Raw genomic sequence first — 40,442 nt, forward strand, 5'->3', positions numbered from 1 at the left:
GCAGCCCCAGCAATTTCAACTGTTGCGCATCAATCCCGGGGCCGCGTTGCGGCCCTTTCGCGACACAAGGCCGCTCCTACAAATGTCGCTCCCACGGGGGCCCTCACCACTGGCGCTTGTCCGGCCTGGTCAGCCCCAGTTTCTCGATCCGGTAACGCAGCATGTCCCGCGACAGCCCGAGCATGCGCGCCGACTTGGTCACGTTCCAGTCCGTGCGGTCCAGGGTCTTGCACACCAGGTCGCGCTCCATGTCCGGCAGGCTGGTGCCGGGCTCGGGTTCGTGCCGGGGCATTTCGAACACCGCAGGCGCCGCCTGTTGCACCAGCGGCTCGTCGATCAGGGTCATGCACAGGTTGAGCTGATGAGCCTGTACCACCTCGTTCGGTGCCAGCAGCACGGTCTGCTCCAGCATGTTGCGCAATTCGCGCACATTGCCTGGCCAGCTGTAACCGAGCATCAGGTTTTCCGCCTCGGCGGAAAAGCGCAGGTTCGGCTTGCCATAACGCCGGCCATGATGGGCCAGGAAATGCCGCGCCAGCAGCAGCACATCCTGCCCGCGGGCATACAGGCGCGGTACCTTCAGGGCGATGATGCGCAGGCGGAAGAACAGGTCGCGGCGGAACTTGCCCTGCTGCACCATCTGCTCCAGGTTGCAGTTGGTAGCGCTGATCACCCGCAGGTCGACCTTGCGCTCCTTTACCGCGCCGATCCGGCGGATACTGCGGTCTTCCAGCAACTTGAGCAGCTTGGCCTGCAGCACCAGGTCCATCTCGCCAATCTCGTCGAGGAACAAGGTGCCGCCATCGGCAGCCTCCACCAGGCCCACCCGGCGCTCCTTGGCATCGGTGAAGGCGCCCTTCTCGTGGCCGAACAGCTCGGCCTCCAGCAGGTTGGCCGGGATCGAGGCACAGTTGAATTCGATGAACGGCCCCTTGCTGCGCGAACCATCGAAATGCAGGGCGCGGGCCACCAGCTCCTTGCCGGTACCGGTCTCGCCTTCGATCAGCACCGGTGGCAAGTCGTCGCTGGCCATGCGCCGCTCGGCATCCAGCACCTGGCGCAGGGTGTGCTTGAGGGTGAGCATCGTCGGTGATTCGCCGATCAACGCCTGCAACCCGGACTTCTGCGCCTCGCGCTCCTGGTAGAACGACAACGTGCGCTCCATGCGTTCGGCAGCCAGTGCCTTGTCCAGGGTCAGCTTGAGCTCGGCCAGCACCACCGGCTTGGTCAGGTAATGGAAGGCGCCCTCCTTCATTGCCTGCACGGCATCTTCGACATTGCCGTAGCCGGTCATCATGATCACTTTCAGGTCCGGCACCTGCGCCACCAAGGTACGCAGCAGGTCGTGCCCGCTCATGCCCGGCAGCGAGTTGTCGGTCAGCACCGCATCGGGCTGGCCCCGCTTGATCTGCTCCAGCGCCAGTTCCGCGCTGTGGCACACGGTGACCTCGAAGCCCTTGAGGCTGAGGTAGGTGCGAATATTGTCGGCGAGAATTTCATCATCCTCGACTACCAGGATGCTGTGCTCCATGGTCCCCTCCCGCTGCGATATTGAATGTGAGGCTGACGCGGGTTCCTTCCTCTTCGCGGCTGCTCAGGCTGACCGAGCCGCCAAAACGCTCCATGATGCGTTTGACCAGGGCCAGGCCTACGCCCAGGCCGCCCTGCTTGGTGGTGTAGAACGGCTTGAACACCATCCGTTCCTGCTGTTGGCTCATGCCCTTGCCGGTATCGCTGAGGACGAACTCGGCACGCTGCCCATCCTGCACATTGACCTGGGCACGCAGCATGCCGCCTTCGGGCATGGCTTCCAGGGCATTGGAGAACAGGGTGTTGAGAATTTGCGTGAGCTGTAGCGGCTGGCTGGCCACCCATTGTGCCCCGGGGCCTTCGTAGCAGAAGCGCACGCCGTTGCGTTCGATCTGCTGGGCGAAGGCCAGGTGGGTGTCCTCGATGGCCGTCACCAGGTCCACGGCCTCGGCGTCGTCACTGGTCGGGCGCAGCGACACCAGCAAGTCACGCACCCAGCGCGACATGCGGTCGACCTGGCTGATGATGTCGGTGATGTTCTTCTGAGCCGCGGGGTTGGCGATTTCCTGGGCCAGTTCGGCGCTGGAGCGAATGTTCGCCAGCGGGTTGCGCAAGCTATGCGCCACTGCCGACGACATCTCGCCCAGGGCCACATAGGTTTCACTGGCCACCAGCCGATCCTGCTGCAGGTGCAGCAGCTGCGCCGCGCGGCGCACGATCCAGAACAGGCCGAAGTAGACCAGCGCCCCGCCCACCAGGGTCGAGGCCCAGATCAGCACGTAGCCGCGCTGGATGCGCCGCACCAGGTCTTGCGGCTCCTTGTAGATCTCCACCATCGCCAGCACCTGCTCGCCCTGGCTGTCGAACAGCGGGATGTAGTTCTCGATGAACAGGTAGCGCGGTTCACGCTGGAACTTCTGCTCTTCGCGGTCATCGTCGGCCTGGTGGTAGCTGGCCGACACCGCCTTGCGCGAGTGGAAGGCGCGGTCGAGGTCGCCATCGGCCTCGATGCGCTTGCCGATCAGCTCCCGGTTGGTCGACCAGACGATGGTGCGGTCGCGTGCATAGACATTGGCCAGCAAGGTGTCCGGCAGGTGCTCGACATGGTCGAGGAACTCGACCCGGGTAGATTCAGCCAGGTCCGGGGTGAACTGCAGGTGCTGCTGGTCCAGGCGCGGGTCAAGCAACTCGCCCATGGTGGTGCCCGGCGGCAACTGCGAATGGCGCACTTCGGCCTGGGCCATGGCCTGGATGAACTGTGCGGTGAGCATGGCATCGCGCTCGACGCTGTCGCGCACCACGAAACGCGTCGACACATAACCCAGCCCGCCTGCCACCGAGGCGATGATCAGCAGGCTGATGACCGAGAACCAGCGCAGCAGGTTGAATTCGCGCAATGGCACGGCCATACCGCTGGCGGTAGTACTGGCCTTGCCTGGCACTTCATTATCCAGCATCTGCATCGCGTGCTTCCCGCGCAGGGCGTCCGTTCAGAAATGCATCAAGGCGACGAACAGTAGCCAATTGATAGCACTCCACCCGTGCAGCCGCAGCTGCCATTTGTCGTGTTGCACTCCGCCTGTCACGTTGCAAGAACCCAGCCAGCCACCTGAATGATTTGATAAGTTCTTTATAATCAATAGGTTAATGAATTTTCCTAAATTCGCATGGAGGATGGTCCCCCACATTTGGGGATTTTCACCCCAAAAACATAAATCCTTTATAAACAACAACATACAGATATTTATCAATGTAAATCATGAGGACTCGATCAACCGGAAACTCAACGAAACCCGGGTGCCATGGCCTTCACTGCTGCTGAGCCGGACGCTGCCACCGAAGCGTTCCATGATGCGCTTGACCAACACCAGGCCCACGCCCAACCCACCCTGCTTGGTGGTGAAGAAAGGCCGGAAGGCCATGCGCTGCTGCTCTTCGTTCATGCCTTTGCCGTTGTCGGACAGGCGCAGGGTCAAGTTACGCCGGTCATGGCGCACCACCTCGACACGCAACCGGCCACCCTGCTCCATCGACTCCAGGGCGTTGGCGATCAGGCTGCTGAAAATCTGCCGCAGTAACACCGGGTGCCCCAGCACCTGCACCGCCGGTAGCGGTTGCAGGTCCAGGCTCACGCCGCCACGCGCCAGCAGAACCGCGTAGGTCTGCAGGCTTTCCTGCAATGCCAGCGGCAAATCCACCGCCACTGCCTCATCGTTGAGCGGGCGCAATGACTGCAACATCTGGCGGATCCACTGCGACATGCGGTCGACCTGGCTGATGATGTCGTTGACATTGCGCTGCGCCGGGCCGTCGTCGAACGCCTGGGCCAGCTCGGCACTGGAACGGATGCTGGCCAGCGGGTTGCGCAGGCTGTGGGCGACCGCCGAGGACACCTCGCCCAGTGCCACGTAGGTTTCGTTGCTGATCAGCCGCTTCTGCTGCACCGACAGCAGGCGCGCGGCGCGGTGCATGATGCCGTACAGGCCGACGTAGACCAGCCCGGCACCGACGGTGATCGCCAGCCAGATCAGGATCAAGCCATGCTCGATGCGCACGATCAGGTCATGGGGCTCCTTGTAGATCTCGACCATCGCCGTGACCTGCTCGCCATCGGCATCGAACAGCGGGATGTAGTTCTCGATGAACAACTGCTCGGGTGGGATGACGAACTTCTGCTCGGCGCGGGCCTGTTCGAAGTTGTGATAGCTGGCCGAGACTCGCATCTTGTACTCGAAGGCCTTCTCCAGGTCCTGGTCGCCTTCGATCAGCTTGCCAACCAGCGCCGGGTTGCTGGACCAGATCACCGTACGGTCCGGGGCATAGATGTTGGCCAGCAGCATGTCGGGCAGGTGGGCGATGTGGTCGAGGAACTCGCCACGCGCCCTGCGCCGGGCGTCCGGGTCGACATCGAGCAGGTTGGCGCGGTCGATGCGCGGGTCGAGCAGTTCACCCATGGTGCGCACATTGGGGATCGACACATGGCGCACTTCGGCATCGGCGATGGAGGTAATGAATTGCGCGGTGAGCAAGGCATCGCGCTCGATGCTCTCGTCAATGATGAAACGGCTGGAAATCAACCCCAGCCCGACCGCTACCGAGAGGATGATGGCCAGGCTGACCCAGGCGTACCAGCGCAGCAGGTTGAACGGCTTGCGTGGGGTGGCCAGTTCGTTACCGGCGGGTACTTCAATAGCGTCGGAACGAGGGGCGATGTCCATGGCGGACTCCACAACTGGGCACCTTCAGAAGGTTATAGCCCAGAGTTGGGGAAACCATCGGGTCAGCTTGGTGGCATCCGCCGAAGGGTATTGTTTCTGTCCTTGCCGAGTGGCGCTCGCGCTGAAAAAAATCCAGATGCCGCGCGGCCCCTGTGGGAGCGGGCGTGTCGAGGCGTCGAACCGCCGCGAACACCGGCGGAGCCGGTGCCAGGCACCGCGTTGGATTCTTCGCGGGCACGCCCGCTCCCACACGGTACGCGGATCGCTTGCGCACTGAGTTCTCTGCGCGACAGCGCAGCACAAAGGGCTGGGCCATCTCCCACAGGGAAAATTGCAAAGGCTAATCACCCGTCAACCCCTGCAACCGGCGGTACTCCCGCAGCACATTCGGTACATAGCGCCGGGTCTCGGCAAATGGCGGTACCGCACCACGGCGCAACACAGCTTCGGGGCCGGCGTTGTAGGCCGCCACGGCCAGGGTGATGTCATTGTCGAACAAATTGAGCATGCGCTTGAGGTAGCGGGCCCCGCCCTGCACGTTGTCTTCCGGGTCCAGGCGGTTTTCCACGCCCATCTCGCGGGCGGTATCCGGCATCAGTTGCATCAGCCCCACGGCGCCCGCCGGTGAACGGGCCTTGGGGTTGTAGCCGGACTCGGCCTTGATCACCGCATGCAGCAACGCCGGGGGGACGTCGTGGGTACGCGCCGCGGCGGCGACCAGCTTGGCGTAGGGGCGGCCGGTGATGAGCTGCGCGTTGGCCGGGCCGGCCTGGGCCTTCGGCTCGCTGATCACCGTTTCATAGAGGCGCCCGGGTCGATGGACGTTGGTCAGTATGTAGCTGCCTTTGGCGTCGATGGAAATGTACACATCGGCCTGGGCAGCACCTGCCACCAGCCAGATCAAACCGAGTATGAGTCCACGCATGTCGGTCGCCTCTTCGTGGTACCCCCAAATTTGGGGGATATACCCCGGAAAACCCGAGGTCGATGACCACGACGCAAGCACTGTGCCGCTTTGCATACCGCATGGTGCAAGGCGCCAGCGCAGGCGTGCACGGCTGTTGCATGGAGCCTGCAAAAGCTTGTCCCCATGCAGCGGAGGGCTTCACCATGCAGCGCAGAACCAACCCTCAACGTGGCTTCACCCTGCTTGAACTCCTGGTGGTACTGGTGGTACTCGGCCTGTTGGCCGGTATCGTCGCGCCCAAGTACTTCAGCCAGCTCGGCCGCTCCGAGGCCAAGGTGGCGCGGGCGCAGATAGAGGGGCTGAGCAAGGCCCTGGACCTGTACCGCCTTGAAGTCGGCCACTACCCCAGCAGTGAGCAAGGCCTGCAGGCCCTGGTGATCGCCCCCAGTGGCGAAGCGCGCTGGACCGGCCCGTACCTGCAGAAGGCCGTGCCGCAAGACCCGTGGGGCCGCCCGTACATCTACCGGCAACCTGGCGAGAACGGCGGCGAGTACGACCTGCTGTCGATGGGCAAGGACGGCCAGCCCGGTGGCGACGGGGAAAACGCCGAAATCACCAGTTGGCAGTAGGGAGAACGGCCATGCGCTACAGCCTCAAGGCCCTGGGCAGGCAGGGTGTGGTGCAGTTGCAGATCGACGCCGAGGACGCCGACCAGGCCCGCCGCCAGGCCGAGGACCAGGGCCTGCGCGTGCTCAGCCTGCGCGGCCACGGCGGCGCCTTGCGCGGCATGGCCTGGCGCCGCGAAGCAAGCTTTGACCTGGTGCTGTTCAGCCAGGAACTTTCAACCCTGCTCAACGCCGGCCTTCCGCTGATCGATGCGCTGGAGAGCCTGGCGGAAAAGGCCCCCGCAGCGGCAACGCGCAAAGTGCTCGCCGAACTGGTCCGCCAACTGTACGAAGGCCGCTCGCTGTCCCAGGCCCTGGGCCAGCAGCCACGGGTATTCCCGCCGCTGTACGTGGCGCTGGTGCAATCCAGCGAGCGTACCGGCGCACTGGGCGACGCCCTCGCCCGCTACATCAGCTACCGCCAGCGCCTGGACCTGGTACGGCAGAAACTGGTGGGCGCCTCGGTGTACCCGTTGCTGCTATTGCTGGTGGGCGGTGGCGTGGTGCTGTTCCTGCTTGGCTACGTGGTGCCGCGTTTCAGCCAGGTATTCGAGGGCATGGGCACCGAGTTGCCCTGGCTGTCTCGGCTGCTGATGCAGATCGGCCTGTTCCTGCATGCCCAGCAACTGCCACTGGCGTTGGGCACCCTCGGCGCGGTCACGGCGCTGTGGCTGCTGCGCCGCCAGCCACGGGTGCGGCGCTGGGCAGCCTGCCAGCTGCGGCGCCTGCCGGCACTGCACCAACGCCTGATGATGTACGAACTGGCGCGCTTCTACCGCTCGTTGGGCATCCTGCTGCAAGGCGGTATCCCCATCCTCACCGCCATGGGCATGGCCCGCGGCCTGCTCGGCAGCGCGGCGGCCCAGGGCCTGGAGCACGCCAGCCAGCGGGTCGGCGAAGGGTTGCCGCTGTCCGACGCGCTGGAGGCCGGGCAACTGGTCACGCCGGTATCGCTGCGCCTGCTGCGGGCCGGCGAGCAGTCCGGCAACCTGGGCGAGATGCTGGAGCGCTGCGCCGACTTCCATGACCAGGAAATCGGCCGCTGGGTGGAATGGTTCGTCAAGCTGTTCGAACCACTGCTGATGACCTTCATCGGCCTGCTGATCGGCCTGATCGTGATCCTGATGTACATGCCGATCTTCGAACTGGCCTCGAGCATTCACTGAATGGCCAGGCCCAGGCTTTCACGCAGGGTGGTGCCCTCGTAGGCGGTGCGGTATACCCCGCGTTCCTGAAGCAGCGGCACCACTTGCTCGGTAAAGCGGCGGAACTGCCCGGGGTGGCCGATATAGATGTTGAAACCATCCAGGGCCCGCGCCTCGAACCACTCGGCCATTCTGGCCGCTACCGTTGCCGGCGAACCGACGAAGGCCCCCGGCCGCAACTGGCGGCCGAACTCCACCGCCTGGCGCAAGCTCAAGCCCTGCTCCCGTGCCTGGTCGGCAATACGCCTGGCGTTGGTGAAGAAGCTGCTGCGCGCGTGCTCCAGGCTTTCTTGCGGGAATGGCGCATCGAGGTCGTACTGGCTGAAGTCGTGCCAGCCGAAGTTGCGCCCGAACTCCTTGAGCGCCAGCTCGAAGCTGTGGTCCTGCTGGTGGTAATGGCGCTCGATCTCGCGGGCGTGTTCGTCGGTGTCGCCGACATAGATCTCGGCCCCGGGCAATACCAGCAGCTGCTCGGGGTCACGCCCCAGCCGCGCGGCGCGGCCCTTCACATCACGGTAGAACGCCTGGCCCTGCTCGATGCTGGCGGCGTGGGTGAAGATCACATCCGCCGTGGCAGCTCCAAGGTCACGCCCCTGCTGCGAATCGCCGGCCTGGAAGATGACCGGCTGGCCCTGTGGCGAGCGCTGGATGTTCAACGGCCCCACCACCGAGAAGTGCTCGCCTTTGTGGTTCAGGGCATGCATCCGGCTGGGGTCGAGGAACTGCCCGGTGGCCCGGTTGCGCGGGAAAGCGCCGTCTTCATAGGAGCGCCACAGGCCCTGCACCACCGCGACGTGCTCCTGGGCGCGGGCATAGCGGGTGTCGTAGTCGTAGTGCTCGTCACGGCCGTAGTTGCCGGCGGTGCCGGCGTCGCCACTGGTGACCACGTTCCAGCCGGCGCGGCCCTTGCTGATCAGGTCCAGCGAGGCGAGGCGGCGGGCGACGTTGAAGGGTTCGTTGTAGGAAGTGGTCAGGGTGCCGACCAGGCCGATGTGGCGTGTGCTTACCGCCAGCGCCGAGAGCAGGGTCAGCGGCTCCAGGCGGTTGAGGTAATGGGACGGCGAGCCGGGGGTGATGTACTGGCTGTCGACGATGAACATCAGGTCGAACAACGCCGCCTCGGCCTGGCGGGCGATGTCGATGTACCAGTCGATGTTGACGCTGGCGTCGGCAGGCAGCTCCGGGTCGAGCCACAGGTTGTGCCGGCCAGGGCCACCGCAGCCCATGGTCAGGGCGCCAAGCTTGATCTTGCGGGTGGTCATGGGTATTCCTCGGAAATGGTGGTGGCTGTGCCGGCCTCTTCGCGGGTAAACCCCCTCCCACAGGAATTGCGCAGTATTCGAGTGCTGCACTGCCCCTGTGGGAGCGGGTTTACCCGCGAAAGGGCCGGTACAGGCGTAATCAGTGCTCGAACGCCGCCGCGAACGAGGTATCGAACAGGCTGGCCGCCGGGTAGGCCTTGATCAGCCCCAGCCCGGCAAAGAAGTCCACGGTCTTCTGCGCCTCCACGATCACCTGCGGGTTGAGCGCCGCCACATCGGTACGCGCCCTGGCAAACCAGGCCCGGGCGATGTCGCGGTCGGCACGGGTGCGCCTGGCCCAGGCATCGGCATACACCTCGGTGTGGGCGGGGTCGCTCAGGGTCCAGTCACGGGCCTTCTTCAGGCGCTGGAGAAAATCACTGATCTGCGCCCGCTTGGCCTCCACCGCCTTGGCATTGGCCACCACGAAACTCTGGGCCGGGATCAACCCTTCGGCCGTGGCCAGCACCCGTGCCCCTTGGCGCTCCTGCTGGGTGACATAGGGTTCCCAGGTGGCGATCACATCCACCGAACCACCATCCAGGGCATGCGACGCATCCAGAGCGCTGAGGTAGCGCAGCTCCAGGGCGTCACGCGGCACCGCAGCCTTGTCCAGCGCGCTGAACAGCAGTTGCTGGCTCCAGGAACCCTTCCAGATCGCCGCGCGCTTGCCACGCAGGTCTTCGAGGCGGTGAATGTTCGAGTCCTTGCGTGCCAGGATGGCCACGCCCTCCAGGTTCTGCCGGCTGACCGCAATCACCTTGATCGGCGCACCCAGCGCACCGAGGAACAACGGCGGCGCATCGCCCAGCAGGCCGATGTCCAGGCTGCCCACGTTCAGCGCCTCGGCCACCGGCGAGCCGGCGGTGAACTGCTTCCATTCCAGGGTATAGGGCAGGTCGTCGAGCACGCCGGCCGCTTCCATCACGGCGCGGGCATTGAAGCTCTGGTCGCCAACCACCAGGGTTTGCGCGGCGGCCGCCAGGCTGAGGGAGCTGGCCAGCACACCGGCGGCCAATTGCTTGAGGTATCGCACGTTCGTCTCCAGGTACCGTCGAGGTACATAAGGCCGATCCGCGCGTGCGGTCTCGTGGGGTAATCGCGGGGCTTGCTGTTCGTTGCGCCCATTTCAAAACAGATCAGCCAAGCTGTAAATGCATTTTTTGCATATTAGCTTATGAATATTTTTACTTTTAAGAATACTCACCGCATTTGCTAGGGTTTAACCAAACCGTCAGCCGAGCCTGAACCATGAGCCAACCCCTGCGCCTCGAGCGCCTGCGCCACTTCATCGACGCACTTTCGCAACTGCTGGACCGGGAAACCGACGAAGCCACCCTCCTCGACCAGGGCCAGGGCCTGCTGCGCAGCCTGGTCGCCCATGACGACTGGCTGCCCGAGGCGCTGGCGCAGCCGGACCCGGCCCGTTACCAGCAATACCTGCTGCATTGCGATTCGCGCCAGCGCTTTTCCATCGTCAGTTTCGTCTGGGGGCCAGGCCAGCAGACGCCGATCCACGACCACCGGGTGTGGGGATTGATTGGCATGTTGCGTGGCGCCGAATACTCGCAAGGCTTTGTCCGTAGCGAGCACGGTGCGTTGCTACCGGCAGGCGAGCCGGTGCGCATCGACCCTGGCCACGTGGAAGCCGTATCGCCGCGCATCGGTGATATCCACCAGGTCAGCAACGCCTTCGCCGACCAGGTGTCGATCAGCATTCACGTGTATGGCGCCAACATCGGCGCCGTCAGCCGTGCCGTGTACCTGCCCGACGGCAGCGAGAAACCGTTCATTTCCGGCTATTCCAACACCCTTCTGCCCAATATCTGGGACCTGTCCAAAGAGAACCCTGCCCCATGAGTACCGTAGCCACCCGCGCCTTCCACGACATTCGTCGGGCATTGCTGGCCCATGAAGAACTGGCGCTGATCGATGTACGCGAGGAAGACCCGTTCGCCCAGGCACACCCGTTGTTCGCCGCCAACATTCCGTTGTCGAAACTGGAGCTGGAGGTGTTTGCCCGGGTCCCCCGGCGCGACACCGCCATCACCCTGTATGACGACAGCGAAGGCCTGGCGGCCCAGGCCGGCCAGCGTCTGACGGCACTGGGCTACAGCGATGTGGCACTGCTCGAAGGTGGCCTGGCTGGCTGGCGCGCAGCAGGCGGCGAACTGTTCCGCGACGTCAACGTGCCAAGCAAGGCCTTTGGCGAACTGGTGGAAAGCGTGCGCCACACCCCATCGCTGGCGGCCGAACAGGTGCAAGCGCTGCTGGATGCCAAGGCCGATGTGGTGGTGCTCGATGCCCGCCGCTTCGACGAATACCAGACCATGAGCATCCCGGGTGGCATCAGCGTCCCGGGTGCCGAACTGGTGCTGCGGGTGGCCGAGTTGGCGCCCGACCCTGCCACCCAGGTGATCGTCAATTGCGCCGGGCGCACCCGCAGCATCATCGGCACCCAGTCGCTGGTCAACGCCGGCATCCCCAACCCGGTGGCGGCCCTGCGCAACGGCACCATTGGCTGGACCCTGGCCGGGCAAACCCTGGCCCACGGCCAGCAACGGCGTTTCGCCGAGGTTACCGACAGCACCCGTGCCGATGCCGCACAGCGCGCGCGCAGCGTGGCCGACCGCGCCGGCGTGGCCCGCCTGGAGCCCGAAGGCCTGGCCGCCTGGCAGGCTGATACCAGCCGCACCACCTACCTGTTCGACGTGCGCACGCCCGAGGAATACGCCCAGGGCCACCTGCCGGCCAGCCGCAGCGTGCCGGGCGGGCAGCTGGTGCAGGAAACCGACCATGTCGCCAGCGTACGCGGGGCGCGCATCGTGCTGGTGGACGATGACGGCGTGCGGGCCAACATGAGCGCTTCGTGGCTGGCGCAGATGGGCTGGCAGGTGGCAGTGCTGGACGGTTTGTCAGCGGCAGACTTCAGTGCAGCCGGCGAGTGGCAGCCGCCGCAGCCGGCGTTGCCGGCGGTGACCGAAATCGGTGTCGAGCAACTGGATGACTGGCTGCAAGCGCCAGGCACCGTGCTGCTGGACTTCACCAGCAGTGCCAACTATGTGAAACGGCACATTCCAGGCGCTTACTGGGCGATCCGCGCGCAGTTGCCACAGGTGCTGGAGCGCTTGCCGGTAGCCGAGCGCTATGTGCTGACCTGCGGCAGCAGCCTGCTGGCGCGCTTTGCGGCGCTGGACTTGCAGGCACTGACGCAAACCCCGGTGTACGTGCTGGACGGTGGCACCGCGCGCTGGATTGCGGCGGGCAAGGCGCTGGAGAGCGGCGAAACGCGCTTGGCCGTGGCGCGTACCGACCGTTATCGCCGGCCTTATGAAGGGACGGACAACCCGCACGAGGCGATGCAGGGGTATCTCGACTGGGAGTTCGGCTTGATTGCCCAGCTGGAGCGCGATGGCACCCATGGGTTCCGCGTATCGAGCTGACATTGCCGGGGGCGCGTTGCGCCCCTTTCGCGACACAAGGCCGCTCCTACAGGGGAACGCGTATGCTGTAGGAGCGGCCTTGTGTCGCGATGGGCTGCAACGCAGCCCCAGAAATCCCAACCATGCCGCAAATCGATGAACGACCCACACATATCATTCATCGTGATAATAACCTTCGCCCCGTTCGATTCGTGCATCACGCGCAAGACACTCACACTCCGCCCACTACTAATACATTGGCGGAGTTCTCCATGGAACAATCACTCAAACCCTTGCGCTTCCCCCTCGCTGCCCTGGCAGTGGTGGTGATCAGCGCTTGCGGTCGAACCCCCGACGCCGTGCAGGCTCCCGCCGCGCCGAAGGTCAGTGTGGCCAAGGTGATCGAGCAACCGATCAACGAATGGGACGAGTTCACCGGCCGCCTCGAAGCCCCGGAAACCGTCGAGGTTCGCCCACGGGTCTCTGGCCAGATCGACCTGGTGGCCTTCACTGAAGGCGCCCAGGTCAAGAAAGGCGACCTGCTGTTCCAGATCGACCCACGCCCGTTCCAGGCAGACGTCCGCCGCCTCGAAGCCCAGCTACAGCAAGCCAAGGCCACCGCCATCCGCAGCGCCAACGAAGCCCGCCGTGGCGAACGCCTGCGTGACAGCAACGCCATTTCTGCAGAACTGGCCGAATCGCGTAGCAGCGCCGCCGCCGAAGCCCGCGCCGGGGTCGACGCGATCCAGGCCCAGCTCGACCTGGCACGCCTGAACCTCAGCTTCACCCGTGTCACCGCGCCCATCAGCGGCCGCGTCAGCCGCGCCCAGTTCACCGCCGGCAACATCGTCACCGCCGATGTCACCCCGCTGACCAGCGTGGTCTCCACCGACAAGGTCTACGCCTACTTCGACGCCGACGAGCGCGTGTACCTCAAGTACACCCAGCTGGCCCGCGAAGGCCAGCGCGGCCAGAGCACCCCGGTGTACCTGGGCCTGACCAACGAAACCGGCAACCCGCACCTGGGCCAGATGAACTTCGTCGACAACCAGGTCAACCCGCGCACCGGCACCATCCGTGGCCGTGCGGTGTTCGACAACAGCGACGGCCAGTTCACCCCAGGCCTGTATGCACGCCTGAAGCTGGTGGGCAGCGCCCAGTACCAGGCCGTGCTGATCAATGACGAAGCCGTGGGCACCGACCTTGGCAAGAAGTTCGTGCTGGTCATGGACAAGGACAACAAGGCCGCCTACCGCGCCGTGGAGCTGGGGCCGAAGCTAGAAGGCCTGCGCATCGTGCGCAGCGGCCTGGGCAAGGACGACCGCATCGTGGTCAAGGGCCTGCAGCGCGTACGCCCTGGCTCACCGGTCACCCCGGAAGAGACACCGATGGCCAGCGAACAGACCCTCGCCGCCCTCGCCCAGCAGCGCCAGGCCCTGGAGGCCAGCAACCCGGCGCCGAAGGTGGCGGGCAACAACGTGAAAGTCGCCAGCGCCCAGGCGCCACGCGGTTAAGGGACCACACCGATGAACTTCTCGAAATTCTTCATTACCCGGCCAATCTTCGCCGCGGTGCTGTCGCTGGTGCTGCTGATCGCGGGTTCGATCTCGCTGTTCCAGCTGCCGATCAGCGAATACCCCGAAGTGGTGCCGCCCACCGTGGTGGTGCGCGCCAACTTCCCCGGCGCCAACCCCAAGGTCATCGGCGAAACCGTCGCCGCGCCACTGGAGCAGGCGATTACCGGCGTGGAGAACATGCTGTACATGTCCTCCCAGTCCACCGCTGACGGCAAGCTGACGCTGACCATCACCTTCGCCCTGGGCACCGACCTGGACAACGCCCAGGTGCAGGTGCAGAACCGCGTCACCCGTACCCAGCCCAAGCTGCCAGAGGAAGTGACCCGCATCGGTATCACCGTCGACAAGGCCTCGCCCGACCTGACCATGGTCGTGCACCTGACCTCGCCGGACAACCGCTACGACATGCTCTACCTGTCCAACTACGCCATCCTCAACATCAAGGACGAGCTGGCGCGCCTGGGCGGCGTGGGCGATGTGCAGCTGTTCGGCATGGGCGACTACTCGCTGCGCGTGTGGCTGGACCCGAACAAGACCGCTTCGCGCAACCTCACCGCCAGTGATGTGGTGGCTGCGATCCGCGAACAGAACCGCCAGGTGGCCGCCGGCCAGCTGGGCGCCCCACCCGCCCCGGGTTCGACCAGCTTCCAGCTGTCGATCAACACCCAGGGTCGTCTGGTCAATGAGGAAGAGTTCGAGAACATCATCATCCGCGCCGGTGCCGATGGCGAGATCACCCGCCTGAAGGACATCGCCCGGGTCGAACTCGGTTCCAGCCAGTACGCCCTGCGTTCGCTGCTGAACAACCAGCCGGCAGTGGCCATCCCGATCTTCCAGCGCCCGGGCTCCAACGCCATCGAGATCTCCGACGAAGTGCGGGCGAAGATGGCCGAGCTGAAGAAGGACTTCCCCGAGGGCATGGACTACAGCATCGTCTATGACCCGACCGTGTTCGTCCGTGGTTCCATCGAAGCCGTGGTACACACCCTGTTCGAAGCGCTGGTGCTGGTGGTGCTGGTCGTCATCCTGTTCCTGCAGACCTGGCGTGCCTCGATCATCCCGCTGATGGCCGTGCCGGTATCGCTGATCGGTACCTTTGCCGTGATGCACCTGTTCGGCTTCTCGCTCAACGCGCTGTCATTGTTCGGCCTGGTCCTGGCCATCGGTATCGTGGTGGACGACGCCATCGTCGTGGTGGAGAACGTCGAGCGCAACATCGGCCTGGGCCTGAAACCGCTGGAGGCCACGCAAAAGGCCATGGGCGAAGTGACCGGGCCGATCATCGCCACCGCCCTGGTGCTGTGCGCCGTGTTCGTGCCTGCCGCGTTCATTTCCGGCCTGACCGGGCAGTTCTACAAGCAGTTCGCCCTGACCATCGCCATTTCCACGGTGATCTCGGCATTCAACTCGCTTACCCTGTCGCCGGCCCTGGCTGCCGTGCTGCTGAAGGACCACCATGCGCCCAAGGACCGGTTCTCGCGGTTCCTGGAAAAACTGCTGGGCAGCTGGCTGTTCGCCCCGTTCAACCGCTTCTTCGACCGCGCTTCCAACCGCTACGTCGGCGGCGTGCGTCGGGTCATCCGCTCCAGCGGCATCGCCCTGTTCGTGTATGCCGGCCTGATGGGCCTGACCTACCTGGGCTTCTCGTCCACCCCGACCGGTTTCGTGCCGGCCCAGGACAAGCAGTACCTGGTGGCGTTCGCCCAGCTGCCTGACGCGGCCAGCCTCGACCGCACCGAAGCGGTGATCAAGCGCATGAGCGAAATCGCCCTGAAGCAGCCTGGCGTGGCCGACTCGGTAGCCTTCCCAGGCCTGTCGATCAACGGTTTCACCAACAGCCCGAACAGCGGCATCGTGTTCACCCCGCTCAAGCCGTTCGACGAGCGCAAGGACCCGAGCCAGTCGGCGGCGGCCATCGCTGCTGCACTGAATGCCCAGTTCGCCGACATCCAGGACGCCTACATCGCGATCTTCCCGCCACCGCCGGTACAAGGCCTGGGCACCATCGGCGGCTTCCGCCTGCAGATCGAAGACCGTGGCAACCTGGGCTACGAGGCCCTGTACAAGGAAACCCAGAACATCATCGCCAAGAGCCACAACGTGCCGGAACTGGCGGGCCTGTTCACCAGCTACCAGGTCAACGTGCCGCAGGTCGATGCCGCCATCGACCGGGAAAAGGCCAAGACCCACGGCGTGGCGATCACCGATATCTTCGACACCCTGCAGGTCTACCGTACACCAACGACTTCAACCGCTTTGGCCGTACCTACCAGGTCAACGTCCAGGCCGAGCAGCAGTTCCGCCTCGATGCCGAGCAGATCGGCCAACTGAAGGTGCGCAACAACCTCGGCGAGATGATCCCGCTGGCGACGTTCCTCAAGGTCAGCGACACCTCCGGGCCTGACCGGGTGATGCACTACAACGGTTTCATCACCGCCGAGATCAACGGCGCAGCGGCACCGGGCTACAGCTCCGGCCAGGCCGAAGCTGCAATCGAGAAGCTGCTGAAAGAGGAACTGCCCAACGGCATGACCTTCGAGTGGACCGACCTGACCTACCAGCAGATCCTCTCGGGCAACACTGCGCTGTTCGTGTTCCCGCTGTGCGTACTGCTGGCCTTCCTGGTGCTTGCCGCCCAGTACGAAAGCTGGAGCCTGCCGCTGGCGGTGATCCTGATCGTGCCGATGACCCTTCTGTCAGCCATCACCGGGGTGATCGTGTCGGGTGGTGACAACAACATCTTCACCCAGATCGGCCTGATCGTACTGGTGGGCCTGGCGTGCAAGAACGCGATCCTGATCGTCGAGTTCGCCAAGGACGAACAGGCCAAGGGGCTCGACCCGCTGGCAGCGGTACTGGAAGCCTGCCGCCTGCGCCTGCGGCCGATCCTGATGACCTCGATCGCCTTCATCATGGGTGTGGTTCCACTGGTGTTCAGCTCCGGTGCAGGTTCTGAAATGCGCCATGCCATGGGTGTGGCGGTGTTCTCGGGGATGATCGGCGTGACCGTGTTCGGCTTGTTCCTGACCCCGGTGTTCTTCTTCCTGATTCGCCGTTTCGTCGAACGTCGCCAGGCCCGCAAGGCCGAACGCGCCCACTCGCTGGAGAGCCATGCATGAACCTGCTCAAACCCTTGACCCCGAGCCTGCTGGCGCTGGCCCTGGCGGCCTGCGCGGTAGGCCCGGACTATCAGGCGCCGGCCACCGAGCCCGCGCAGCTGGCCAGCGATGTACAGGCCAAGGCCTACGACCGTAGCCGTTTCGAAAGCCTGTGGTGGAAGCAGTTCGACGACCCGGTGCTGAACCAGCTGGTGCAGGCTTCGCTGGACGGCAACCGTGACCTGCGCGTGGCCTTCGCCCGCCTGAAGTCGGCCCGTTCGATCCGTGAAGACGCCGAGAACGATCAGTTCCCGGTGGTCACCAGCCGCGCCAGCAGCGACCTCGGCAAGGGCCAGGTCCCCGGCCAGACCACGCAACGGGTGAACAGCGAGCGCTACGACCTGGGCCTGGACATGGCCTGGGAACTTGACCTGTTCGGCCGCATCCAGCGCCAGATCGAAGCCAGCGAAGCCCAGGAAGCAGTAGCCGCGGCCGACCTGCAGCAGTTGCAGGTCAGCCTGATCGCCGAGCTGGTCGATGCCTACGGCCAGCTGCGCGGCGCGCAGTTGCGCGAGAAAATCGCCCTGGCCAACCTCAAGACCCAGCAGGAATCGCGGGCCATCACCGAAACCCTGCGCGATGCCGGCGTGGGCAACGACCTTGACGTGGTACGGGCCGACGCGCGCCTGGCCGGGGTCGAAGCCACCGTGCCGCAACTGCAGGCGGAACAGGCGCGGGCCCGGCATCGCATCGCCACCCTGCTCGGCCAGCGCCCCGAGGCGCTCAGCGTCGACCTGTCGCCCAAGGCCCTGCCGGCCATCGCCAAGGCGCTACCGGTGGGTGACCCGGGTGAACTGCTGCGCCGCCGCCCGGACATCCGCAGCGCCGAACGCCAGCTGGCGGCTGCCACCGCCAACGTCGGCGTGGCCACGGCCGACCTGTTCCCCCGCGTCAGCCTCAGCGGCTTCCTCGGCTTTACTGCTGCCCGTGGCTCGCAGATCGGCTCCTCGGCAGCCAATGCCTGGGCGCTGGGCCCGAGCATCACCTGGGCCGCCTTCGACCTGGGCAGCGTGCGCGCCCGCCTGCGCGGTGCCAAGGCCGATGCCGAAGGGGCACTGGCCAACTATGAACAGCAGGTGTTGCTGGCCCTGGAAGAATCGGCCAACGCCTTCAGCGACTACGACAAGACCCAGCAGCGGCTGCTGTCGCTGATGCGCCAGAGCGATGCCAGCCGCAAGGCGGCGGAACTGGCCTCGATTCGTTATCGCGAGGGTACGGTGGACTACCTGGTGCTGCTCGACGCCGAGCGTGAGCGGCTGAGCGCTGAAGATGCGCAGGCCCAGGGCGAGGTCGAGCTGTACCGCGGCATCGTCTCCATCTACAAGGCCCTGGGCGGTGGCTGGCAACCGGAGACAGTAGCCAGCGCAGGCTGATACACCCGTTTCAACGACTCCTTTGGTTGGCTCCTCCCCCAACCGTTTGCCCTGCAGGCCTTGGTCTGCGGGGCTTTTTTATGCTGATTGAGGGTGTGTGCAGGGTGCATGCCTCTGAATCTTCAGCGCCTATGAGATCGAGCGCCGCCCGCGCGGCGCATCGCAGCACAAGGCTGCTCCTACATCTGTTTCAGGCCAGTAACGCCTGCGCCAGCGCGCGCGACCGCCTTGTTTGTCCGACACGATATCGACGTGGATGCCAAGGGGCCGCGCGCCTCTACCTCAGGAATAACTGGCCCGAAACAGATGTAGGAGCAGCCTTGTGCTGCGAAGCGCCGCGCGGGCGGCGCTCGATTTATGCCCCACCGCAAAACCCGAGACAGGCACCAGGCACCCCTCACTCGGTTGCATTTACCCCCCAGCTAGCCCAAGCTCTGCCCTTCCCGCCGCCACGGATCGTCCGATGCCCAGACGCCACCGCTACCTGATCGCCCTGCTGCTGTTGATCCTGGTATCGGCCCTGTTCGGCTACCTGTGGCGCGACGCCCCACCAGCCCCGCCAACCCTGCCTGCGCACAGCTACGCCAAGGCCCTGCGCCAGGCCCATGAGGGCCAACCCGGCGCTGCACGGGTGCTGTACCAACAATTGCAGCGCACCGACCTACCGCCCATCCGCCGAGCGGCCTTGTATGCCGAACTGCCCAACTACCCTTCGCCCCAGGCATTGAAACTCGCCCGCCAGGACCTGGAACATGCCGACCCGCTGGTGCGCCGTGCAGCCATTGCCGGCATCCGCCGCCTGCTGCCAGCGGCGCAGCGCAGCCTGGTACTCGGCCCGCTGCTGGATGACGACGAGCAAAGCGTACGCTTTGCCGCGGTGGATGCCCTGCTCGGCCTTGCCCCGGATGACATCGGCCTGTATTTCGGCCCGCTGCAGGTCGCCCTGGAGCAATACCAGCAGGCCCTGGAGCAACAACCCGAAGACGCAGACGCCCAGGTCCACCTGGCGCGCCTGTACCTGCACGAAAACGACTACACCCTGGCCGCCACAGCCCTGCAGCGGGCCCTGACGGAAGCGCCAGGCAACCTCGACGCACTGGCGACCCAGGTACGCCTGCTGGAACGCCAGGGCCATCACGACGCCTCGCGTCAGGTACTGGGCAAAGCCCTGGCGCTGAGCCCCGACTCGGCCTTTCTGCAGTACGAACTGGGGCTCTGGCTGAACCGCCACGAGCAGCGCGAATACGCCTTGCTGGCCTTGTCCCGCGCGGTCGAGCTGGACCCGGACAACGCCGACTACCGCTATACACTGGCGGTCACCCTGCATGAACTGGAACAACTCGACGCCGCGCAAAAGCAACTGGAAACCGTGCTCAGCCGCCAGCCGGCCAATCGCCGAGCACGGGTGTTGCTGATCCAGTACTGGAAGGAAACCGGCCAGCTGCAGAACGTGCAGGTACTGTTGGCCGAACTGGAGCGGCAGAACCCGGACGACCCCGTGCTGCAACAGGGCCTGTAGGCAACGTCCGAAAATTTGTTGAACCCTGGGGCTGTGCCCAAGGTCCAGTGGATATCAGACCACCCTGCAGGAGAGTCGTTTTGGCCAGTTCGTTGGCGCTGGACGAACGCGCATTGATCCTGGCGCCCCCGCCAATAGCCGCGGATACCGCTCGCCTGCTCGCTTCTGCGGGCATCGACAGCCTGTGCGCGGTCGACCTGGCCAACCTGCAAGCCTGCCTGGCCGAAGGCGCGGGCCTGGCGATCATTGCCGAGCAAGTGTTCAAACAGGGCCCAAGCGCGTTGCTGCAGGCATTCATCGACCAGCAACCATGCTGGTCGGACCTGCCCATCGTGCTGCTCGGTCAAGGGAGCCAAGCGGCCAAGGGCTCGACCAACTACCCAGTGGGCAACCTGGTCCTACTGGTCGCACCGTTCGAAAACGCCCAGCTGCTGCACACGACCCAGTCCGCCCTGCGCAACCGGCGCCGGCAGTACCTGGCGCGCGGCCAGCTGCAGGACCTGCAGCAACGCCTTGACGCCCAGGCCGCGCCTCCCGGCGAAGACCAGCAGCGCAGCGAGTTCGCCCGCCACCAGACGCGCAAGATGGAGGCCATCGGCCAACTGGCCGGGGGGGTCGCCCATGACTTCAACAACCTGCTCACCAGCATTGGCGGCAGCTTCGAGCTGATCGACCGGCGCTTGCGCCAGGGCCGCAGCGATGGCCTGGACAACGTGCTGCGCATGGGCCGCGAGGCAGTGTCACGCGCCGCCCGCCTGACCCACCGCCTGCTGGCTTTCTCTTCCCGGCAATCGCTGCACAGCCAGCAGGTCGACCTGCACGACCTGCTCCAGGCCAAGCGCCTGAAGGCTTGCCTGAGCCCGGCCGTGAACCTGCACGTGCAAATCGCCAAGGGCCTGTGGTCGGTCGAAGCCGATGACCAGCAGTTGCAGGAAGCCCTCGACAACGTGCTGCTCAATGCCTGCGAAGCCATGCCCAGTGGCGGCCAGCTGCGCATCGAGGCAAGTAACCAGCACATCGGCGCCGGGCAATTCCCCGGCGGTGCCCTGTGCGCCGGCGACTATGTACGCCTGCGAATCGTCGATGACGGCCAGGGCATGGCGCAAAGCACGCTGGAGCATGCCTTCGAGCCGTTCTTCAGCACCAAGGCGATCGGCCAGGGCATCGGCCTGGGCCTGTCGATGGTGTACGGCTTCAGCAAGCAATCCCACGGCCATGTCACCCTGCACAGCCAGATCGGCCAAGGCACCCGGGTGGACCTGTACCTGCCGCGCCATGTCGACCAGGAACAGGCACCGGTCAACACCGTGCAGCCCGTGCGAGGCTACCAGGGCCATCACGTGCTGGTGGTCGAGGACGACCCGCATGTACGCCAATTGCTATGCCAGGCCCTGCGCGAGGATGGCTTCGCCTGCCACAGTGCCGCCGACGCCAACGAGGGCCTGAAGGTTCTGCGTTCGACACAACCGGTGGATCTGCTGGTCAGCGATGTCGGCTTGCCCGGCATGAATGGCCGCCAGTTGGCCGAGATTGCACGCAACCTGCGGCCACGCTTGCCAGTACTGTTCATCACCGGCTATGCGGAAACGGCCATGGCCCGCGAGGGTTTCCTGGAGGCGGGGATGCACCTGATCTGCAAGCCCTTCGAGCTGAAGCAGCTGCAGGCCCAGGTGACCCAGATACTGGGCAAGCCCTGAACTGCTTCACTCCTCCAGCATGCGTAGCGCCTCATCCACCAGGTCCGCCAGCGCGAACGGCTTGTTCATCAATGCCGTGCCCGGCTGCTCGAGCAACTGCGCTTCGATCGGCTGACCCGCATAGCCGGTGATGAACAGGATCTTCTGCAACGGCAGCTGCATGCGCATGGCCTTGGCCACCTGGCGGCCACTGAAACCACCTGGCAAGCCGATGTCGGTGATTACCAGATCGAACGGGCCGTCATGGCGGAAGCGCTCCAGCGCACTATTGGCGTCGCCCACATCAATGACCTCAAAACCACGCTCGGTCAGGTACTCGCGCATTACCGCACGCAAACCGAGCTCGTCATCGACCAGCAACAGGCGCTGCCCCCCGGCCAGGCGCTGCGAGCGCTGCACCAGCGCGGGCGCCTCGGGTACCGGGTCATGGCACCTTGGGAAAAGCATGCAGACCTTGGTGCCCTGGTTCGGCTCCGACTCGATCCAGGCGTAGCCCCCCGACTGGCCGACAAACCCATACACCATCGACAAGCCAAGCCCTGAGCCACGCCCGACCGGCTTGGTGGTGAAGAACGGTTCAAAGGCCCTGGCAATGTCCACCGCCGGCATGCCGCGGCCATCATCCTCCACATGCAAGGCAACGTAGTCGCCTGGAGGCAGGCCGCCCTCATCCGGGAAACACGCCGTCAGCCGCTGGTTGATACTGCGCAGCGTGACATTGCCGCGATCCAGGCACGCTTCGCGGGCGTTGGTGCATAGATTGATCAAGGCATTTTCAAGCTGGGAAACATCAAGGTTCACCGCCCACGGCGTGACATCCAGCTGCCAGTGCAAACGCATCTCGGCGCCCAGCGTGCTGCGCAGCAGTGGTTCGCTCAAGCGCAATTGCCGGTTGAAATCCAGCGGCCTGGGCGCCAAAGGTTGATGACGGGAAAACGCCAGCAAGCGATGGGTCAGCTCCATGGCACGCTGCACCGAATCACGCGCCACCTCGACATAGGTCTCCACGCGCTCCAGCCGTCCTTCCTGCAGGCGCCGTTGCAGCAACTCCAGGCTGCCGCCGATGCCGGACAACAAGTTGTTCAGTTCATGGCCCATGCCCCCGGCCAACTGGCCAACCACTTCCAGGCGTTCGTTGTTGCGCATCAGGGCTTCGGATTGACGCGCGGCCTCTTCATGCTCCTCGGTGATGTCCCGCCCAACGGCAGTCAGCAGGCTGCCATCGAACCGCGCGCTCCAGCGAAAACAGTGGTAATGGCCATCGCAGTGACGCAGGCGCGTCTCTATCTGCTCGGCATTGCGGTATTGCAGGCACCCGGAAACCGCCACCTCAACCTCGGCGCGATCGGCCGGATGTACCAGGTCCAATACCGGAACACCCTGTACCTGCTCCTCGGCCCAGCCCAGAATGCGGTACCAGGCAGGGTTGGCGGCATGCACCTTCAGCTCGGGCGTAACCGTCATCATCGCATCACGCGACAACTGCCAGAACTGCTCGCGCTCCACCAGGTGTCGCTCGACCTGCTGCTCGTAGCCTTGCGCCTGCTCCCGCCAGTGGCGGTGCGCCTCAACGCTGGCCGTGGTCTCGATCACCGCGTGCAGAAAACCTGCCACGTTGCCCAGTTCATCGCGCAACGGTGTGTAGCCGAACGCATACCACAACGGCTCCCCGCCTTCGCCGCAGCCAACACGCAGTGGTGGGTCCTCGACAAAACTCGAGTGCCCCTCGAGCGCCTTGAATACCCACGGCCCCATCGCCGGCCATACATCGCTCCAAAGCGCATCGAAGGCCATGCCCAATGCATCCGGGGCAACCGGCCGCAACGCCCGGTAGCCAGCATTGTGGACAACGTTGAGATCTGGCCCCCAGACCACGGCACACGGGAACGGTGACAAGTGCATCATGTCGACGGCAATGCGCAACGAGGCCGGCCAGCGCGGCAGCGGCCCGAGCGATGTGCGCCCCCAGTCGAACTGTGCAATCCGTTCGCCCATGGGGTCGATCGGTGCCAGCACAGGCGCCTGCAGAATGACCGGCGACGCAGGCTCGCGCGGCGTACCATTTTCGACCACTATCGTGACTCCAGCATGGTTCAGGAAAAGTACGGGCGCCCCGTGAATGTGGTTCACGGTAGCACAACACACGCCACGCAATATGGCGTACTTGCACCTGAGAGCTATGCTCATTAGGTTTTCCCTCGGGCCAGGGAGCAACGGCCCATTCAGGTTGCCGACGGGAGCGTGGTCATGAGCAAGAAAATGCTGGTGGTGCTGACCAATACAGCCAAGTATCCGACCCTCAAGCGGGCGACCGGGTTGTGGCTGGGGGAAGCCGTGCACTTTGTTGAAAAAGTCGAGAAGGCCGGTTATACGGTCGATTATGTCAGCCCGCTGGGCGGCTACGTACCCGTCGACCCGCATAGCCTGCAAATGGCCCCCGACCTGGACTGGCAGTGGTATGACGACAAGCGCTTCATGACCCGCCTGGGCAACACCTTGAGCCCTGGCCAGGTGAAGGCCGATGAGTACCGCGTCATCTATTACACCGGCGGGCACGGGGTGATGTATGACTTTGCCGACAACCAACCGCTGCAAGACCTGGCACGCCGGGTCTACGAGAACAAGGGCATAGTCGCAGCGGTCTGCCATGGCGTTGTCGGGCTGCTGAACATCAAGCTCAGCGACAACAGCCTGTTGCTCAAGGACCGTCAGGTAACCGGCTTCTCCAATACCGAGGAGAAACTGGTCGAACTGGACAAGGTGGTCCCCTTCTTGACGGAAAACGAGCTGGGCGCGCGCGGCGGTATCTACAGCAAGCATGATGACCCGTGGCAGCCGTATGTGGTTGCCGATAGTCGGCTGATCACCGGGCAGAACCCTGCCTCCACAGAATTGCTGGCCGAGAAAGTGCTCGAGAAACTCAAGGGCCATTAGCGGCCTACGCCGGGCTTCCGGATTTCCCATAACGCGCACTGCACCCGGCCTACAGCCGGCCGGTCATTGAATACATAGGCTCAGGGTTCAACTGTTCACCACGAACAGTTTCGGACCGGAGAGCAATTGGCCTATGTCGAAAATCATGCACGCCGGGCGCAGCTTGCTGGAACTGCTGCTGCTCATCGCCTTGGGCCTGGTGCCCGTGGTTTCAGGGTTGCTGGTAATGGTATTCCAGCTGGAAACGAAACTCGCGGAAAACGCGAACATCTCGGTCCAGGAGGCAGTTTTCAGTGTTGATCAGGCGTTGGACCGCATGCACGAGACCGCTCTTCAGGCCCTGCCCTTTGCGGGCAAACCGTGCAACGACGTCATCGGCAAGTTGCAGGACCAGGTGGCCGGCCGCTCCATGGTGCGTTCGCTGTCCCTGATCAAGGGCAACCAGGCCTACTGCAGCACCACTTCGGATTCACTGGCTGACTTGTCGGCCCTTGCCCTGTCCGGCCGCCAGGTCGAACTGGCTTACGGCTCAGGGGCAGCGACCAACAAACTGCTGGTCAACTTTTACCTGGGTGGCAACGACAACGGTGTCATAGTGACCGCCTATGCCATGCAACTGCGCAACGAACTGGACGGTTTCCAGGACGGCTTGACGCTGCTGCTGGAGTTTGGCGACCGGTACATCTGGAGCCACGGAGACAGCCGCGACAGGCAACGTCCCTCTCAGTCCGAGTTCACTGCAAACGCGCACTCGGTCAAATATGGATATCAGGTCAAGGGTGGCTACGCCCAAGGCTATACCGCCCGGGAAGCCCGCCAGTCGATGCTGCAAATCCTGCCTTCGCTGATGCTGGTGGGGATCGTGACAGGCTCGATTGTCTATCTGGCCCTGTTCAGGGCGCGGGTCGGCCGGCGTGGTACCGCCGCCAACCATGCATGACGGCGGCGGTACTCCAAAGGGGATCAGTCGGTGCTCAGCACACCACGGCGCACCTGGTCGCGCTCGATGGATTCGAACAGGGCCTTGAAGTTGCCCTCGCCAAAGCCGTCATCACCCTTGCGCTGGATGAACTCGAAGAACACCGGGCCGAGCAGGGTCTCGGAGAAGATCTGCAGCAGCAGGCGCTTGTCATCAGGCTGGGAAGCGCCATCGAGGAGAATGCCGCGTGCTTTCAACTGGTCTACCGGCTCGCCGTGACCTGGCAGGCGCTCTTCGAGCATCTCGTAGTAGGTTTGCGGCGGTGCCGTCATGAAGCGCATGCCGAAGCCCTTGAGGGCGTCCCAGGTCTTGAGCAGGTCATCGGTCAGGAAGGCCACGTGCTGGATGCCTTCGCCGTTGAACTGCATCAGGAACTCTTCGATCTGCCCGGAGCCCTTGGACGATTCTTCGTTCAGCGGGATGCGGATCATGCCATCCGGTGCGGTCATGGCACGCGAAGTCAGGCCGGTGTACTCACCCTTGATGTCGAAATAGCGGATTTCGCGGAAGTTGAACAGCTTCTCGTAGAAGCCGGCCCAGTACGACATGCGCCCGCGATAAACGTTGTGGGTGAGGTGGTCGATGATCTTCAGGCCGGCACCCACCGGGTTGCGGTCCACACCCTCGATGAACTTGAAGTCGATATCGTAGATCGAGCTGCCTTCCTCGAAACGGTCGATCAGGTACAGCGGCGCACCACCGATGCCCTTGATCGCCGGCAGGCGCAGCTCCATCGGGCCGGTTTCGATTTCCACTGGCTGGGCGCCCAGTTCCAGGGCGCGGGCATAGGCCTCGTGGGCGTTGCGCACGCGGAACGCCATGCCGCATACCGACGGGCCGTGTTCGGCGGCGAAGTACGAGGCGATGCTCTTGGGTTCGTTGTTCAGGATCAGGTTGATGTCACCCTGGCGATACAGGTGCACATCCTTGGAACGGTGGGTAGCGACCTTGGTGAAGCCCAGCATCTGGAATACCGGCTCGAGTACACCAGGGGTCGGCGAAGCCAGTTCGATGAATTCGAAGCCCATCAGGCCCATTGGATTGTCGAAGATATCAGCCATGTTCGTGTCCTCATCTGCAGCGAAAAAATTATTGATTGCGTGGGATGTGGCACGGAAACGGCGGTGAGCACGGGATACCCCGCACGCTGCGGGCGAGGAAGTCACCTATTATCAGCTTGAACCCATGGTATGTCATATGGACCCATTCTCGGCGGGCTTGATCCTTCGGTATCGAAGGACCTTATTGTTGTATTCGTAAATCGATTCTACATTGCGTAAAATGGTTTGTCGCGCTTTAGTTGCTCACGGGTTCCGACAAGCGGCTATCCTCTCGTAATTATTCCTACAGATCAGGTCAGCATGCCCCTTACCGTCAAACGCCGCGCCGGCTTCGGCTGGCGCACCCTGTTGCCCTGGGTCGTCGGCGTGCTGCCGGTGGCGTGCGGCCTGGCTGTGATGAACTGGCAGATCGAGCGCGAAATGCAGGCCAGCAGCCAGGCCACCGCGCGCCAGGTGGTGGAACACGTCGAGCGCATTCTCGACAACCTGTCCAGCGCTGCCAATGCCCTGCTGCCACTTGTCGACAGCCCGTGCGACGAGGCCCAGCTCATGCTGCGCGCCCAGGTCACGCGCAAAGCCTTCGTGCGCTCGACCAACCTGTTCCGGCACAACGCCCTTTATTGCACCTCGCTGTTCGGCGCATTCGACGAGCCGGTCAACCCCGGTGACTACATCGACGGCAAGCTGTGGCTGATGGACGGCAACTCGGTCACCCCGGGCCACCCGCTGCTGGTGTATCGAGCCAGCGACGGCGACCGCGGCGCGATCAGTACGGTGGATGGCGAACACCTGCTGACGGCGCTGCGCCTGATCGGCCCCGATGAAGACCTGCAGATCCGCGTGGGCGATGCCTGGCTGGGCAAGGATGGCATCGTGCACAAAGGCGTGCCCCCTGCAGCGGCCAGCGCGAATGTGCAGCTGGGCTCGACCCGTTATCCGTTCAGTGTGCATGGCGGCTACGGCGCCGACAAGCAGGCCCAGCTGTGGCGCAGCCACTACCCCGCCCTGTTCGGCTTGCTGCTGGTACTGGGCGCGGTGGCCGCCCTGGTGTGCCGCTGGCAGGTTCGCCGAGCCACCTCGCCCCGTGCCGAACTGCGTCGGGCCCTGGAGGCCGACGAGTTCCTGCCGTACTTCCAGCCGGTGGTGCGCAAGGGCGACTACCGCTGGGCCGGCGCCGAAGTGCTGATGCGCTGGAACCACCCGCGCGAAGGCCTGGTACGCCCCGACCTGTTCATCCCCTACGCCGAACACAGCGGGCAGATCGTCGCCATGACCCGTGCGCTGATGATGCACACCGCGCAGAACCTGGCACCCTATGCCGGGCTGCTGGAGGACGGTTTCCATATCGGCATCAACATCACTGCCGACCACTGCCGCGACTTCAGCCTGCTGGACGACTGCCGCACCTTCCTCCAGCACTTCCCGCCAGGCCGGGTGGTGCTGACCCTGGAGCTGACCGAGCGCAAGCTGATCGAGGCTACGCCGGTGGCCCTGGAACTGTTCGAGAAGCTCGACGCCATGGGTGTGAAGATTGCCCTGGACGACTTCGGCACCGGCCAGTCAAGCCTCAACTACCTGCGCCAGTTCAAGGTCGACTACCTGAAGATCGACCAGAGCTTCGTCGCCATGATCGGTGCCGACGCGCTGTCGGTGCACATCCTCGAGACCATCATCGAGCTGTCGGCCAAGCTGGGCCTGGACATCGTTGCCGAGGGCGTGGAAACCGAAGCTCAGCGCGATTACCTGGCCCGTCACGAGGTGGACTTCCAGCAGGGCTACCTGTTCGCCAGGCCCATGCCGGCTGCCCAGTTCCTCGAGGCGCTGGCGGCACGCCCGGCTGCGTCGCGGTTGCCGCAAGCCGCGCCCCCTGAGATCATGCGCGGCTGATCCACCCGCTCAATTCCCTATTCGAGGCATTCGTGTCAAAAGGCATTCTTTCGTCGGTCATGGCGTCCTGTCTGTTCGCCGTGATGTACTTCTATACCTCTCTGCTCACGCCGCTTGATGGCGAAGAGATCTTTGGCTGGCGCACCCTGTTGACGCTGCCCTGCCTGACCCTGTTCATGCTTGTCTCGAAAGACTGGAAACGGGTGGGTGAACTGCTTGCCCGGGTAAAACGCACGCCGCTGCTGTTACTGGGCATGGTCGCCACATCGTGGCTGATGGGCGTGCAGCTGTGGCTGTTCCTCTGGGCACCCCTGCACGGGCGCAGCCTGGAAGTGTCGATGGGCTACTTCCTGCTGCCGCTGGCCATGGTCCTGACCGGGCGGCTGGTGTATGGCGAACGCCTGTCACGCCTGCAGAAGGTGGCCGTGGCCTGCGCCGCGCTGGGCGTGGGCCACGAGCTGTACCAGCATGGCAGTTTCGCCTGGGAAACCCTGGTGGTGACGATCGGTTACCCGATCTACTTCGTGTTGCGCAAACGCTGCCGCACCGAACACCTGGGCGGCCTGTGGTGCGACATGTGCCTGCTGTTGCCCTGGGCGTTGTACTTCGTGATCCAGGGCCCGCTTTCCCCTGCCGATCTGCAGGCACACCCCGGGCTGTATGCGTTGATCCCGATCCTCGGGGCGATCAGCGCCTCGGCCCTGATCGCCTACGTGCTGGCCAGCCGCCTGCTGCCGTTCAGCCTGTTCGGCCTGCTCAGCTACGTCGAACCGGTGCTGCTGGTGGGCGTGGCGCTGCTGCTGGGCGAAACCATCGGCCCGGATCAGTGGCTGACCTACCTGCCGATCTGGGCCGCGGTGCTGGTGCTGGTGATCGAGGGCTTCAAGCACCTGCTGCGTCAACGTCGCCGCTCGGTGTAAGCCGAACCTGGCGCACCCGCCGTTCCTCGACCGCCTCCACGGTCAGCGTCCAGCCATTCCAGGCCAGGCGGTCACCAACCATGGGCAGGCGGTCGAGCAGGCTCATCACCAGGCCCGCGAGGGTCTGGTAGTCCTCTGTGGGGCGGGCGCTGAAGCCGGTACGCGCCTGCACCTGGCTCAGGTTCAACGCACCGCTGACCACAAAGCCTTCACCTTCCTGGACGATGCCCGGGCCTTCGACCTCGCTGGCATCCGGCAGCTCGCCGGCAATCGACTCGAGGATATCGGTCATGGTCAGCAGGCCGGTGAAGTCACCGAACTCGTTGACGACGAAGGCGATGTGCGTCGACTGGCCTCGCATCTGCTCCAGGGCGTTGAGGATGCTGAAGCTTTCCAGCAGGTTCAGCGGTACCCGGGCCATGCCTTCCAGATCGGGCTGGCTACCCGACAGCAGTTCCTTGAGCAGCTCCTTCTTGTGCACGAAGCCCAGCGGCTCGTCCACGCGGCCATCGCGGATCAATGGCAGGCGCGAGTACGGCGAATTGGCCAGGGCCTGGGCAATGGCGTCGGCCGGCTGCGCCAGGTCGATCACATCGACCTCGGCGCGGGCGGTCATCACCGTGCGGATCGGCCGCTCGGCCAGGTTCAGCACGCCACTGATCATCACTCGTTCACGGCGGTCGAACAGCACCTGCTCCTCACCACCTTCGACCAGGTCGGCGATTTCCTCGCCCACCTCGTCAGCCTCGACCCGGCGGCCACCCAGCAGGCGCAGCACGGCATGCGCGGTGCGCTCACGCAGCGGCCGGTGCTGCTGCAGGCTGCGCTTGCGGCGGGCACGGGCCAACTGGTTGAACAGCTCGATCAGGATCGAGAAGCCGATGGCCGCGTACAAGTAGCCTTTCGGGATATGGAAGCCCAGGCCTTCGGCGGTAAGGCTGAAGCCGATCATCATCAGGAAGCCCAGGCACAGCATGATCACCGTAGGGTGGGCGTTGACGAAGCGGGTCAGCGGCTTGCTGGCAACGATCATGATGCCGATCGAGAAGATCACCGCGATCATCATCACCGACAAATGCTCGACCATGCCCACCGCGGTAATCACCGCGTCCAGCGAGAACACCGCATCGAGCACCACGATCTGCGCAACGATCGGCCAGAACGCGGCATGGCGCACCGCGCCACTGGCCTGGGTCACATGGCCTTCCAGGCGTTCGTGCAGTTCCATGGTGGCCTTGAACAGCAGGAACACGCCACCGAACAGCATGATCAGGTCACGGCCGGAGAAGCTCTTGTCGAACACCTCGAACAACGGCGCGGTCAGGGTGACCATCCACGAGATACTGGCCAACAGGCCCAGGCGCATGATCAACGCCAGGCTCAGGCCAATGACCCGCGCGCGGTCGCGCTGATGCGGCGGCAGCTTGTCGGCGAGGATGGCGATGAACACCAGGTTGTCGATACCCAGCACCAGCTCGAGGACGATAAGCGTCAGCAGGCCCAGCCAGGCCGTGGGGTCGGCTAGCCATTCCATTAGCGGGTACTCACGAGGGCAGCGTCACGAGGACGGGAGAAGGAAGGCCTTGAAGGCCGGGGACTGGGGGGCTCCGCGAAGGTGCTCATATGGACCTTGATAGCAAATTGGGAAAATGATCCTACAAGCACAGCAGCTTTCCGGAATAGCGCAAAACTATTACAAAACCTGTAACAACCTTGTAGGAGCGGCCTTGTGTCGCGATCGGGCCGCACAGCGGCCCCAGCTAATGATGCAGCGCTGCTGAAACCCGGGGGCCGCTGTGCGGCCCGATCGCGACACAAGGCCGCTCCTACACAAAAATGCGCTGGCCGGGCGTGAGGTACTTTTCTTCAATACCGCAGGCTGTCGATGCCCGAGCATGGAGGCCACCCTCAACCCAAACGGATCCCTTCATGAGCCTGTCCCTTTCCATGGCCGCTTTCGCACTGGCGGCCTCGATCTCCCCCGGCCCGGTCAACATCGTTGCGCTGGGCAGCGGTGCCCGCCATGGCCTGCGTGCCAGCCTGGCGCATGTGGCTGGCGCCACGCTGGGCTTCTGCCTGTTGCTGGTGCTGGTCGGGCTGGGCCTGCATCAGTTGTTGCTGCGCTGGCCTTTGCTGGGCCTGCTGTTGCACTGGGGCGGCGTGGCGTTCCTGCTGTACATGGCATGGAAGCTGGCCAGCGACGATGGGCAGCTGGGCAGCGCCCATCCCGCCCAGGCCCCCTCGGCCTGGCACGGCGCGGCAATGCAATGGCTCAACCCCAAGGCATGGCTGGCAGCGGTGGCCGGGGTTGGCGCCTACACCGGCGGCGAGCAGCAGTTGCTGTGGCTGTTTGCCTGGATCTACGGGCCAATCTGTTTCATTTCGGTGGCCAGCTGGGCCTGGGCCGGGAGCGTGGTTCGCCAGTACCTGGGCAACCCACGGCACATGCGCCTGCTGAATCGGGGCTTGGCGGTGCTGCTAGTGGGCAGCGCGGTTTATCTGGTCATTCAAGGCTAGCTGCACCAGCCCTGTCGCTGCCCTCAAGACCTGAGCTGTACCTGTAGGAGCTGGCTTGCCGGCGATAGGGCCATCACAGTCAAAATGGCAATTCAGCCGAATGCATTGCGGTAATGCCCCGGCGTCGCCGCCAGGTGCTGCTTGAAGGCCCGCTGCAGGTGCGCCTGGTCGGCAAACCCGGCCTCCTGCGCAACTTCGGCGATTGCCCGGCCCTGGCGCAGTTGCGCCCTGGCCAGCTGCACGCGCTGGTCGATCAGGTAGCCATGCGGCGTCAGGCCGAAGCGTTGGCGGAACGCGCGAATCAGGTAGGAACGCGACAGGCCGCAGGCCGCGCAGATGTCGTCCAGGCTCAGCGGGTCGCCACGATGGGCGCGTATGAACGCTGCCGCCGCGTCCAGTCGCGGGTTGCCCTCGTCGTTCACACTGGCATTACCGCCAAGCATGCCCGGCAGTGCGCCAAACAGTGCCGCCAGGCGGCCTTCGCGGTCCGGCACGCTGGCGTCAAACAGGTCGGCAAAGGCCTGCAACAGGCACCGGTACAATACCGGCGAGCTACTCCAGGCCTGGGCCGGCAAGGCAAACCCCAGTGCCTGCAACCAGGGCATGTCAACGAACAACATCAGGTAGGACCATGGCTCCCCGGCGATGGGGTTGCAGGCGTGCACCACGCCTGGGTTCATCAATACCGTGGCACCAGCCGCCACCTCGATGCACTGGTCACCGTACAGGTAGGTGCTGCGCCCACCCGTGATCACCCCGATGGAAAAGCTCTCGTGGGAATGCGCGGCGTAGCACACCTGGCGCCCGTCCCCTACCCGCCGGGCTTCGACGAAGGGCAACGCCGGGTCGCGCCAGAACCGTGATACTTCGATCATCCCTCACCCCGCTCGCCGCTGCCATGCGCCTGGATACTACACGCTTGTCACGGAATCAGCAGACAACCGCAGGCCATATATCCAACCGCGTTACCCCATTACCACTTGGCTATCGATAAATGCCGTTTGATGCCCCCTCTTTGCATGAAAGGAGCATCGACATGCCAGCCATCAACCCTCATCAACCCTTGCTCGAGGCGCAGCTGCCGCACTGGGCACGCCAGGTAACGCCCAATCAATGGGCCGCGTTGAAGCGAACCCAGATCGCCCCGTGGAAGGCGCAGGACTGGTTCGCCAATGCTGCCCCCGACCTGCGTGAAACAGTGCATGCCAGCCAGGCGCGCCTGATGCAGGCGCAAGCAGCCTTGGCCGGCTCGCTCAAAGGCCTGAAACAGATCACTGAATTCGCCGAGCCATTGCTGCAACGGCGTCTTGCCGAACAAGGCTTTCACGCGCCGCTGCGCAATAGCCAACTGCTGCGGGTCGAGCGCAGCTGGCACTGGGCCGCCCTGCGCTATCTTTACCGCCATCGCCGCGACAACCTGCTACAGGCCGCCCTGCAGAACTTCGCCAGCGACGAGGTGTTCACCGCTGAAAGTGCCATTGCCCTGGGCGATAACATTCAGGTGACGCCGATTCTGGTGCAAGGCTCCGCCCCCTTCGGCATGCAATCACCCGTCGCGCACTTTCCATTGCAGTCGGAGCACTATCAGATGGAACGGCTGCCACTTGAGCCGGCCGCTTTCGCCACACAGTGCCGTGACCTGGACCTGGGTGAGGCTTACCAGGCCCACCTGGAACAACACCTTGCCCAGCCCGCTACCCGAGCCTTGGCCATCAGGGTGCAGAAAGACCGCCTGCGCCTGGCGGCCGACCTTGCCTATCTGCGGCACCTGCTTGACGGCAGCACCCGCGATCAGGTCGAACAACTGTTGCAGGATGGCGCCGTGGGGTGCTGGCAACTGGCGCTGTTCGGCACGCCCCTGCACGAGGTCATGCTGATCGATGCCGGCAGTGCCGGGCTGGCGCTGTACCTGCCCGGCCATGACCCGGCCCTGCGTCAATGCAGCAACCTGGACGCGGTACACGACACGCTGGCGACCTTGCTGCTGGAGCCCGATGCCCGCCAAGCCTTCACGGCCTACATCAGGCAGGACCAACGCACGCACTTTCTCGACCTGTTGCAGCAGAACCTCGACGCCACGGGCAACACGGCCTTTGACCGCCCGTGGCAGCGCGCAGTGCAAGCGGACCTGCGCCCCACACGCGTGGCCATCACGGCCGAGCCTTTCGGCCACTACCAGGACCTGCACCTGGCCCGCCTCAAGCACGAAGCCAGCCTGCTGGCGGTCCCGACAGCAATGGCCGATGCCAACGCGCGAACCAGGCGCCTGGAGGAATGGGAAAGCCTTGGCCTGGATGCACTCGGTATTGCCGCGTTCTTCATTCCGGGTGCAGGCACCCTGATGCTGGCCGTCACTGCCTGCCAACTGCTCGGCGAGGCCTTCGAGGGCTACCAGGCCTGGCATGAAGGCGACCGTCACCTGGCGCTGCGCCACCTGGAGGCGGTCGGCCTGAACCTGGCCCTGATCGGAGGGGTCGTGGCAGCGGGCAAGGTCGTGCCCAAGCTGTTCAACAGCCCGTTGATGGAAAGCCTGCAGCAAGTACGTGGCAACGACGGGCGCTACCGGCTCTGGAATGAAGACCTCACCCCCTACCGCAGTGCCGTGACACTGCCCGAAACCCTGCAGCCCAATGCACTTGGCCAGTACCTGTATCAGGGCCGGTATTTCATCCGCATGGACGGCCAGGTCTTCGAACAACGCTTCGATCACGACCTGCAGCAATGGCGGGTCATTCACCCCGACACGCCCGACGCCTGGCAGCCACCGCTGACGCACAATGCCCAAGGTGCCTGGCGCGGCCAGCATGAACAGCCCGGCCAGTGGCCATTCGCGAAGCTGGCGCGCCGTCTCGGCCCTGCATATGCCGCTTTCACGCCAGAACAGCTGACGCAAGCCGGCCGCCTCTGCGGCATCGACGCCGTGCAGTTGCGCCGGGTGCACCTGGAAGGCCGAGCAACACCCGCGCTGTTGCTCGATGCCCTGCAACGCATGGCGGCACAGGCCGAGGTCGAGGCGTTGGCCGACAAGGCCCCGCCGGGCCTGTTCGAGCGCCTCTACAACGGCAGTGCGCTCACCACCCCGTCAACGCAGAAACTGCTCGCTGCCTATCCGGGGCTTTCCCCTGCCCTGGCCACGCGTTTGCTGGCACCGCTGGGCGAGGTTGAATCGCTCGCCTGGCAACAGCAGGGTCAGCTACCCATTCAGGTTCGCCAGGCACTGGAACAGGTATACAGCGAGCTGCCCCTGGTTCGCGCCCTGGAGGGCGTGCTTCAGCCAGCCCGGGCCAGCAGCGACAGCGAACGCCTGCTGTTCAGCGCCCTGGATGCCATGCCCGACTGGCCTGCGGACCTGCGCCTGGAGCTGCATGGCGCAAGCCCCCAAGGCCCTTTGCTGGAGCATGTCGGCAGCGACCAGACCAGCACCCTGCTCCGCGTGATCAGATCGGCCGAAGGCTATGAAGTAGACCGGGGCGAGCGCCCTGCACCTGGACCGCGTGATCCGGACCTCTGCCGTGCCATAGAGCAGGCACTGCCACGCTCGCATCGCGATACGCTGGGTATCCCGACGGCCGATGGCAGCTCGCTACGCCAGCGCGTACTGGGTTGGGTCGACCTGCACAGACAGACACTGGCCCAACGCCTCTGGGGTCACCGCGCGCTGCTGCGCAAGCCCATGGGCGGCTTGCGCGGCGGTCGGCCGCTTGACCCCGAACCGCCTCAGCCGCGCCTGGCAGGCTCGCTGGCCGGGGCCTATCGGCGCTTGTTCCCCGACGCCACCGACTGGGAATTCGAAAACTGGCTCGGCAACGACGAGGACAACCCGTACGTCGATGACATTCGCTCACCCACACAGCGGCTGCACGACCTGCAGCAGCGTCTGGATACTTTGCGCCGCGACCTGCATGAATGGGCCCTGCCCGATCCGCAGCGCCCGCACCAGCGGCACCTGGCCATCCGCCCCATCCTCAACGCCTGGCGGCGGCTGTCGACCGTAGCGCTTGAAGGGGGTGGCAGCCTGCACAGCCTGGACCTGTCCGGCCTGGAGCTGGACAACCAGGACTTGGCCAGCCTGGCCTTGCCAGACGACTTCACCCATGTGCAGCACCTGTCACTCAGCTACAACCGTTCGCTCAGCCAGTTGCCGGCCGAGTTCTACGAGCGCTTCCCCAACCTCAATCGCCTGCTGCTGGCCGACTGCCGGTTCGACACCGTGCCCCGCCTGGGTAACCCTGAGCACCTCGCCTGGCTGGATATGGAAGGCAACCGCATTACCTGGAGTAGCCAGGCTCAGCAGGCACTGAACCGCTGCACCGGCCTCAACGTGCTGGACCTTTCGGGCAACCCGCTGCTGCAGGCCCCGGACCTGCGCGGCCTGGCCTTTTTGAGGACGCTGTTCCTGAACGACTGTGCGCTCAGCGAATTGCCGCAAGGCCTGGACCAGATGATCGAGCCCATCATCCTGGACATTGGCGACAACCAGCTGCTGCGGCTGCCAGACGACTTCAACCTGCCACGGCCAGTCGCAAACGCCCTGCGCCTGGAAAGCGAATGGCTGGGCGAACCTGTGCTCGCGCAGATCGAGGCCTACAACACCGTGCATCAGGTGGACCTGCTGGTGTGTGAAGGTGACTACCTGGAATTCTTCGAACAGACCGGCCCGGCCGAACTGGCCCTGTGGCAGCGTTTGCCGCTGCAGTATCGGCGCGACCTCAGGCCCTTGCTTGAACTTGAACCGTTCCTGTCCCACCCAAGGCAAGCCCGTGCAGAGTTCTGGCGGCGCCTGGCCCTGATCGAGGCAGACCCCGCCCTGCGTCAGCAATGGTTGACGCACCCACCGTACGACCTGTTCAACCTCCCGCTTTGACCGCCCCCGGGTGTCTGCCTGCACAACAGGCAGGCATTTGCGGCCAGGTTAAGCCAGACTGGTGTTTTTCCGGCGGCCGGTGCATGCTCGCAGCTGAAGCGATTCACCCGGCTTGAAACCCGCCCAGCAATGTGAGGTGCAGTACCCATGGACCGTCTGCTCGATTCACTCTTCCCCAGCGCCGAGAACATCCCGGAAACCTGGCGCCTGGAAGCCCCCCTGGAACAACGCGACTATCTGGTGAACGGCGAGCTCAGGCGCTGGGACGGCCCCCTGGCCACGGTGCGCAGCCCGGTCTGGCTCAAGGAAGGTAACGATGAACATCAGGTAGTGCTGGGCAGCGCCCCACTGCTCGATGCCGACACCGCGCTCACCGCCCTCGATGCCGCCGTGCAGGCCTACGACAAAGGCCGTGGCGCCTGGCCGAACATGCGCGTGGCCGAGCGCATCCAGCACGTCGAGACCTTCCTGGCGCGCATGCGTGAACAGCGCCAGGCCGTGGTCAAGCTGCTGATGTGGGAGATCGGCAAGAACCTCAAGGATTCGGAAAAGGAATTCGACCGCACCTGCGACTACATCGTCGACACCATCAACGCCCTCAAGGACCTCGACCGCCGTTCCAGCCGCTTCGAGCTGGAACAGGGCACGCTGGGCCAGATCCGCCGTGCACCACTGGGCGTGGCCCTGTGCATGGGGCCATACAACTACCCACTGAACGAAACCTTCACCACGCTGATCCCGGCGCTGATCATGGGCAACACCGTGGTGTTCAAGCCGGCCAAGTTCGGCGTGCTGCTGATTCGGCCGTTGCTCGAGGCCTTCCGTGACAGCTTCCCGCCGGGGGTGATCAACGTCATCTACGGCCGTGGCCGGGAAACGGTGAGCGCGCTGATGGCCAGCGGCAAAGTCGATGTGTTCGCCTTCATCGGCACGCACAAGGCCGCCAGCGACCTGAAGAAGCTGCACCCGCGCCCGCACCGGCTGCGCGCCGCGCTGGGGCTGGATGCCAAGAACCCGGGCATCGTGCTGCCCCAGGTGGACCTCGACAACGCCGTCGAAGAGGCCGTCACCGGTGCGCTGTCGTTCAATGGCCAACGCTGCACGGCGCTGAAGATCCTGTTCGTCCACGAGGACGTGGTCGATGCCTTCCTCGACAAGTTCCAGCGCAAGCTGGCCGCGCTCAAGCCCGGCATGCCTTGGGAGCCAGGCGTTGCCCTGACGCCGCTGCCCGAGCCCGGCAAGGTCGACTACCTCGACGGCCTGGTCGCCGACGCAACTGCCAAGGGCGCACGCGTGCTCAACGAAGGTGGTGGGCACAGCCGTGGCTCGTTCTTCTACCCGGCCGTGCTGTACCCGGTGAAGAGCGACATGCGCGTGTACCACGAGGAGCAGTTCGGCCCGCTGGTGCCGGTAGTGCCCTACCGCGACCTGCAGACGGTGATCGACTATGTACTGGACTCCGACTACGGCCAGCAACTTAGCCTGTTCGGCAATGACCCGGCGACCATCGGCAGCCTGGTCGACATCTTCGCCAACCAGGTCGGGCGCATCAACATCAACGCGCAATGCCAGCGCGGCCCCGACACTTACCCGTTCAACGGCCGCAAGAACAGCGCCGAAGGCACCCTGTCGGTACACGACGCCCTGCGTGTGTTCTCGATCCGCACCTTGGTCGCAACGCGCTTCCAGGAGGCCAACAAGGAACTGATCAGCGAGATCATTCGCAACCGGCAGTCGAGCTTCCTGACCACCGACTACATCTTCTGACCGCCGCGCTTATAGAGAATCGGTCTATCACCCCTGTCGATTTTCCATCCGCGCAAACGACTCTAAGCAACAGGGCGCCAACCGGCGCCCCCTTCCAAGGAGAGTCGAACATGGCAGCCAAACCCATCCCCGAAGGCCAGCACAGCATCACGCCCTACCTGGCCATCAACGACGCCGCCAAGGCCATCGAGTTCTACAAGAAGGCCTTTGGCGCAGTGGAAATGTTCCGCCTCGATGCCCCTGGCGGCCGCGTTGGCCATGCCGAGCTGAAAATCGGTGATTCGTCGCTGATGCTGGGCGACCCTTGCGACATGGAAGGCGGCCTCACCGCCAGCCAGAAGCTCAGCGGCACAGGCGTGGGCCTGCACCTGTATGTCGAAGACTGCGACAAGGTCTACGCCCAGGCCCTGGCCGCCGGCGGGACCCAGTTGCATCCCTTGACCGACCAGTTCTACGGTGACCGCAGCGGCACCCTGAAAGACCCGTTCGGCAATATCTGGTTCGTTTCCACCCACAAAGAGGACCTGACCCCCGACGAAATTCGCACCCGCGCGGCGAAGATGTTCGGTGGCAACTGAGCGGTAAGTTGAAAGCGGCGCGACTTTGCTTGAAGCTTGGGGCTCGTAGCTGGGAGCTGCTTCATGCGAATCATCGACAAAACCGCCGCACAGGTCCGTAGCCTGACCCCTGCAGAAGAGGAGCTGCTGGTCGGCTTTGCCACCGGCAGCCTCGCCGGCCCGCGCCTGCTGCAAGCCAACCAGTTGCTGATGAAGGTGCGCAACGCCAACCAGTGGCTGGCCTGCGACTGCCGCAACGACGCCTTGCCGGTACTCAATGTCACCCTCAACGGCAGCACCGGTACGCTGTTTCTCAAGAACAACCCGGGTACTGCCGAACACGCGCCCGGCTGCCCGTTCACCAAGAACGAGCGGGAAGCGGCCGAGCGCGAGAACGACCCCGCGCCACCCGCTGCCTGGCTGCCGCCTGACACACCGTTGCGCCTGATCGGCGATTTTCGCAGCGGCACCGCCGGTGCCGGCGGCGATGGCAGCGAGCGACGCGACCAGCAGCGCCTGCTGTCACTGTTGCTGACCTGGATCGAGACCAGCGGCCTGAACCTGTATGCCACGCACCTGAAAAAGGACCTGACCGGGCAGTTTGCCGAGTTGCGCAGCGTTGCCAGCCGCTATCCGCTGCTGGAACGGGTGCCCGCCAGCAACTACCTGGAAACCCGCCTGGACATGAAGCACATGATGATGCTCAAGTCCCGCCTGCGCGAAGCCACGGTGTTCGGCAACCACCGCCGCCACGGCCTGCTGCTGGACTGCGTGGACCAGATCAAAGGGCGCAAGCTGTTCAACAACCGCAGTGAAGACGGCTTCGACTTCCAGGGCCACCACCTGTACTGGGGCGGCAACCGTACCGCCGGGCCGTTGCTGGCCTTGGCGCTGTACTCGCCGACCAGTGCCGGCAGCCATTTCTACGAGCTGATCCATGTCGCCAGCGTACCGGTGCTGTCCCGCGCCCACCTGTTCCCGGTGTATCGCGACGAAGAACGCGAGCCGCTCAAGGCCCTGGTATCGCTGGTCGACTGGATGGCCGGCAAAGGTGTGAAAGTACAGATGCGCCGCCCGGTGATCGGCGGCCAGGTGATGGATGAACTGGTAATGACTTCGGACCAGGACCGGGTGTTGTCGGTATCGTTGCTGGAGCAGCCAATCGGCCCCGAACCGGATACCGAAAACTTCAAGCGTTACGCCGACTTCAAGAGCCTGGAAACCTTCCGCAAATTCGTTGCCGGCTTCTTCATGCGTGAGCGCTGAGCCCATCTCCCGGCACACACAAAACCTTGTAGGTGCGGCCTTGTTCTGGTCAAGTATTTCCGGACACCGGTTACGGTGATCAAGCCGCCTGCTGCTCCATAGCTATTGGTGACAGGTA

The 40,442-nt window shown here is 64.4% G+C and carries 27 protein-coding genes and 1 pseudogene; 18 read left to right on the forward strand and 10 right to left on the reverse strand.

Annotated features, from left to right (window positions below; all coding sequences use genetic code 11):
- Positions 1-103: 103 nt before the first annotated feature.
- From ACGLHT_RS25965 to ACGLHT_RS25980, 4 genes are all read right to left on the reverse strand, one after another.
- A complete protein-coding gene (locus tag ACGLHT_RS25965; RefSeq protein WP_025339314.1) occupies positions 104-1,531 on the reverse strand; it encodes a sigma-54 dependent transcriptional regulator in 1,428 nt (475 codons plus the stop codon).
- Complete coding sequence (locus tag ACGLHT_RS25970) at positions 1,500-2,993, reverse strand: HAMP domain-containing sensor histidine kinase (RefSeq protein WP_274120587.1); 1,494 nt, start codon at positions 2,991-2,993, stop codon at positions 1,500-1,502. The genes ACGLHT_RS25965 and ACGLHT_RS25970 overlap by 32 nt, the downstream gene beginning before the upstream one ends.
- Positions 2,994-3,287: 294 nt before the next feature.
- Positions 3,288-4,748 (reverse strand): HAMP domain-containing sensor histidine kinase, encoded by a 1,461-nt coding sequence (locus ACGLHT_RS25975; RefSeq protein ID WP_274120588.1) that lies wholly within the window; start codon positions 4,746-4,748, stop codon positions 3,288-3,290.
- A 340-nt stretch (positions 4,749-5,088) separates the two neighbouring features.
- A complete protein-coding gene (locus tag ACGLHT_RS25980) occupies positions 5,089-5,673 on the reverse strand; it encodes a lytic transglycosylase domain-containing protein (protein ID WP_023662492.1) in 585 nt (194 codons plus the stop codon).
- Between the two features lie 185 nt (positions 5,674-5,858).
- Here ACGLHT_RS25980 and gspG point away from each other — a divergent pair, with 185 nt between their 5' ends.
- Both gspG and ACGLHT_RS25990 read left to right on the forward strand, forming a co-directional pair.
- Positions 5,859-6,284, forward strand: a complete 426-nt coding sequence (gspG, locus tag ACGLHT_RS25985) for a type II secretion system major pseudopilin GspG (RefSeq protein ID WP_085588532.1) — start codon at positions 5,859-5,861, stop codon at positions 6,282-6,284.
- A gap of 11 nt (positions 6,285-6,295) precedes the next feature.
- Complete coding sequence (locus ACGLHT_RS25990; protein ID WP_075045349.1) at positions 6,296-7,486, forward strand: type II secretion system F family protein; 1,191 nt, start codon at positions 6,296-6,298, stop codon at positions 7,484-7,486.
- Here the strand turns inward: ACGLHT_RS25990 and ACGLHT_RS25995 are convergent.
- Positions 7,480-8,787: an LLM class flavin-dependent oxidoreductase gene (locus ACGLHT_RS25995; RefSeq protein ID WP_025339319.1), complete on the reverse strand. Its 1,308-nt coding sequence runs from the start codon at positions 8,785-8,787 to the stop codon at positions 7,480-7,482. The two genes, ACGLHT_RS25990 and ACGLHT_RS25995, sit on opposite strands and share 7 nt — an antisense overlap.
- 139 nt (positions 8,788-8,926) lie before the next feature.
- Entirely contained in the window at positions 8,927-9,862 is a 936-nt protein-coding gene (locus tag ACGLHT_RS26000) for an ABC transporter substrate-binding protein (RefSeq protein WP_137164108.1), read from the reverse strand.
- A gap of 215 nt (positions 9,863-10,077) precedes the next feature.
- On the opposite strand from ACGLHT_RS26000, the gene ACGLHT_RS26005 reads away from it, so the two are divergent.
- The 7 genes and pseudogenes from ACGLHT_RS26005 (at position 10,078) to ACGLHT_RS26035 (ending at position 21,572) form a co-directional block, all read left to right on the forward strand.
- Positions 10,078-10,686 (forward strand): cysteine dioxygenase, encoded by a 609-nt coding sequence (locus ACGLHT_RS26005; protein WP_274120590.1) that lies wholly within the window; start codon positions 10,078-10,080, stop codon positions 10,684-10,686.
- On the forward strand, positions 10,683-12,269 hold the full coding sequence (locus ACGLHT_RS26010; RefSeq protein WP_274120591.1) for a rhodanese-related sulfurtransferase: 1,587 nt from the start codon (positions 10,683-10,685) through the stop codon (positions 12,267-12,269). Before ACGLHT_RS26005 ends, ACGLHT_RS26010 begins: the two co-directional genes overlap by 4 nt.
- 251 nt (positions 12,270-12,520) lie before the next feature.
- Positions 12,521-13,762 carry a multidrug efflux RND transporter periplasmic adaptor subunit MexE gene (mexE, locus tag ACGLHT_RS26015; RefSeq protein ID WP_025339323.1) on the forward strand — a complete coding sequence of 414 codons (1,242 nt, stop codon included), beginning with the start codon at positions 12,521-12,523 and terminating at the stop codon, positions 13,760-13,762.
- A 12-nt stretch (positions 13,763-13,774) separates the two neighbouring features.
- Positions 13,775-16,944, forward strand: a pseudogene (locus tag ACGLHT_RS26020) (efflux RND transporter permease subunit).
- Positions 16,941-18,356, forward strand: a complete 1,416-nt coding sequence (locus ACGLHT_RS26025) for an efflux transporter outer membrane subunit (RefSeq protein ID WP_274120592.1) — start codon at positions 16,941-16,943, stop codon at positions 18,354-18,356. The pseudogene ACGLHT_RS26020 and the gene ACGLHT_RS26025 overlap by 4 nt, the downstream one beginning before the upstream one ends.
- A gap of 463 nt (positions 18,357-18,819) precedes the next feature.
- A complete protein-coding gene (locus ACGLHT_RS26030) occupies positions 18,820-19,875 on the forward strand; it encodes a tetratricopeptide repeat protein (RefSeq protein WP_274120593.1) in 1,056 nt (351 codons plus the stop codon).
- An 80-nt stretch (positions 19,876-19,955) separates the two neighbouring features.
- On the forward strand, positions 19,956-21,572 hold the full coding sequence (locus ACGLHT_RS26035) for a response regulator (RefSeq protein WP_274120594.1): 1,617 nt from the start codon (positions 19,956-19,958) through the stop codon (positions 21,570-21,572).
- A gap of 6 nt (positions 21,573-21,578) precedes the next feature.
- Here ACGLHT_RS26035 and ACGLHT_RS26040 read toward each other — a convergent pair whose 3' ends face one another.
- Positions 21,579-23,645 carry an ATP-binding protein gene (locus ACGLHT_RS26040; RefSeq protein ID WP_274120595.1) on the reverse strand — a complete coding sequence of 689 codons (2,067 nt, stop codon included), beginning with the start codon at positions 23,643-23,645 and terminating at the stop codon, positions 21,579-21,581.
- A 174-nt stretch (positions 23,646-23,819) separates the two neighbouring features.
- Between ACGLHT_RS26040 and ACGLHT_RS26045 the strand changes: the two genes are divergently transcribed.
- Positions 23,820-24,506, forward strand: a complete 687-nt coding sequence (locus ACGLHT_RS26045) for a type 1 glutamine amidotransferase domain-containing protein (protein ID WP_137164113.1) — start codon at positions 23,820-23,822, stop codon at positions 24,504-24,506.
- A 133-nt stretch (positions 24,507-24,639) separates the two neighbouring features.
- A complete protein-coding gene (locus ACGLHT_RS26050; protein WP_137164114.1) occupies positions 24,640-25,446 on the forward strand; it encodes a CSS-motif domain-containing protein in 807 nt (268 codons plus the stop codon).
- 23 nt (positions 25,447-25,469) lie between these two features.
- Here the strand turns inward: ACGLHT_RS26050 and hppD are convergent, their stop codons facing one another.
- Positions 25,470-26,546 carry a 4-hydroxyphenylpyruvate dioxygenase gene (hppD, locus tag ACGLHT_RS26055; RefSeq protein ID WP_025339331.1) on the reverse strand — a complete coding sequence of 359 codons (1,077 nt, stop codon included), beginning with the start codon at positions 26,544-26,546 and terminating at the stop codon, positions 25,470-25,472.
- A 300-nt stretch (positions 26,547-26,846) separates the two neighbouring features.
- Between hppD and ACGLHT_RS26060 the strand changes: the two genes are divergently transcribed.
- On the forward strand, positions 26,847-28,433 hold the full coding sequence (locus ACGLHT_RS26060; protein WP_274120596.1) for an EAL domain-containing protein: 1,587 nt from the start codon (positions 26,847-26,849) through the stop codon (positions 28,431-28,433).
- A gap of 32 nt (positions 28,434-28,465) precedes the next feature.
- Complete coding sequence (rarD, locus tag ACGLHT_RS26065) at positions 28,466-29,353, forward strand: EamA family transporter RarD (RefSeq protein ID WP_025339333.1); 888 nt, start codon at positions 28,466-28,468, stop codon at positions 29,351-29,353.
- Here the strand turns inward: rarD and ACGLHT_RS26070 are convergent.
- Positions 29,316-30,887, reverse strand: a complete 1,572-nt coding sequence (locus ACGLHT_RS26070) for a TerC family protein (protein ID WP_137164116.1) — start codon at positions 30,885-30,887, stop codon at positions 29,316-29,318. The genes rarD and ACGLHT_RS26070 overlap by 38 nt on opposite strands.
- 395 nt (positions 30,888-31,282) lie before the next feature.
- On the opposite strand from ACGLHT_RS26070, the gene ACGLHT_RS26075 reads away from it, so the two are divergent.
- Positions 31,283-31,870 carry a LysE family translocator gene (locus ACGLHT_RS26075; RefSeq protein WP_025339335.1) on the forward strand — a complete coding sequence of 196 codons (588 nt, stop codon included), beginning with the start codon at positions 31,283-31,285 and terminating at the stop codon, positions 31,868-31,870.
- A 92-nt stretch (positions 31,871-31,962) separates the two neighbouring features.
- On the opposite strand, the gene ACGLHT_RS26080 is transcribed toward ACGLHT_RS26075, so the two are convergent.
- Complete coding sequence (locus tag ACGLHT_RS26080) at positions 31,963-32,745, reverse strand: AraC family transcriptional regulator (protein WP_025339336.1); 783 nt, start codon at positions 32,743-32,745, stop codon at positions 31,963-31,965.
- Positions 32,746-32,906: 161 nt separating this feature from the next.
- Here ACGLHT_RS26080 and ACGLHT_RS26085 point away from each other — a divergent pair, with 161 nt between their 5' ends.
- The 4 genes from ACGLHT_RS26085 (at position 32,907) to ACGLHT_RS26100 (ending at position 40,324) form a co-directional block, all read left to right on the forward strand.
- Entirely contained in the window at positions 32,907-36,734 is a 3,828-nt protein-coding gene (locus ACGLHT_RS26085; RefSeq protein ID WP_137164117.1) for a leucine-rich repeat domain-containing protein, read from the forward strand.
- Between the two features lie 147 nt (positions 36,735-36,881).
- Entirely contained in the window at positions 36,882-38,501 is a 1,620-nt protein-coding gene (locus ACGLHT_RS26090; RefSeq protein ID WP_025339338.1) for an NADP-dependent glyceraldehyde-3-phosphate dehydrogenase, read from the forward strand.
- 110 nt (positions 38,502-38,611) lie between these two features.
- Positions 38,612-39,079, forward strand: a complete 468-nt coding sequence (locus ACGLHT_RS26095) for a VOC family protein (RefSeq protein ID WP_274120597.1) — start codon at positions 38,612-38,614, stop codon at positions 39,077-39,079.
- Positions 39,080-39,142: 63 nt separating this feature from the next.
- On the forward strand, positions 39,143-40,324 hold the full coding sequence (locus tag ACGLHT_RS26100; protein ID WP_274120598.1) for a hypothetical protein: 1,182 nt from the start codon (positions 39,143-39,145) through the stop codon (positions 40,322-40,324).
- Positions 40,325-40,442: the final 118 nt, after the last annotated feature.

Source organism: Pseudomonas sp. PsB, from assembly GCF_043658375.1.
In the GTDB taxonomy this organism is placed as follows: domain Bacteria; phylum Pseudomonadota; class Gammaproteobacteria; order Pseudomonadales; family Pseudomonadaceae; genus Aquipseudomonas; species Aquipseudomonas putida_Z.

Bases quoted from the DNA above. Each gene is read 5' to 3' on its own strand.
- ACGLHT_RS26045 (WP_137164113.1), top strand. From the start codon at position 23,820: ATGAGCAAGAAAATGCTGGTGGTGCTGACCAATACAGCCAAGTATCCG.
- ACGLHT_RS25990 (WP_075045349.1), top strand. From the start codon at position 6,296: ATGCGCTACAGCCTCAAGGCCCTGGGCAGGCAGGGTGTGGTGCAGTTG.
- ACGLHT_RS25980 (WP_023662492.1), bottom strand. From the start codon at position 5,673: ATGCGTGGACTCATACTCGGTTTGATCTGGCTGGTGGCAGGTGCTGCC.
- ACGLHT_RS26050 (WP_137164114.1), top strand. From the start codon at position 24,640: ATGTCGAAAATCATGCACGCCGGGCGCAGCTTGCTGGAACTGCTGCTG.
- ACGLHT_RS26095 (WP_274120597.1), top strand. From the start codon at position 38,612: ATGGCAGCCAAACCCATCCCCGAAGGCCAGCACAGCATCACGCCCTAC.
- ACGLHT_RS26010 (WP_274120591.1), top strand. From the start codon at position 10,683: ATGAGTACCGTAGCCACCCGCGCCTTCCACGACATTCGTCGGGCATTG.
- ACGLHT_RS26070 (WP_137164116.1), bottom strand. From the start codon at position 30,887: ATGGAATGGCTAGCCGACCCCACGGCCTGGCTGGGCCTGCTGACGCTT.
- ACGLHT_RS25995 (WP_025339319.1), bottom strand. From the start codon at position 8,787: ATGACCACCCGCAAGATCAAGCTTGGCGCCCTGACCATGGGCTGCGGT.
- ACGLHT_RS26005 (WP_274120590.1), top strand. From the start codon at position 10,078: ATGAGCCAACCCCTGCGCCTCGAGCGCCTGCGCCACTTCATCGACGCA.
- ACGLHT_RS25970 (WP_274120587.1), bottom strand. From the start codon at position 2,993: ATGCAGATGCTGGATAATGAAGTGCCAGGCAAGGCCAGTACTACCGCC.
- ACGLHT_RS26075 (WP_025339335.1), top strand. From the start codon at position 31,283: ATGAGCCTGTCCCTTTCCATGGCCGCTTTCGCACTGGCGGCCTCGATC.
- ACGLHT_RS26025 (WP_274120592.1), top strand. From the start codon at position 16,941: ATGAACCTGCTCAAACCCTTGACCCCGAGCCTGCTGGCGCTGGCCCTG.
- ACGLHT_RS26060 (WP_274120596.1), top strand. From the start codon at position 26,847: ATGCCCCTTACCGTCAAACGCCGCGCCGGCTTCGGCTGGCGCACCCTG.
- gspG (WP_085588532.1), top strand. From the start codon at position 5,859: ATGCAGCGCAGAACCAACCCTCAACGTGGCTTCACCCTGCTTGAACTC.
- ACGLHT_RS26080 (WP_025339336.1), bottom strand. From the start codon at position 32,745: ATGATCGAAGTATCACGGTTCTGGCGCGACCCGGCGTTGCCCTTCGTC.
- ACGLHT_RS26100 (WP_274120598.1), top strand. From the start codon at position 39,143: ATGCGAATCATCGACAAAACCGCCGCACAGGTCCGTAGCCTGACCCCT.
- hppD (WP_025339331.1), bottom strand. From the start codon at position 26,546: ATGGCTGATATCTTCGACAATCCAATGGGCCTGATGGGCTTCGAATTC.
- ACGLHT_RS25975 (WP_274120588.1), bottom strand. From the start codon at position 4,748: ATGGACATCGCCCCTCGTTCCGACGCTATTGAAGTACCCGCCGGTAAC.
- ACGLHT_RS26030 (WP_274120593.1), top strand. From the start codon at position 18,820: ATGCCCAGACGCCACCGCTACCTGATCGCCCTGCTGCTGTTGATCCTG.
- mexE (WP_025339323.1), top strand. From the start codon at position 12,521: ATGGAACAATCACTCAAACCCTTGCGCTTCCCCCTCGCTGCCCTGGCA.
- ACGLHT_RS26090 (WP_025339338.1), top strand. From the start codon at position 36,882: ATGGACCGTCTGCTCGATTCACTCTTCCCCAGCGCCGAGAACATCCCG.
- ACGLHT_RS26085 (WP_137164117.1), top strand. From the start codon at position 32,907: ATGCCAGCCATCAACCCTCATCAACCCTTGCTCGAGGCGCAGCTGCCG.
- ACGLHT_RS25965 (WP_025339314.1), bottom strand. From the start codon at position 1,531: ATGGAGCACAGCATCCTGGTAGTCGAGGATGATGAAATTCTCGCCGAC.